At 70.9% G+C, this 55,098-nt stretch carries 53 protein-coding genes and 1 tRNA gene; 9 read left to right on the forward strand and 45 right to left on the reverse strand.

All coding sequences use genetic code 11. From position 1 onward, the window contains the following. The coding region (locus tag VGK78_RS19020) for a S1 RNA-binding domain-containing protein (RefSeq protein ID WP_331529310.1) at positions 1 to 210 on the reverse strand (210 nt) is incomplete at its 3' end. A 444-nt stretch (positions 211 to 654) separates the two neighbouring features. Then, positions 655 to 1,539 (reverse strand): phosphotransferase family protein, encoded by an 885-nt coding sequence (locus VGK78_RS19025; RefSeq protein WP_331529311.1) that lies wholly within the window; start codon positions 1,537 to 1,539, stop codon positions 655 to 657. 123 nt (positions 1,540 to 1,662) lie between these two features. Between VGK78_RS19025 and VGK78_RS19030 the strand changes: the two genes are divergently transcribed. From VGK78_RS19030 to VGK78_RS19040, 3 genes are all read left to right on the forward strand, one after another. Then, positions 1,663 to 2,640: a plastocyanin/azurin family copper-binding protein gene (locus tag VGK78_RS19030; protein WP_331529312.1), complete on the forward strand. Its 978-nt coding sequence runs from the start codon at positions 1,663 to 1,665 to the stop codon at positions 2,638 to 2,640. A gap of 78 nt (positions 2,641 to 2,718) precedes the next feature. After that, complete coding sequence (locus VGK78_RS19035; RefSeq protein ID WP_331529314.1) at positions 2,719 to 3,540, forward strand: class I SAM-dependent methyltransferase; 822 nt, start codon at positions 2,719 to 2,721, stop codon at positions 3,538 to 3,540. A gap of 181 nt (positions 3,541 to 3,721) precedes the next feature. Then, a complete protein-coding gene (locus VGK78_RS19040) occupies positions 3,722 to 4,981 on the forward strand; it encodes a polysaccharide biosynthesis protein (RefSeq protein WP_331529315.1) in 1,260 nt (419 codons plus the stop codon). A 143-nt stretch (positions 4,982 to 5,124) separates the two neighbouring features. Here the strand turns inward: VGK78_RS19040 and polA are convergent, their stop codons facing one another. Continuing rightward, positions 5,125 to 7,845: a DNA polymerase I gene (gene polA / locus VGK78_RS19045; protein ID WP_331529316.1), complete on the reverse strand. Its 2,721-nt coding sequence runs from the start codon at positions 7,843 to 7,845 to the stop codon at positions 5,125 to 5,127. An 80-nt stretch (positions 7,846 to 7,925) separates the two neighbouring features. Between polA and VGK78_RS19050 the strand changes: the two genes are divergently transcribed. Beyond that, positions 7,926 to 8,360: a hotdog fold thioesterase gene (locus VGK78_RS19050; RefSeq protein ID WP_331529317.1), complete on the forward strand. Its 435-nt coding sequence runs from the start codon at positions 7,926 to 7,928 to the stop codon at positions 8,358 to 8,360. Between the two features lie 6 nt (positions 8,361 to 8,366). Here the strand turns inward: VGK78_RS19050 and VGK78_RS19055 are convergent, their stop codons facing one another. Continuing rightward, positions 8,367 to 8,936 (reverse strand): GNAT family N-acetyltransferase, encoded by a 570-nt coding sequence (locus tag VGK78_RS19055; RefSeq protein WP_331529318.1) that lies wholly within the window; start codon positions 8,934 to 8,936, stop codon positions 8,367 to 8,369. Positions 8,937 to 9,101: 165 nt separating this feature from the next. Here VGK78_RS19055 and VGK78_RS19060 point away from each other — a divergent pair, with 165 nt between their 5' ends. Further along, positions 9,102 to 9,848 (forward strand): DUF554 domain-containing protein, encoded by a 747-nt coding sequence (locus tag VGK78_RS19060; RefSeq protein ID WP_331529319.1) that lies wholly within the window; start codon positions 9,102 to 9,104, stop codon positions 9,846 to 9,848. Positions 9,849 to 9,988: 140 nt separating this feature from the next. Here VGK78_RS19060 and VGK78_RS19065 read toward each other — a convergent pair whose 3' ends face one another. The 6 genes from VGK78_RS19065 to VGK78_RS19090 all read right to left on the reverse strand — a co-directional run bounded on the left by VGK78_RS19065 (position 9,989) and on the right by VGK78_RS19090 (position 15,748). After that, entirely contained in the window at positions 9,989 to 10,708 is a 720-nt protein-coding gene (locus VGK78_RS19065; RefSeq protein WP_331529320.1) for an ABC transporter ATP-binding protein, read from the reverse strand. Next, positions 10,698 to 11,516 (reverse strand): ABC transporter ATP-binding protein, encoded by an 819-nt coding sequence (locus VGK78_RS19070; protein ID WP_331529321.1) that lies wholly within the window; start codon positions 11,514 to 11,516, stop codon positions 10,698 to 10,700. The genes VGK78_RS19065 and VGK78_RS19070 overlap by 11 nt, the downstream gene beginning before the upstream one ends. Further along, entirely contained in the window at positions 11,513 to 12,646 is a 1,134-nt protein-coding gene (locus tag VGK78_RS19075; RefSeq protein ID WP_331529322.1) for a branched-chain amino acid ABC transporter permease, read from the reverse strand. Before VGK78_RS19075 ends, VGK78_RS19070 begins: the two co-directional genes overlap by 4 nt. Beyond that, complete coding sequence (locus tag VGK78_RS19080; RefSeq protein WP_331529323.1) at positions 12,643 to 13,653, reverse strand: branched-chain amino acid ABC transporter permease; 1,011 nt, start codon at positions 13,651 to 13,653, stop codon at positions 12,643 to 12,645. Before VGK78_RS19080 ends, VGK78_RS19075 begins: the two co-directional genes overlap by 4 nt. A 109-nt stretch (positions 13,654 to 13,762) precedes the next feature. Then, positions 13,763 to 14,905, reverse strand: a complete 1,143-nt coding sequence (locus VGK78_RS19085) for a branched-chain amino acid ABC transporter substrate-binding protein (RefSeq protein ID WP_331529324.1) — start codon at positions 14,903 to 14,905, stop codon at positions 13,763 to 13,765. 252 nt (positions 14,906 to 15,157) lie between these two features. Beyond that, positions 15,158 to 15,748 carry an ANTAR domain-containing response regulator gene (locus tag VGK78_RS19090; protein WP_331529325.1) on the reverse strand — a complete coding sequence of 197 codons (591 nt, stop codon included), beginning with the start codon at positions 15,746 to 15,748 and terminating at the stop codon, positions 15,158 to 15,160. A gap of 58 nt (positions 15,749 to 15,806) precedes the next feature. On the opposite strand from VGK78_RS19090, the gene VGK78_RS19095 reads away from it, so the two are divergent. Next, positions 15,807 to 15,880, forward strand: a tRNA-Leu gene (locus VGK78_RS19095). 134 nt (positions 15,881 to 16,014) lie between these two features. Here VGK78_RS19095 and pyk read toward each other — a convergent pair. From pyk to trpC, 9 genes are all read right to left on the reverse strand, one after another. After that, entirely contained in the window at positions 16,015 to 17,460 is a 1,446-nt protein-coding gene (gene pyk, locus VGK78_RS19100; protein WP_331529326.1) for a pyruvate kinase, read from the reverse strand. Positions 17,461 to 17,541: 81 nt separating this feature from the next. Further along, on the reverse strand, positions 17,542 to 19,008 hold the full coding sequence (locus VGK78_RS19105) for a glutamate synthase subunit beta (RefSeq protein WP_331529327.1): 1,467 nt from the start codon (positions 19,006 to 19,008) through the stop codon (positions 17,542 to 17,544). A 71-nt stretch (positions 19,009 to 19,079) separates the two neighbouring features. After that, a complete protein-coding gene (gene gltB, locus VGK78_RS19110; protein WP_331529328.1) occupies positions 19,080 to 23,630 on the reverse strand; it encodes a glutamate synthase large subunit in 4,551 nt (1,516 codons plus the stop codon). 323 nt (positions 23,631 to 23,953) lie between these two features. After that, positions 23,954 to 24,187 (reverse strand): hypothetical protein, encoded by a 234-nt coding sequence (locus tag VGK78_RS19115; protein WP_331529329.1) that lies wholly within the window; start codon positions 24,185 to 24,187, stop codon positions 23,954 to 23,956. A 42-nt stretch (positions 24,188 to 24,229) separates the two neighbouring features. Further along, on the reverse strand, positions 24,230 to 25,222 hold the full coding sequence (gene lgt, locus VGK78_RS19120; RefSeq protein WP_331529330.1) for a prolipoprotein diacylglyceryl transferase: 993 nt from the start codon (positions 25,220 to 25,222) through the stop codon (positions 24,230 to 24,232). A 10-nt stretch (positions 25,223 to 25,232) separates the two neighbouring features. Continuing rightward, positions 25,233 to 25,826 (reverse strand): SCO family protein, encoded by a 594-nt coding sequence (locus VGK78_RS19125; protein WP_331529331.1) that lies wholly within the window; start codon positions 25,824 to 25,826, stop codon positions 25,233 to 25,235. Then, positions 25,819 to 26,628, reverse strand: a complete 810-nt coding sequence (gene trpA, locus VGK78_RS19130; RefSeq protein ID WP_331529332.1) for a tryptophan synthase subunit alpha — start codon at positions 26,626 to 26,628, stop codon at positions 25,819 to 25,821. The genes VGK78_RS19125 and trpA overlap by 8 nt, the downstream gene beginning before the upstream one ends. After that, positions 26,625 to 27,860 carry a tryptophan synthase subunit beta gene (gene trpB, locus VGK78_RS19135; RefSeq protein ID WP_331529333.1) on the reverse strand — a complete coding sequence of 412 codons (1,236 nt, stop codon included), beginning with the start codon at positions 27,858 to 27,860 and terminating at the stop codon, positions 26,625 to 26,627. The genes trpA and trpB overlap by 4 nt, the downstream gene beginning before the upstream one ends. Beyond that, entirely contained in the window at positions 27,857 to 28,639 is a 783-nt protein-coding gene (gene trpC, locus VGK78_RS19140) for an indole-3-glycerol phosphate synthase TrpC (RefSeq protein WP_331529334.1), read from the reverse strand. Before trpC ends, trpB begins: the two co-directional genes overlap by 4 nt. Positions 28,640 to 28,833: 194 nt before the next feature. Between trpC and VGK78_RS19145 the strand changes: the two genes are divergently transcribed. After that, positions 28,834 to 29,133 carry a DUF4190 domain-containing protein gene (locus VGK78_RS19145; RefSeq protein ID WP_331529335.1) on the forward strand — a complete coding sequence of 100 codons (300 nt, stop codon included), beginning with the start codon at positions 28,834 to 28,836 and terminating at the stop codon, positions 29,131 to 29,133. A 51-nt stretch (positions 29,134 to 29,184) separates the two neighbouring features. Here VGK78_RS19145 and VGK78_RS19150 read toward each other — a convergent pair whose 3' ends face one another. From VGK78_RS19150 to hisD, 11 genes are all read right to left on the reverse strand, one after another. Next, positions 29,185 to 29,616: a DUF2752 domain-containing protein gene (locus tag VGK78_RS19150; RefSeq protein ID WP_331529336.1), complete on the reverse strand. Its 432-nt coding sequence runs from the start codon at positions 29,614 to 29,616 to the stop codon at positions 29,185 to 29,187. Beyond that, entirely contained in the window at positions 29,616 to 29,816 is a 201-nt protein-coding gene (locus VGK78_RS19155; protein ID WP_331529337.1) for an HGxxPAAW family protein, read from the reverse strand. The genes VGK78_RS19150 and VGK78_RS19155 overlap by 1 nt, the downstream gene beginning before the upstream one ends. A gap of 44 nt (positions 29,817 to 29,860) precedes the next feature. Continuing rightward, a complete protein-coding gene (locus VGK78_RS19160) occupies positions 29,861 to 30,445 on the reverse strand; it encodes a Trp biosynthesis-associated membrane protein (protein ID WP_331529338.1) in 585 nt (194 codons plus the stop codon). Beyond that, positions 30,426 to 30,785: a phosphoribosyl-AMP cyclohydrolase gene (gene hisI, locus VGK78_RS19165; RefSeq protein ID WP_331529339.1), complete on the reverse strand. Its 360-nt coding sequence runs from the start codon at positions 30,783 to 30,785 to the stop codon at positions 30,426 to 30,428. The genes VGK78_RS19160 and hisI overlap by 20 nt, the downstream gene beginning before the upstream one ends. Positions 30,786 to 31,409: 624 nt before the next feature. Further along, the gene (hisF, locus tag VGK78_RS19170; protein WP_331529340.1) at positions 31,410 to 32,183 is read right to left on the reverse strand and encodes an imidazole glycerol phosphate synthase subunit HisF; all 774 of its coding nucleotides are present in this window, start codon (positions 32,181 to 32,183) and stop codon (positions 31,410 to 31,412) included. Next, the gene (gene priA / locus VGK78_RS19175; RefSeq protein WP_331529341.1) at positions 32,180 to 32,914 is read right to left on the reverse strand and encodes a bifunctional 1-(5-phosphoribosyl)-5-((5-phosphoribosylamino)methylideneamino)imidazole-4-carboxamide isomerase/phosphoribosylanthranilate isomerase PriA; all 735 of its coding nucleotides are present in this window, start codon (positions 32,912 to 32,914) and stop codon (positions 32,180 to 32,182) included. Before priA ends, hisF begins: the two co-directional genes overlap by 4 nt. 11 nt (positions 32,915 to 32,925) lie before the next feature. Beyond that, entirely contained in the window at positions 32,926 to 33,462 is a 537-nt protein-coding gene (locus VGK78_RS19180; protein ID WP_331529342.1) for an AAA family ATPase, read from the reverse strand. Between the two features lie 11 nt (positions 33,463 to 33,473). Continuing rightward, positions 33,474 to 34,106, reverse strand: coding sequence for an imidazole glycerol phosphate synthase subunit HisH (gene hisH, locus VGK78_RS19185; RefSeq protein WP_331529362.1), 633 nt, complete (start codon positions 34,104 to 34,106; stop codon positions 33,474 to 33,476). Continuing rightward, positions 34,103 to 34,714, reverse strand: a complete 612-nt coding sequence (gene hisB, locus VGK78_RS19190) for an imidazoleglycerol-phosphate dehydratase HisB (protein WP_331529343.1) — start codon at positions 34,712 to 34,714, stop codon at positions 34,103 to 34,105. The genes hisH and hisB overlap by 4 nt, the downstream gene beginning before the upstream one ends. A 13-nt stretch (positions 34,715 to 34,727) precedes the next feature. Beyond that, the gene (locus VGK78_RS19195) at positions 34,728 to 35,807 is read right to left on the reverse strand and encodes a histidinol-phosphate transaminase (protein ID WP_331529344.1); all 1,080 of its coding nucleotides are present in this window, start codon (positions 35,805 to 35,807) and stop codon (positions 34,728 to 34,730) included. Then, the gene (gene hisD / locus VGK78_RS19200) at positions 35,804 to 37,099 is read right to left on the reverse strand and encodes a histidinol dehydrogenase (protein ID WP_331529345.1); all 1,296 of its coding nucleotides are present in this window, start codon (positions 37,097 to 37,099) and stop codon (positions 35,804 to 35,806) included. The genes VGK78_RS19195 and hisD overlap by 4 nt, the downstream gene beginning before the upstream one ends. Before the next feature lie 71 nt (positions 37,100 to 37,170). Between hisD and VGK78_RS19205 the strand changes: the two genes are divergently transcribed. Next, the gene (locus VGK78_RS19205) at positions 37,171 to 37,836 is read left to right on the forward strand and encodes an LON peptidase substrate-binding domain-containing protein (protein ID WP_331529346.1); all 666 of its coding nucleotides are present in this window, start codon (positions 37,171 to 37,173) and stop codon (positions 37,834 to 37,836) included. A 143-nt stretch (positions 37,837 to 37,979) separates the two neighbouring features. On the opposite strand, the gene VGK78_RS19210 is transcribed toward VGK78_RS19205, so the two are convergent. The 4 genes from VGK78_RS19210 to VGK78_RS19225 all read right to left on the reverse strand — a co-directional run bounded on the left by VGK78_RS19210 (position 37,980) and on the right by VGK78_RS19225 (position 44,305). Beyond that, positions 37,980 to 39,641, reverse strand: coding sequence for a DUF3352 domain-containing protein (locus VGK78_RS19210; protein ID WP_331529347.1), 1,662 nt, complete (start codon positions 39,639 to 39,641; stop codon positions 37,980 to 37,982). Between the two features lie 52 nt (positions 39,642 to 39,693). Continuing rightward, the gene (locus VGK78_RS19215; RefSeq protein WP_331529348.1) at positions 39,694 to 40,302 is read right to left on the reverse strand and encodes a hypothetical protein; all 609 of its coding nucleotides are present in this window, start codon (positions 40,300 to 40,302) and stop codon (positions 39,694 to 39,696) included. Next, entirely contained in the window at positions 40,287 to 43,850 is a 3,564-nt protein-coding gene (gene dnaE / locus VGK78_RS19220) for a DNA polymerase III subunit alpha (protein WP_331529349.1), read from the reverse strand. The genes VGK78_RS19215 and dnaE overlap by 16 nt, the downstream gene beginning before the upstream one ends. Before the next feature lie 179 nt (positions 43,851 to 44,029). Then, positions 44,030 to 44,305, reverse strand: coding sequence for a hypothetical protein (locus tag VGK78_RS19225; protein ID WP_331529350.1), 276 nt, complete (start codon positions 44,303 to 44,305; stop codon positions 44,030 to 44,032). A 181-nt stretch (positions 44,306 to 44,486) separates the two neighbouring features. On the opposite strand from VGK78_RS19225, the gene VGK78_RS19230 reads away from it, so the two are divergent. Then, the gene (locus VGK78_RS19230; protein ID WP_331529351.1) at positions 44,487 to 44,942 is read left to right on the forward strand and encodes a DUF1801 domain-containing protein; all 456 of its coding nucleotides are present in this window, start codon (positions 44,487 to 44,489) and stop codon (positions 44,940 to 44,942) included. 266 nt (positions 44,943 to 45,208) lie between these two features. On the opposite strand, the gene VGK78_RS19235 is transcribed toward VGK78_RS19230, so the two are convergent. The 11 genes from VGK78_RS19235 to murC form a co-directional block, all read right to left on the reverse strand. Continuing rightward, a complete protein-coding gene (locus VGK78_RS19235; RefSeq protein ID WP_331529352.1) occupies positions 45,209 to 45,688 on the reverse strand; it encodes a GNAT family N-acetyltransferase in 480 nt (159 codons plus the stop codon). Beyond that, positions 45,675 to 46,619: an RluA family pseudouridine synthase gene (locus VGK78_RS19240; protein WP_414690711.1), complete on the reverse strand. Its 945-nt coding sequence runs from the start codon at positions 46,617 to 46,619 to the stop codon at positions 45,675 to 45,677. Before VGK78_RS19240 ends, VGK78_RS19235 begins: the two co-directional genes overlap by 14 nt. Beyond that, positions 46,616 to 47,167 carry a signal peptidase II gene (gene lspA / locus VGK78_RS19245; RefSeq protein WP_331529353.1) on the reverse strand — a complete coding sequence of 184 codons (552 nt, stop codon included), beginning with the start codon at positions 47,165 to 47,167 and terminating at the stop codon, positions 46,616 to 46,618. Before lspA ends, VGK78_RS19240 begins: the two co-directional genes overlap by 4 nt. Continuing rightward, the gene (locus VGK78_RS19250; protein ID WP_331529354.1) at positions 47,140 to 48,150 is read right to left on the reverse strand and encodes a TraR/DksA family transcriptional regulator; all 1,011 of its coding nucleotides are present in this window, start codon (positions 48,148 to 48,150) and stop codon (positions 47,140 to 47,142) included. The genes lspA and VGK78_RS19250 overlap by 28 nt, the downstream gene beginning before the upstream one ends. A 262-nt stretch (positions 48,151 to 48,412) precedes the next feature. Continuing rightward, entirely contained in the window at positions 48,413 to 49,177 is a 765-nt protein-coding gene (locus VGK78_RS19255) for a DivIVA domain-containing protein (protein WP_331529355.1), read from the reverse strand. 173 nt (positions 49,178 to 49,350) lie between these two features. Next, a complete protein-coding gene (locus VGK78_RS19260; protein WP_331529356.1) occupies positions 49,351 to 49,845 on the reverse strand; it encodes a cell division protein SepF in 495 nt (164 codons plus the stop codon). A 90-nt stretch (positions 49,846 to 49,935) separates the two neighbouring features. Then, positions 49,936 to 50,634: a YggS family pyridoxal phosphate-dependent enzyme gene (locus tag VGK78_RS19265; protein ID WP_331529357.1), complete on the reverse strand. Its 699-nt coding sequence runs from the start codon at positions 50,632 to 50,634 to the stop codon at positions 49,936 to 49,938. Next, on the reverse strand, positions 50,631 to 51,377 hold the full coding sequence (locus VGK78_RS19270) for a polyphenol oxidase family protein (protein WP_331529358.1): 747 nt from the start codon (positions 51,375 to 51,377) through the stop codon (positions 50,631 to 50,633). The genes VGK78_RS19265 and VGK78_RS19270 overlap by 4 nt, the downstream gene beginning before the upstream one ends. A 29-nt stretch (positions 51,378 to 51,406) precedes the next feature. Next, on the reverse strand, positions 51,407 to 52,603 hold the full coding sequence (gene ftsZ, locus VGK78_RS19275) for a cell division protein FtsZ (RefSeq protein WP_331529359.1): 1,197 nt from the start codon (positions 52,601 to 52,603) through the stop codon (positions 51,407 to 51,409). Between the two features lie 341 nt (positions 52,604 to 52,944). Further along, a complete protein-coding gene (locus VGK78_RS19280) occupies positions 52,945 to 53,712 on the reverse strand; it encodes a cell division protein FtsQ/DivIB (RefSeq protein ID WP_331529360.1) in 768 nt (255 codons plus the stop codon). Next, on the reverse strand, positions 53,709 to 55,098 hold a 1,390-nt coding region (gene murC, locus VGK78_RS19285; RefSeq protein ID WP_331529361.1), incomplete at its 5' end, for a UDP-N-acetylmuramate--L-alanine ligase. The genes murC and VGK78_RS19280, both read right to left, overlap by 4 nt.

A 55,098-nucleotide genomic window follows, 5' to 3' on the forward strand; every position in this document is an offset into this window, starting at 1 on the left:
CGAGGGGATGACGCCCTCGGTCTTGTAGCCGATGTCGAGCAGGACCTCGTCCCGGTCGACCTTGACGATGGTGCCATCCACGATGTCACCGTCGTTGAAGTACTTGATGGTGCCGTCGATCGCGGCGAGGACGTCCTCTTGGGACCCGATGTCGTTGACCGCCACCTGGGGCGCGTCGATGTCCGCGTACGCGGAGGTGCTGCTCGTCATATGGGAGAAGTTTCCTTGGATGGATGGAGTTGTGGGCGGGCACGCGTGAAGCCCTGGTCACTACCGTCGGGATCTCCGCGGTCGGCCGCAGCGTCGAGCTGCAGGACCACAGTCTTGAGATAGCGAGCCGGTGTCCGCTCCGTCCGGGACGTCGGCAGACTCCAAGCGCCTTGGGAGTCTACGCGGCGCCCGTGTGACCCGTCCAACTCACGCCGCGGGGGCTGAGCCTGCGAAGCCCCGTGCAAGGCGGGAGGTCGAGGAGCGTCGGCTAGGACCGAGCCTGCGAGGGACGAGCGACGCGTCACGAGACCCGCGCCCCGGGGGGTGAGGCGAGGTCCGGACGGTTCATCACGTCGAGTGGGTGAACGGGCACTGGGCGTGCGGAATTCGCCTGGCCCAGCTCCGGTTCGCCCACCCAGCGTGATGAACCGTCCGGGCGCCAGATCACTCCCCCGTGGCGTGGAGGTCGCCGCTGCGGGCGATGGCCCGGAGGTGCCCGGCCGCACGGTCGGCCACCGGGTTCGACTCTTCACGAGAGGCGAGGTCGACCAGCGCCCACAGATCCGCCGCACGCGCGAGTCCGAGAGCGTCGTGCGGCGTACCTCCGCGGCGCTCACACCAGGCGGCGAGGACGGAGTCGGCGTACGACGGGGCACGGTCGAACCGCAGCAGGTTCCCGAGGTCGGTGAACGGGTGCCCGGAATGGGAGAACTCCCAGTCGAGGAGTGCGGTGACGGTCAAGGTGTCCGGGTCGACCAGCACGTTCTTCGGGTTGGCGTCGGAGTGCACCAGGCAGGTGCGACCCACCCCGTCGAGCAGTGCCTGCGCCTCCTCCGCCACCGCCTCGAGCCGGCCGAGCAGGTCCGGCTCCCACCCGAGGGCATCGGCGTGGTCGGCCACGAAACCGGGGAGCCCGTCAGGCATCCCGAAGTCGCCGATCGTCAGTTCCGCGTCGACGAACGGCCCGGCGGTCAGGGTCGGCATCCCGGACAGGTCCGCCACCAGGGCGCCGAGACGGCGACCGAGGGCGGCGGCGTCCCCGTCGTCGAGCGAGGGCAGGACCAGGTCTCCGCGCTCCCCCGGCAGGAACGAGGTGACCAGCAGACCAGGAAGGCCCGCGGCGGTGACCCCACGGCGTACCTCCAGGACGTCGGGGACCGGCACCAGGCCGCGCACCAGCCGGAGCACCGCCGCGTCGATCTCGGGCGCTGCTTCGTCGCGGAGCCCGGGCGGGTAGATCCGCACGACCGAGCGCTCGCCGTCTGCCTCGCTCACGAAGGTGTGGCCGGACCACCCACCGGAAAGCGGCGTCAGCCCGGCGAAGTCCACGGCCCCACGGTGACACACGCGGAGGGGCCGATCACCTCTCCCCTGGCCCGTTCGGGTCTGGCGCAACCGGAGTTCGGAGCGTAAGCCAATAGCACGTAGTCCGATATATTTCGAGGAGTCCTCGTGAGAACTCAACGCTCGTCTCGGATCGTCATCGCCTTCCGTTCGCTGGTGGCCTGTGCGCTGGTCGCACTCGGCCTGGTCGCGTTCGGCGTGAGCCCCTCCGCAGTGGCCGACACGTCCCACGACTGGCGGGTGCTGGCCGGATCGCAGTCGCCGGACGGTTCTGTCACCGGTGCCCGCTTCCTGCCCGGCGAGATCTGGATCGACCAGGGCGACACGGTGACCTGGGTGGCGAACTCCGTCGAACCGCACACGGTCACGTTCTTCCCCGGCAACGGGGAGCCGTCGGGGCCCTTCAACCCCGGTGACCCGAGCCAGGTCACCCGGATCGGCAGCGGAGCCGCAGACGGCACCTACCAGAACTCCGGGCTCCTCACCACCGTCCCGGCCGGCGAGGACTTCGGACCGTTCCCGCCCTTCGTGACGCCGTACCAGGACTACACGCTGTCCTTCCCCGACACCGGGGACTTCGTCTACTACTGCCTGGTGCACGGGGTGATGATGAAGGGCACCGTGCACGTGGCCGCCGCGGGCACGGCGTACCCCTTCACTCAGGCGCAGTACGACGCCCAGGCGGCCGCCCAGGCCCGCGCCATCCGGCTCGACGGCAACCGCCTACGCGCCCACGCCCTCGCCGAGTCGGGGCAGCACCGGGTGATGATGGGTGCCGATGACGGCACCGCGATGGTGATGCGCTTCCTCCGGCCGTCTGTCACGGTGCACGTCGGCGACACGGTCGTCTTCGACAACTCGCAGAGCATGGGTGACCCGCACACCGTCACCTTCGGAGCCGAGCCGATGGGTCCCGCACTGGACACCTACGTGCCGGCAGCGACGTACGGCGGCGGCGACCTCAGCTCGTTCGTCCCGCCGGGACTCACCTTCGCCGTGACGTTCACCCAGCCGGGGACCTACCACTACATCTGTGCCCTGCACGACGTCCAGGGGATGACCGGGCGGGTGATCGTGCGACCCTGAGCTCCTGTCGGGAGAGGACAGGGCCGACTCCGACCACGGAGTCGGCCCTGGCCGTTCGTGGTCGCTAGGGTCGCCAGCGTGGAGGACCACCTGCCGCAACGGGTGCGGGTCGAGCGACGGGCCGTGAGCGAGGACGAGTCGCGCCGGGCCAACGGTCCCGACTGGGACCGGTACGCCGACGAGTACCAGGCCACGCACGGCGGTTTTCTGGGCGACACCGGCTTCGTCTGGGGCCCCGAGGGGCTGACCGAGGACGAGGCCGGTGTGCTCGGTGACGTCTCCGGCCGCGACGTGCTGGAGCTGGGCTCGGGCGCCGGCCAGTGCTCGCGGTGGGTGCGGGTGCACGGCGGTACGTCGTACGGCCTCGACCTGTCAGCCCGGCAGCTGCAGCACTCACTCCGGATCGACGAGGCCACCGGCATCGCGGTCCCGTCGGTCCGTGGGACGGCCACCGCACTGCCGTTCGCGGACGCGTCGTACGACGTGGTGTTCTGCTCGTTCGGAGCGCTGCAGTTCATCGCCGACCTCGATGCCGCGGTCGCCGAGGTCGCGCGGGTGCTGCGCCCAGGAGGGCGGTTCGCGTTCTCGATCACCCATCCCACGCGCTGGAGCTTCCCCGACGACCCGTCCGATGCCGGGCTCACCGCGATGTCGTCCTACTGGGATCGCACGCCGTACGTCGAGGTCGACGACGACACGGGTCTAGTCTCCTACGTCGAGCACCACCGCACCCTCGGGGACTGGGTGTCGCTGCTGGCTGGTCACGGCTTCCGGATCGTGGCGCTGGTCGAGCCGGAGTGGCCCGAGGACCACGACCGCGTGTGGGGCGGCTGGTCGAGGGTACGCGGGCGGCTGATCCCGGGCACGGCGATCTTCGCTGCCGATCTCGCCGTGGGGTGAGCCGGGTCGGCGTGCCCCCGGGAGTCACACAAGGCACCGAGCTGCTGCGCCGATGCAGCGCCGGGGGGACGGTCCGTGAGTGGGGCGGCCCGAGAGGGTGACCGAACCGCGGCCGACCGGCATGCGCGACCGGCGGGGCCGCTCGACGGACGTGCCCCTCGATCGGCATAGGCTGCCGCGCATGGCATCGGCAGCGGGGTCGTCGAACGCTGCCGCGAAGCTCCGCGGTGGCGGCGGCGTCGCCATCGCGATGCTGGTCCTGAACGTCACGACGTACGGGTTCACGATCGCGTCGGCGCACATCCTCGGCCCGAACGACTACGGCGCGCTGGCGGCCTGGATGAACCTCCTGCTCGTCGTCAACGTCGGCTCCCTCGGGCTGCAGGCCACCGCGGCGCGCCGGCTGTCGTCCGGTGAGCACGACCTGGACGACGTCGAGCCCCACCTGGTGCGGCTGACCTTGGTCAGCTCGGTCGCCCTCGGCGTCGTGCTGCTGGTGCTCACCCCGCTGATCAACGTCACCCTGCAGCTCGACGACCTGCTGATGGCCGCGCTGCTCGGCATCTCGGCGGTGCCGCTGACCTTGGTCGGCGGCCTCACCGGAATCCTCCAGGGCGAGCGGCGGTGGGGGGCGCTGTCGGCGGTCCAGATCTGCATCGGGGCGCCGCGGCTCCTCGTCGGCGTGGGCCTGATGGTGTGGCGTCCCGAGCCGCGATGGGGCGCGATCGCGGTCGCGATCACCCTCGTCGTGCCCGTCGTCGTCGGCCTGCACGCCCTCCGCCATCGGCACCTGCGACCCGGGGCCGCGCGCGAGGGGCTGCGTTCGCTGGTCGTCGAGATGGTGCACAACTCCCAGGCCCTGCTGGCGTTCTTCGCCCTCAGCAACGTCGACCTGATCGTCGCCCGGCACACTCTCGACTCCCACGACGCGGGGTTGTACGCCGCGGGGCTGATCATGGCGAAGGCGGTGCTGTTCCTGCCGCAGTTCGTCTCGATCGTGGCGTTCCCGTCGATGGCCTCCGGCGAGAGCCCGCGCACGTTCGTGCTGGCGGTCGGCGCTGTCGTCGTGCTCGGTGGGGTGGCGACCCTGGCGACGGCCCTGCTCCCGGGACTCGCCCTGATCTTCGTGGGCGGCTCGCAGTACGACGACGTCCGCTCCAAGCTCTGGATCTTCGCCGTGCTGGGGACGCTGCTGGCCTGTCTGATGATGGTCGTCTACGCCCTGCTCGCCCGGGGTGGGCAGCGCAGCGTCTACCTGACCTGGGTGGCCCTGCTCGCGATCATCGGCTTCGGGCTCACGGCCAGCACGGTGGCCGGCATGCTCACCGTGGTCATCAGCGTCGACGCCGTGCTCGTGCTGGTGCTGCTGGTCGCCCACCAGCGAAGCACGGGATCGGTGGCGCAGGCCGAGCTGGCTCCGGAGCCGTACCGAGGGATCTGAAGCGCTGCAGCCGGAGCAACCTCAAGGTGTCGCCCCACGTGTCTCATCAGCCCCACGGCACAGGCCGATCGGTCACTTCTCGGGGGTTGCAACTCCCGAGAAGTGCGGGATACCCGGCCCGCCGGGGATCCCGACGCCCCGCGTCAGTGCGCGGCGTCGTGCCAGGAGCGGCCGGTGCCGACGGAGACGTCCAGCGGCACGGCCAGGTCCGCCGCAGAGCCCATCTCCCGGCGTACGACGTCCTCGAGCGCGCCGCGCTCCCCCTCGGCCACCTCGAACACGAGCTCGTCGTGCACCTGGAGCAGCATCCGTGACCCCAGCCCCGCCGCGCGGATGGCGGCGTCCACATGGAGCATGGCGACCTTGATCAGGTCGGCGGCCGAGCCCTGGATCGGGGCGTTCAGCGCCATCCGCTCGGCCATCTCGCGCCGTTGCCGGATGTCGCTGCTGAGGTCGGGCAGGTAGCGCCGGCGGCCGAGGATCGTCTCGGTGAAGCCGGTGCGGCGTGCCTCGTCGACGACACCGGCGAGGTAGTCGCGAACCCCGCCGAAGGTCTGGAAGTACTCGTCCATCAGCCCGCGGGCCTCGCTCGGGTCGATGCGCAGCTGCTGCCCGAGCCCGAACGCCGAGAGGCCGTAGGCGAGGCCGTAGTTCATCGCCTTGATCTTCGCGCGCTGCCCCGGCGTGACCTCCTCGGCCGGGACGCCGAACACGCGCGAGGCCGTGATCGAGTGGAAGTCCTGGCCGGACTTGAACGCCTCGATCAGCCCGGCGTCCTCGGACAGGTGCGCCATGATCCGCATCTCGATCTGGCTGTAGTCGGCGGTCATCAGACAGTCGAAGCCCTTGCCGACCACGAATCCCTCGCGGATGCGGCGCCCCTCCTCGGTGCGGATCGGGATGTTCTGCAGGTTGGGCTCGGTGCTCGAGAGCCGACCGGTGGCCGCGATGGTCTGGTTGAACGTCGTGTGGATGCGGCCGTCGGACTGCACTGTCTTGAGCAGGCCCTCGATCGTCTGCCGGAGCCGGCTCACGTCACGGTGGCGCAGCAGCGCCATCAGGAACGGGTGCTCGGTCTTCTCGAACAGGCCCTGCAGCGCGTCGGCATCGGTGGTGTAGCCGGTCTTGGTGCGCTTGGTCTTCGGCATGCCGAGCTCCTCGAAGAGCACGACCTGCAGCTGCTTGGGCGAGCCGAGGTTGATCTCCTTGCCGATCACCCGGAACGCCTCGGACGCGGCGTCGCGCACCTCCGTCGCGAAATGGCTCTCCAGCGACTCGAGATGGTCGATGTCGACGGCGATGCCGGTCTGCTCCATCGAGGCGAGGAGGTCGACCAGGGGCAGCTCGACGTCGGCGAGCAGCCGGGCACCACCGGTCTGCTCGATCTCACCGTCGAGGGTGTCGGCGAGGTCGAGGACGGCGCGGGCGTGCAGCATCGCGGTCTCGGCGATGCCCCCACCGGTCGACTCGTCCTCGAACAGCAGCTCCCCCTGGGCGGCGTCTGAGCCGTCGGCCGCCCCCTGCTTGAGCTCGCGCTTGAGGTAGCGGAGGGTCAGGTCGGCGAGGTCGTAGGAGCGCTGGTCGGGTCGCACGAGGTACGCCGCGAGCGCGGTGTCGCTGACGAGACCGCGCAACGGCCAGCCCCGCGCCGCCAGCGCCAGCATCGGGCCCTTGGCGTCGTGGAGCACCTTGGCCCGGCTCGGGTCGCCGAGCCAGGTCATGATCGCCGCGTCGTCGTCGGGCGTGACGTCGCCCGCGTCGACCCAGGCCGCCTGGCCGTCGGCGGCCGCGAGCGCGACGCCGCGCACCTCGCCGGTGCCGGCACCCCAGCCGCCGTGGACGGTGATCCCGGTGCGCGTGTCGGCGCCGGCGTGGTCGTTGAGCCAGCCGGCGACCTCGCCCTCCCCCAGGGCGACGCCGGAGAGCTCGAAGCCGGAGTCGTCGATGTCGTCATGCTGCACGTCCCACGACTCCAGCAGCCGCTCGCGCAGCACCCGGAACTCCAGGGAGTCGAACAGGGTGTGCACCAGCTGCCGGTCCCACGACTGGGCCTCGAGGTCGGCCGGGGCGAGCTCGAGATCGAGGTCGCGCACGAGCTCGTTGAGACGACGGTTGCGGATGACGTCGCCGAGGTGCTCGCGCAGCGCCTCGCCCTTCTTGCCGCTGATCAGGTCGGCGTTGGTGATGACGCCGTCGAGCCCGTCGTACTCCTTGAGCCAGCGCGCGGCGAAGCCCGGGCCGACACCGGGGACACCCGGCAGGTTGTCGGAGGTCTCCCCCACGATGGCGGCGAGCTCGGGGTAGCGCTCGGGGCGCACGCCGTACCGCTCCTCGACCGCGGCCGGTGTCATCCGGGCGAGCTCGGAGACACCGCGCATCGGGTAGAGGACCGTCGCGTCGTCGGTGACCAGCTGGAAGGAGTCGCGGTCGCCGGTGAGGATCAGCACCTCGTAGCCCTCGTCGAGGGCCTGCGTCACCAGCGTGGCGATGATGTCGTCGGCCTCGTAGCCCTCCTTGGCGAGGTGCTTGATCCGGAGCGCGTCGAGCACCTCGTTGATCAACGGGAGCTGGCTGGAGAACTCCTCGGGCGTCTTGTTGCGCTTGGCCTTGTACTCGGCGTACTCCTGGAGCCGGAAGGTCTGCCGGGACTTGTCGAAGGCGACCGCAATGTGGGTCGGCTGCTCGTCACGCAGGACGTTGATCAGCATCGAGGTGAAACCGAAGACGGCGTTGGTGTGCTGGCCGGTGGTGGTCGAGAAGTTCTCGACCGGCAGCGCGAAGAAGGCGCGGTAGGCCAGCGAGTGGCCGTCGAGGAGCAGCAGCCGCGGCCTGGTCGGGGTCGCTGTCACGGAAGCGTCGGGCACCCGCCGACTCTATCCAGTGGCACCGACAGCGGATTCGGACCGTACGGCGGGCTGTCGGCGGCGTCCGGCAGGATGGTCGCATGCACGACACCAGGGACGACGACCGGCTGCTCTCGGCCTTCATCGCCGGGGAGGACGAGGGGATGGGCGCCCTCAACCAGAAGCTGGGCGTGAAGATCCTCGAGGCCTCGGCGGAGCGGCTCGTCGCGACGATGCCGGTCGAGGGCAACACCCAGCCCTACGGGCTCCTCCACGGCGGGGCCTCGGTCGTGCTCGCCGAGAGCCTGGGCTCTCTCGGGTCGGCGATCCACGCCCACCCCGACCGGATCTCGGTCGGCGTCGACATCAACGCCACCCACCACCGCGCGGCGACGAGTGGCCTGGTCACCGGGGTCGCCACCCCTCTCCACCTCGGCCGCAGCATGGCGTCCTACGAGGTCGTGATCACCGACGAGCAGGACCGGCGGGTCTGCACCTGCCGGATCACCTGCGCCCTGCTCCCCAAGGAGCGCTGACGCCGGTCAGCTCCCGGAGATCGACCCGGAGACCGACCGGGCGTGCCGCAGGCTGCGGCGTACGGCCAGCACCTGGGTCACCTGTCGGGCGGCGGGATGACGGGCGGCGAGCTTGGCGCGGACGGCCGGGGTAGGCGCCATCCGGAGCACCGCCTGCGGCCCGAGCGCCAGGCGGGCCATGAACCGGTTCGCCTCGCGCGAGCCCGACGACGTGGCCGTCCCCAGGTGACCGATGCCGAGCTCCTCGGCCCAGGTGACCGCAGACTCGACCAGCGCCTTGCCGACCCCGCGGCGCCGGAACGCCGGGACCACGGCCGCGTTGTGCACCTGGAGGACCGGCTCGGGGTTGACCGGCGAGTACGTCGCCGCCTTGAAGAACGCGGCGCCCGCGAAGGCTCCGTCGAACTCCGCGACGACGAGCCGTTCGCCGGGGCGGTCCCCGAGCTGCTCGATGGCGGTCGCGAGGTCGTGCAGCTGCTCGTCGGAGCCGCGACGCAGGAACGGCTGCCAGAGCTCGGCGAGCTGCTCGGCGTCCGCAAGCGTCGCGTCGCGCAGACTGAGGAGGGAGCGGCTCATACAGCCCTCCTACGGAATCCGAAGAACAACGAACGGGGTCGGGGCGTTCTCATCCGTTGACCTCCGGGTCGACGAAGGAAGGGCACCCTCCGGTCCCCCCGTCGGTGCCGCACGGGCAGACTACGCTCAGTTCCCCCGCTTTGTCCCCAGGTCCTCAGGAGTCATGTGATCACCGGTTCCGGCACCGCGGTCAACGTGGTCACGGTGCTGGTGGGTTCCTCGGTGGGCGTGCTCGCCGGCAACCGGCTCCCGGCGCGCACCCGCGACCTCGTCACCGACGCGCTGGGCCTGGTCACGCTGCTGATCGCCGGCCTCTCCGCGTTCGCGGTGACTGACGCGGCGTTCGCGGCGAAGGTGGGCCCGCACGCCCCGCTGCTGATCGTGCTCGGGTCGCTGGTGATCGGCGGCATCGTCGGCTCCCTGTTGCGGCTGGAGCAACGGGTGGAGGGCCTCGGCGGCCGGCTGCAGCGGCGGCTGGCCGGCGAGACCGACTCGACCGAGCGGGCCCGCTTCATCGAGGGCTTCGTGACGGCATCGCTCGTGTTCTGCACCGGGCCGCTGACGATCCTGGGCTCGTTGTCGGATGGTCTCGGTCACGGTGCCGACCAGCTCTACCTGAAGGCCACCCTCGACGGCTTCGCGGCGGTGGCCTTCGCGGCGTCGTTCGGCTTGGGCGTCACCGCCAGCGCTCTCACCGTGCTCGTGGTGCAGGGTGCGATCACCGCGGCGGGGGCGGCGCTCGGCGACGTGCTGCCGGATGCCGAGCTGGCCGCGATCACCGCCGCGGGCGGGCTGATGCTCGTGGGCGTGGCGCTGCGGCTGCTGCGGATGCGTGAGATGGCGGTCGCCGACCTGCTGCCGGGGCTGGTCGTCGCGCCGCTGCTGGTGGAGCTGGTGGCGGCGTTTCGTTAGGTCACCGCGCAGCCGAACCCGAGGTACGAGGCCCGGCGTGGCGCGGGGAGATCGAGCAAGCCGCGGCAACGAGCTTGCGAGCTGCCGACCGGCGGGTCGAGACCCGGTGACGGTGCCTGGGACGGTGACCCAGGGGCGACCTAGACATCACCCCCGAGATACGCCGCCTTGACGGCCTCGTCGCCGGAGAGCTCCTCGCCGGTGCCCGACCGCACGATCTCGCCGGTCTCGAGCACGTGCGCCTGGTGGGCGCGGCGAAGAGCCTGGGCGGCGTTCTGCTCGACCAGGAGCACCGTGGTCCCCTGCTCGTTGATCTCGGCGATGATCGAGAAGATCTGCTGGATCAGCCGCGGGGCGAGGCCCATCGACGGCTCGTCGAGGAGCACCAGCCGCGGCCGCGCCATCAGCGCCCGGCCGATGGCGAGCATCTGCTGCTCGCCGCCGGACATGGTCCCCGCGGTCTGGTTGACCCGCTCCTGCAGCCGCGGGAAGAGCTGGAAGACCCGCTCGACGTCCTCCCGGTACGCCGCGGTCTTGCGGTCGCTGCGCACGTAGGCCCCCATGTCGAGGTTCTCCCGGACGGTCATCCCCGGGAAGACACCTCTGCCCTCCGGGGACTGGCTGATCCCGAGCTTGACGCGCTCGAACGGAGGCACGTGGGTGATGTCCTTGCCGTCGAAGACGATCCTGCCCTCGCGCACCTTCCGCAGACCCGAGATCGTCTTCAGCGTCGTCGTCTTGCCCGCGCCGTTGGCGCCGATCAACGTGGTGATCTCGCCCTCGGCGACGTTGAACGAGATGTCGCGGATCGCCTCGATGTGGCCGTAGTTGACGCACAGGCCGTCGACCTCAAGAAGCATCTTCTTCATCCGTTCCCAGGTAGGCGGCGATCACGGCCGGGTCGTCGCGGATCTCGGCGGGCGAGCCCTCCGCGATCTTGCGGCCGAACTCGAGCACCACGATCCGGTCGGTCACGCCCATCACCAGACGCATGTCGTGCTCGATCAGCAGCACCGTGTAGCCCTGGTCGCGGACCTTCCGGATCAGCTCCATCAGGCGCTGCTTCTCGGCCGGGTTGAAACCCGCAGCCGGCTCGTCGAGACAGAGGAGCTTCGGGTTGGTCGCCATCGCGCGCGCGATCTCGAGACGGCGCTGGTCGCCGTACGACAGGTTCGCGGCGAGCTCGTCGGCACGCTTTCCGATGCCGACGAAGTCGAGCAGCTCGAGCGCGCGCCGGTGGTTCTCGTCCTCCTCGCGTCGCTGGCGCGGCGTTCGGAACAGGGCGTTGAGGATGCCGACCGAGCTGTGGGTGTCTCCGCCGACCATGACATTATCGAGCGCGGTCATGGTCTTGAACAAGCGGATGTTCTGGAACGTGCGGGCGATGCCCAGGCGGGTGATCTGGAAGCGCTTCATCCGCGAGAGCGACCTTCCGCGGAACCTGACCTCGCCCCGGGTCGGCCGGTACACGCCAGTGGTGACGTTGAAGCAGGTGGTCTTCCCGGCGCCGTTCGGCCCGATCAGGCCGAGGATCTCGCCCTCGCGGATCTCGAAGCTCACGTCGTCCAAGGCCGTGACACCGCCGAACCGGAGCGTCACGTGGTCGACCTCGAGCATGACCCCGCCGGTGCTCTCCGTCGCCTGGTGGCTGGTCTCGTCGGTGCTCACGAGGTCACCTCCTGCGGCTCGTCGCCGGTCTCGAGATCCTCGATCTCGCGCTCCAGCTTCTTGGCCCGGCGGGTGACCCGGGGCGGCAGCAGGCCCTGCGGTCGGAACGTGGCGAGCAGCATCAGCGCGATCCCGAACATCAGGATGCGGTACTCCTCCAGCCCGCGGAAACGCTCGGGCAGGTAGACGACGAGGGCCGCTCCGAGCATGACGCCCCAGCGGTTGCCCTGCCCGCCGATCACGATCGCGGCGACGAAGATGATGGAGACCGTGATCTGGTAGGAGTCCGGATAGATGAAGTTGGCTCCCGCTGCGGAGATGGCGCCCGAAAGCCCGCCGACGAAGGCACCCATCGCGAAGGCGAGCAGCTTGTAGCGGAACGTCGGGACGCCCATGACCTCCGCGACGTCCTCGTCCTCGCGCGTCGCCTCCCAGGCCCGTCCGACGCGGCTGCTCTTGATGAGCACGTCGGCGATCAGGACGATGAAGACGACGGTGAGCGCCATCCAGTAGTACGGCACGTAGTCGATGAACCCGAACACGAACGCCTGGGTCTTGTTCGTGACGTCGATCAGGACGGTGCCGTTCTCCCACTTCAGGTGGGGTACGTCGAACAGGTGCACGCTCGGGGGCTTGGGGACGTTCTGGATCCCCCGGGCGCCGCCCAGCCAGTCGGAGTTCTTCGCGGCCAGCCGGATGATCTCGCCGAAGCCCAGGGTGACGATGGCGAGGTAGTCGCCGCGCACCCGCAGGGTCGGTGCCCCGAGGATCACCCCGGAGATCATCGTGACCGCGACGGCCACCGGGATGGTCAACAGATAGGGCCAGTTGCCGTGCTGCACGCCCAGCACGGCTGTGACGTACGCGCCGATGGCGTAGAACCCGACGTACCCGAGGTCGAGCAGTCCGGCGTACCCGATCACGATGTTGAGGCCCAGGGCGACCAGGACGTAGGTGGCCATCGTGTAGAGCACGCCGCCGAAGTCGCTGTCGGGGGTCGTGATGATCGGCAGGTCGAGGATGGGGAGCGCGTAGAGGAACACGACGAAGAGGCCGATGCCGACGATCTTCGCCTGCTTGCTGCGCAGCGGTGCCGGCAACGGCACCGACGGCAGGGCCGGCCGCTTCATACGCGGGCCTTTCCGAGGGACTCACCGAGGATGCCGGTGGGCCGGAACAGCAGGATCACGACCAGGAGCACGAAGGCCACGACGTCCTTCCACTGGGTGCCGACCAGCGCCGATCCCCAATTCTCGGCGACCCCGAGGACGAGCCCACCGACGAGCGCGCCGCGCAGGTTGCCGATGCCCCCCATCACCGCGGCCGTGAACGCCTTCACGCCGAGGATGAAGCCGGCGTCGAAGCGGGTGGCGCCGATGCGGAGCATGTACAACGTGGCGGCGGCGCCGGCCATCAGGCCGCCCAGCAGGAACGTGAGCTGGACGACCCGCGTCGAGTTCACGCCCATCAGCGCCGCGGACTCGGGGTCCTGGGCCACCGCCCGGATGCCGCGGCCCAGCCGTGAGCGGCGTACGAACTGGTCGAGGAGCAGCATCATCAACAGCGCACAGACGATCACGATGACGTCGATGTTGGTGACCTGGTAGTTGAACACCGGGAACAGCTTGTGCGTCTCGATGTCCATCGGCAGGCCCCGGGTGTCGCGGGCTCCGCTGACGTATCTGGACAGGTTGTCGTTCAGGCCGATCCAGCGGGTGAGGTTGTCGCGGAGGCCCATCGACTCGGAAAGCACGAACGAGGCGCCGATCGCCGAGATCAGCGCCATCAGCTGGGGCGAGTTCCGCTTGAGCAGGGGTCGGTAGGCGACCCGCTCGAGCAGGAGAGCGACGAGCCCGGAGACGATCATGGCGATGACCATGGCGATGGCGAACATGCGCGCCAGGGCGAAACCCGAGGTGTGCTGCGTCCCGCCCAGGAAGTAGATCGTCCACAGAGTCGCGAAGGTGCCGTACATGAACACCTCGGAGTGGGCGAAGTTGATCAGCTGCAGGACGCCGTACACCATCGTGTAGCCCAAGGCGACCATGGCGTAGACGGCGCCGAGGGCCAGCCCCGTGATGGTCAGCTGGGAGAAGTTGCTGAACAGGAAGTCGAAGTTCAGCGCAAGCGCGTGCAAGGAACCACCTCGGGCCGGGAACGGGGCGGGGCACGGAGTCGCGTGCGGCTCGCACGCGACCCCGTCCCGTCGACGGTCTGAGGACCGGCAGCGCCGGTCTCAGGCTGGACTACTTGATCGGCTGCCCCGGCTGGATCTTGCCGCCGCCGACCTTGTAGGCGTAGATCACGACGGTCGAGACCTCACCGTTGTTGAACTTGATGTGCTTGGTGAGACCGTCGGCGTCGTAGCTGTTCACCCAGTCCAGCAGGTCGGCGCGGGTGTACTTGCCCTCGGCGATGCCGGAGAGCAGCACGTTGGCCGCGTCGTAACCCTCAGCGGAGTAGGTGCCCGGCTCGGCGCCGTTGTTGTCGGCCTTGTACTTCGAGGTGAAGTCGGCGGACGACGGGGCGCAGGGGCAGGTGAGGATCGAGCCGTTGGCCGCAGCCGCGCCGGCGGCCTGGATGAAGCCCGGGTCCAGGGAGCCGTCACCGGACATGAAGGCGCCCTTGTAGCCGTTGGCCCGCAGCTGCTTGACCAGGAGGCCGGCCTCGGCGTAGTAGCCGCCGTAGAACACGGCGTCCGCGCCGGAGCTGGTCACCTTGGTGACCGTCGCGCTGAAGTCGGTCTGCTTCTGCTGCACCTCGTCGGTGCTGGTGACGAGGTTGCCCAGGCCCTTCTTCACGCCGTCGGCCAGACCCTTGCCGTACTCGGACGAGTCGTCGATCACGAAGACCTTCTTCGCGCCGAGCGTGTCCTTGATGTACTTCGCGTCCTGCGGCGCCTGGTCGGCGTCGGTGGCCACCACGCGGTGGAACGTCGTCCAGCCGTGGGTGGTCAGTGCCGGGTCGGTCGCGGAGGCGGAGACGGTCACCAGACCCGCACCGTTGAACGCGTCGCCGGTGGCACCGGACTCGCCCGAGAACGCCGGGCCGACCACGCCGATGATGCTCTTGTCCTGGATGATCTGGGTGGCCAGCTTGGTCGCCTGGTTCGGGTCGCCCTGCGAGTCGAACTTCTGCATGGTGACCTTGCAGTCGGGGTTGGCCTTGTTGTAGTCGTCGAGGGCGACGTTCGCGCCGTTCGAGATGTTGATGCCGAGGTTGGCGTAGTCGCCCGTCTGAGCGCCCAGGAAGGCGATCTTCAGGCCCGAGGGGCAGCTGCTGCCCGAACCGCTCGCGGTCGAGGACGACGAGGTGGTCCCGCAGGCCGTCAGCGCGAGGCCGGCAGCCGCGACCACGGCAAGGGTGCGCAGGGTGTGCTTGGTGTGCAAAATCTCCTCCGTCAGAGCTCGGCCGCGCGGAGCGGCGCTGTCGAGATTGGGGCAAACTAGCACCCCCGAGGGTCCACACTCCTCACCCGTCGCCGGAAAGCCACGTTTTGGGGCCGAACAGAGGGGAATCGGGACCTGGGGCCCGGCGAAGAAACTGGCCCACAGACGACTCTCCCGTCGGCCCTGCCGAGTCGTTTCCAGGCCAGTTTCTCGGCGCCGTCGGTCTCCTCGGGCCCGGTGGCATCGGGACGGTCAGCGGCGGGAGACGCCGTGCTCCACGACGCCCTCGGCGACCTCCCGCATGGAGCGACGCAGGTCCATCGCGGTCTTCTGGATCCAGCGGAAGGCCTCCGGCTCGGTCAGGCCGAGCTCCTGCTGGAGGATGCCCTTCGCCCGGTCCACCGCCTTGCGGGCCGCCAGCTGCTCACCGAGGTCGGCGACCTCGCGCTCGAGCGTCCCGAGCTCGGTGAACCTGCTGACGGCGATCTCGATCGCGGGCACCAGGTCGGTGCGTGTGAACGGCTTGACCAGGTACGCCATCGCGCCGGCATCGCGGGCCCGCTCGACCAGGTCACGCTGGGAGAAGGCCGTCAGGATCACCACCGGGGCGATCCGGGCCCGGGCGATCCGCTCCGCGGCACTGATCCCGTCGAGGACCGGCATCTTCACGTCGAGGATCACCAGGTCGGGGCGCTCCTGCTCGGCCAGCTCGACGGCCGCCGCGCCGTCCGCGGCCTCGCCCACCACGGCGTACCCCTCCTCGGCGAGCATCTCGGCGAGGTCCATCCGGATCAGCGCCTCGTCCTCGGCGATCACGACGCGACGGGCCTCCGGGGTGGTCACCGCGCCAGGCTATCCGGGCGCTCCCGTGCCACGTGGTCCGGTAGGTTTGGCGCCCGTCGCCCCGGTATCCCAACCGGTAGAGGAAGCGGTCTCAAACACCGTCCAGTGTGGGTTCGAATCCCACCCGGGGCACCCGCCGGGCTCGGGGCGGGGACGGTTCATCACGCTGAGTGGTCGAACCAGTTCTTGGCCAGGTGAACTCCGCTGGCCCAGCGCCCACTCACCCACCCAGCGTGATGAAGCGTCCTCGCGCGCAGCCAGGCAGCTCAGGTCCGGCGGTACGCCGGGGCGACCTCGTTGATGGCGTCACCCATCCGGTGGATGCGCAGGGCGTTGGTGGAGCCCGGGATGCCCGGGGGCGAGCCGGCGATGATCACGACCAGGTCGCCCTGCTCCACCCGGCCGATCTCGAGCAGCGCCTCGTCGACCTGGCGGACCATCTCGTCGGTGTGCTCGACCGGGTTGGTCAGGAAGGTCTCGACGCCCCACGAGAGGGACAGCTGGGAGCGCACCTTCGCCTCGGGGCTGAAGGCGAGGACGGGGACGCGGCCGCGGTAGCGGGACGCGCGGCGGGCGGAGTCGCCGGACTGGGTGAAGGCGACGAGGTACTTGGCGTCCACGCGGTCGGCGACCTCGGCTGCGGCCTTCGCGATGACCCCGCCGCGGGTCAGCGGCTGCCAGTCGATGGCGGCCATGTTGGGCAGCTCGTGGTCCTCGGTGGAGGCGATGATCCTGGCCATCGTCTCGACGGTCTGGACGGGGTACTCCCCCACGCTGGTCTCACCGGAGAGCATCACGGCGTCGGCGCCGTCCAGCACCGCGTTGGCGACGTCGCTGGCCTCGGCACGGGTCGGACGCGGGTTGTCGACCATCGACTCGAGCATCTGGGTCGCGACGATCACCGGCTTGGCGTTGCGACGGGCCTTGTCGATGACGCGCTTCTGCAGAAACGGCACGTCCTCGAGCGGGCACTCCACTCCGAGGTCGCCGCGCGCGACCATGAAGGCGTCGAAGGCGTCGACGACCTCGTCGAGGTTGTCGATCGCCTGCGGCTTCTCGATCTTCGCGATCACCGGCAGCAGGACACCCTCCTCGCGCATGATCCGGCGTACGTCCTCGACGTCGGCGCCCGAGCGCACGAAGGACAGCGCGATGTAGTCGACGGACGTCCGCAACGCCCAGCGCAGGTCCTCGATGTCCTTCTCCGACAGGGCCGGCACGCTGACGGCGACGCCGGGGAGGTTGAGTCCCTTGTGGTCGCTGACCCTGCCGCCGACCTCGACCCGGGTCGTCACGTCCTCGTCCTCGACCTTGACCACGCGCAGCCGGAGCTTGCCGTCGTCGACCAGGATCGGGTCGCCCTCGGCGACGTCGCCCGGCAGCCCGTGGTACGTCGTACCGCAGACCGAGGCGTCGCCCTCGACGTCTCGGGTGGTGATCACGAACTCGTCGCCCTCGGCGAGCTTCGCCTTGCCGCCGGCGAAGGTCTCCAGCCGGATCTTCGGCCCCTGCAGGTCCGCGATGATCCCGACGCCGTGCCCGGTCGCGTCCGAGGCCTGCCGCACCAGGTCGTAGCGACGCCGGTGGTCGGCGTGGTTGCCGTGGCTCATGTTCAGACGGGCGACGTCCATGCCGGCCTCGACCAGGCGGCGGATCATCTCGGGACTGTCCGTGGCGGGGCCGAGCGTGCAGACGATCTTGGCTCTTCGCACGCCCTTCAACCTAGCTGGTGTTGGATCGTTCCAAGGCCTTCTCACCGAACCCGGACAAACCCTCCATCGCCGGCAGAGGCTTCACACCACGAGCGGACGCTCCGTGGGTGGGATGGGGCTCGGCAGGCTGGTCTCCCCGGTCAGGTACCGATCCACCGCCGCGGCGGCCGCCCTGCCCTCCGCGATCGCCCAGACGATGAGCGACTGGCCACGCCCGGCGTCGCCGGCCACGAACACGCCGTCCACGCTCGAGGCGTACGCCGCGTCGCGCGCGACGTTGCCACGCTCGTCGAGCTCGACCCCGAGCTGCTCGACCAACCCCTCGCGCTGGGGCCCGGTGAAGCCCATCGCCAGCAGCACCAGCTGGGCCGGGATCTCGCGCTCGGTGCCCTCGACCGGCTGGAACTTCGCGTCGACCTCCACCAGCCGGAGTCCGGTCACCTGCCCGTGCTCGTCGCCGAGGAGCTCCTGGGTGGACACGGCGTACACCCGGTCGCCGGCCTCCTCGTGCGCCGAGGAGACCCGGAAGATCATCGGGTAGGTCGGCCACGGCTGGTGCACCGGACGGTCCTCTGGTGGCTGGGCCAGGATCTCGAGCTGGGTCACCGTGCGGGCGCCCTGCCGGATCGCGGTGCCGAGGCAGTCGGCGCCGGTGTCGCCGCCGCCGATGATGACCACGTCCTTGCCCTCGGCCGAGATCTGGCCGGGCACCGCTTCCCCGAGCGAGGCACGGTTGGACTGCGGGAGGTACTCCATGGCCTGATGGATGCCGCTCAGCGCGCGGCCCGGGACCGGCAGGTCGCGCGGGATGGTGGAGCCGACGGCGAGCACCACCGCGTCGTAGCGGTCCCGCAGCCGCTCGCCGGTCAGCCCCGAGCCCTCGGCGCCGACCTCGACGCCGGCCCGGAAGACCGTGCCCTCGCGACGCATCTGGTCGATCCGGCGGTCCAGGACCGCCTTCTCCATCTTGAACTCCGGGATGCCATAGCGCAGCAGGCCGCCGATCTTGTCGGCGCGCTCGTAGACCGCCACCGTGTGCCCGGCCCGGGTCAGCTGCTGGGCGGCGGCAAGACCCGCGGGTCCGGAGCCGACCACCGCCACGGTGCGGCCGGACAGCCACTCGGGCGGGAGCGGCCGGACGTAGCCGGAGTCCCAGGCCCGGTCGATGATCGAGACCTCGACGTTCTTGATGGTCACGGGCTCCTGGTTGATCCCCAGCACGCACGCCGTCTCGCAGGGCGCCGGGCACAGCCGCCCGGTGAACTCCGGGAAGTTGTTGGTCGCGTGCAAGCGGTCCATCGCGCCGTCCCAGTCGGCGCGGTGGACCAGGTCGTTCCACTCCGGGATCAGGTTGCCGAGCGGGCAGCCCTGGTGGCAGAAGGGGATGCCACAGTCCATGCAGCGCGACGCTTGGGTCGAGATGATCGGCAGCAGCGCCCGCCCGGGTCCGCCGGGGTAGACCTCCTGCCAGTCGTGGATGCGCTCCTCGACGGGACGGCGTTCGGCGACCCGGCGCTCGTACCGCAGGAATCCGCGTGGGTCAGCCATGAGTAGACACAGCCTCCTCCATGATCCGATCGACGCGTGGCGCCCAGCTCTCGGTCTGAGGTCGGATAGCCCTACCCATGGAGCACCTCCATGATCCGCCGGTCGACGGCATCGCCGTCGAGCCCCTCCTGCTCGGCGTGGGCGCGCGCCTCGAGCACGCGCCGGTAGTCGCGCGGCATCACCTCGGTCAGCCTGGTCACACTGCCGGGCCAGTCGGCCAAGAGAGCGGCTGCCACTTCGGAGCCGGTCTCCTCCTGGTGGCGCACCACCAGCACCCGGAGCTCCTCGCCCACGTCGTCGGGCACCGGGCCGAGCTCGACGAGCTCGGGATTGACCCGCTGCTCCTGCAGGTCGAGGACGTACGCCGTGCCGCCGCTCATGCCGGCGGCGAAGTTGCGGCCGGTCGCACCCAGCACGAGCACGCGACCGCCGGTCATGTACTCACAGGCGTGGTCGCCGACCCCCTCGACCACCGCGGTCACGCCGGAGTTGCGCACGCAGAACCGCTCCCCCACCCCGCCCCGGACGAAGATCTCGCCCGAGGTGGCGCCGTAGCAGATCACGTTGCCGGCGATGATCTGCTCCTCGGCCGTGAACGCCGCGGCCCGGTCGGGACGGATCACGATCCGCCCGCCGGAGAGCCCCTTGCCGACGTAGTCGTTGGCGTCGCCCTCGAGTCGGAGCGTGACACCACGCGGCAGGAACGCGCCGAAGGACTGGCCGGCCGATCCGACCAGGGTCAGGTCGACGGTGTCCGGAGGCAGCCCGTCGGCGCCGTACCGCTTGGTGACCTCGTGCCCGAGCATCGTGCCGACGGTCCGGTTCACGTTGCGTACGGCGAGCTGGGCGCGCACCGGCTCGGCGTTCTCGAGCGCCGGCCGGGCGATCCGGATCAGCTCGTTGTCCAGCGCCTTCTCGAGACCGTGGTCCTGGGCCTTCGTGCAGCGGAGGTCCTGGCCGGCGAACTGCTCCCCGACCTCCGCGACGTGCAGGATCGGGGACAGGTCGAGGCCGGCGGCCTTCCAGTGGTCGACGGCCCGCGTGACGTCGAGGGCGTGCACCTGGCCGATGGCCTCCTCGAGGGTGCGGAAGCCGAGCCGGGCGAGGATTTCGCGCACCTCCTCGGCGACGTACTCGAAGAACGTCACCACGAACTCGGGCCGGCCGGTGAACCGCTCGCGCAGCACCGGGTTCTGCGTCGCGACGCCCACCGGGCAGGTGTCGAGGTGGCAGACCCGCATCATGATGCAGCCGCTGACCACCAGCGGTGCGGTCGCGAAGCCGAACTCCTCGGCGCCGAGCAACGCGGCGATCACGACGTCGCGGCCGGTCTTCAGCTGGCCGTCGGTCTGGACCACGATCCGGTCGCGCAGGCCGTTCACCAGCAGCGTCTGCTGGGTCTCGGCGAGGCCGAGCTCCCACGGCCCGCCGGCGTGCTTGAGCGACGTCAGCGGAGACGCGCCGGTGCCTCCGTCGTGCCCGCTGATCAGGACGACGTCGGCGTGTGCCTTCGAGACTCCGGCCGCGACGGTGCCCACCCCGACCTCGGCGACCAGCTTGACGTGCACCCGAGCCGACGGGTTGGAGTTCTTGAGGTCGTGGATCAGCTGCGCGAGGTCCTCGATCGAGTAGATGTCGTGGTGCGGCGGCGGGCTGATCAGACCCACCCCGGGCGTCGAGTACCGCGTCTTGGCGACCCACGGGTAGACCTTGTGACCGGGCAGCTGACCGCCCTCGCCGGGCTTGGCGCCCTGAGCCATCTTGATCTGGAGGTCGTCGGCGTTGGTCAGGTAGTCGCTGGTCACGCCGAACCGCCCGGAGGCGACCTGCTTGATCGCGCTGCGACGTTCGGGATCGCGCAGCCGGTCGGCGTCCTCGCCACCCTCGCCGGTGTTGGACTTCGCGCCGATCCTGTTCATCGCGATCGCCAGCGTCTCGTGGGCCTCGCGGCTGATCGAGCCGTACGACATCGCCCCGGTGGAGAACCGCCGGACGATCTCGGAGACCGGCTCGACCTCCTCGATCGGGATCGACCGCCGGCCCGCGTCCTCGGCGTCCTTGAAGCGGAACAGCCCCCGCAGCGTCATCAGCCGCTCGGACTGCTGGTCGACGCGGGCGGTGTACTGCTTGAAGACGTCGTAGCGCTGCGCCCGGGTGGCGTGCTGGAGCCGGAAGACCGTCTCCGGGTCGAACAGATGCGGCTCGCCCTCGCGCCGCCACTGGTACTCGCCACCGACCGGGACCTCGCGGTGGGCGGGGCTGATCCCGCCGCGGGGGTACGCCGTACGGTGCCGGCGGGCGACCTCCTCGGCGATCACGTCGAGCTCGACGCCACCGAGCTTGGACGTGGTGCCGGTGAAGTAGCGGTCCACCAGCGTCTGCGAGAGCCCGACAGCCTCGAAGATCTGGGCGCCGGTGTAGGAGGCGACCGTGGAGACGCCCATCTTGGACATCACCTTGAGGACACCCTTGCCGAGGCCCTTGATCAGGTTCTTCACCGCGACCTCGGGCTCGACCGTCACGTAGTAGCCGTCGCGGGCGAGGTCCTCGACCGTCTCCATCGCGAGGTACGGGTTGACCGCGGCCGCGCCGTACCCGATCAGGAGGGCGACGTGATGCACCTCGCGGACGTCGCCCGCCTCGACCAGGAGGCCGACCTGGGTGCGGGTCTTCTCCCGGACCAGATGGTGGTGGACGGCGCCGGTCAGCAGCAGCGACGGGATCGGCGCGAGCTCGGCGGTGCAGTGGCGGTCGGAGAGCACGATCACCCGGGCGCCGTCGGCGATCGCGGACGACACCTCGGCGCAGATCTCGTCGAGGCGGCGGGCCATCGCCCGGCCGCCGCCCTCGACCTCGTACAGACCGCGGCTGACGTGGGTGATGAAGCCCGGCATGTCCCCGTCGCGGTTGATGTGCCGGATCTTGGCCAGGTCGTCGTTGTCGAAGACCGGGAACGGCAGCACGACCTGGCGGCACGACGCGGGGGTCGGCTCGAGCAGGTTGGCCTCCGGGCCGATGGTGCCGGCCAGCGAGGTCACCAGCTCCTCACGGATCGCGTCCAACGGTGGGTTCGTGACCTGCGCGAACATCTGCGCGAAGTAGTCGAAGAGCAGCCGCGGCTTGTCGCTGAGCGCCGCGATGGGCGTGTCGGTCCCCATCGAGCCGATCGGCTCGGCACCGGTGTTAGCGACCGGCGTGAGCAGGACCCGCAGCTCCTCCTGCGTGTAGCCGAACACCTGCTGGCGCCGGGTGACGGAGGCGTGGGTGTGGACGACGTGCTCACGCTCGGGAAGGTCGTCCAGGTGGATCAGACCCGCGTGGAGCCACTCGTCGTACGGGTGCTCGGCGGCGAGCTCGCCCTTGATCTCGTCGTCCTCGATGATCCGGTGCTCGTCGACGTCGACGAGGAACATCCGGCCCGGCTGGAGCCGGCCCTTGCGGACGATCGTCGCCGGGTCGAGGTCGAGGACACCGACCTCGGAGGCGAGGACCACGAGCCCGTCGTCGGTGACCCAGTAGCGGCTGGGCCGCAGCCCGTTGCGGTCGAGGACGGCGCCGATCTGGGAGCCGTCGGTGAAGACGACGCAGGCGGGTCCGTCCCACGGCTCCATCAGCGAGGCGTGGAACTCGTAGAAGGCCCGGCGCTGCGGGTCCATCTCCCGATGGTTCTCCCAGGCCTCGGGGATCATCATCAGCACGGCGTGCGGCAGGCTCCGACCGCCCATGTGCAGCAGCTCGAGGACCTCGTCGAAGCTGGCCGAGTCGGACGCCCCCGGCGTACAGATCGGGAACAGCCGCTCCAGCTCGCCCGGGATCAGGTCGCTGTCGAGCAGGGCCTCGCGGGCGCGCATCCAGTTGCGGTTGCCCATCACCGTGTTGATCTCGCCGTTGTGGGCGATGAACCGGAACGGATGGGCGAGCGGCCAGCTCGGGAACGTGTTGGTCGAGAAGCGCGAGTGGACGACGGCCAGCGCGGTCGCGACGCGCTCGTCGTTGAGGTCGGGGTAGAAGGTGTCGAGCTGCGCCGTGGTGAGCATGCCCTTGTAGAGCAGGGTGCGGCCGCTGAGCGAGCCGAAGTACACGTCGGTCTCGCGCTCGGCGCGCTTGCGCAGGCAGAACGCCATCCGCTCCAGGGCCATCCCGGTGATGCGCAGGCCGCTCGCCTGGACGAAGAGCTGGCTGAACAGCGGCATCACGCCCACCGCCGTCGCCCCCAGGCCACGCGGGTCGACCGGTACGTCGCGCCAGCCGAGGACGGTCAGCCCCTCCTCGTCCGCGAGCTCCTCGATCCGTGCCTTGGTCTTGGCCACCTCGTCCGCGTCTCCGTCGAGAAACGCTGTGCCGACGGCGTACGCGCCGAGAGGCGGGAGGTCGAAGTCGACTACCTGGCGCAGGAACGCGTCGGGGACCTGGATCAGGATGCCGGCCCCGTCACCCGAGGTGGCCTCCGCGCCGGCCGCACCGCGGTGGTCGAGGTTGCGGAGCGCGGTGAGCGCCTGCTGGACGATGTCGTGGCTGGCCTCGCCGGTCAGGGTCGCGACGAACGCGACCCCGCACGCGTCGTGCTCGAAGCGTGGGTCGTAGAGGCCCTGGGCGGGTGGCCCGGTGTGGAGCGTCCGCATCTGTGCTCCCGTCGTCGGTGCCCGCTCGTTCGGGGGTGGGAGCGGGCAGTCGGGCGAGGCGTGCAGGGGACGGCGTTGGCCCAAGCGCGCTCAGGATAACCAGACGTCTGGATGGATATGCGGACCTTCTTGCCCTGTGGACGCGCGCCGTCCTGGGGTGCCGCAGACGTCGGGATACCCGGTTCACCGGGTATCCCGTCACTTCGCGGCCGGTGCAGTGCCTGAGAGGTGACGGGAGTGACCGTCGATGTCGCCGGGTCTCGACACGCTCGACCTGGCCGCGCCCACGCGCCGCACTCGTTCCTCGCGCGCCGCTGCGCGGCTCAGACGTCCTCGGAGCCGCGCTCGAAGGCCGAGGTGCCGCCCTCCTCCACGGGGACCCACCCGTCGTCGGTGCGGCGCTCGACCCGGAGGACGACCAGGCCCGACCCCTCGCCCCGCACCTCCCCCGCCCAGGTGAGCGCCTCGCCGTCCGTGGGCAGGTCGCGCTCCCCCACCGTCCGGCCGTCCGCGTCGAGCAGCCGGTAGGTGAAGCGGGTCTGGGACTCGTCGCTCATGCCTCCCCGTTCCCCCTCCCGGCCGATCAACACCCGGCGACGTCAACCGCCGCGTGAACCGTCGGCAGGACGGGTCTCCACGTCCGGATCCGGGTCGAGCACCGGCGACCCCGCCGCCGGGGCCTCGGCCGGCTCGAGCTCCCCTTCAGAGGTATCGGCGCCGGCTTCCGCAGCCCGATCGGCGGCGAGCCGCTTCTCCGTGTAGAGCTCGGCGTCGCGGCCGGGGCGCTTGCGGCCCACGATGAAGAAGTACGCCGCGGACAGCACGAACAGCGCGATGGAGGTCCAGACGTTCAGCCGGAGCCCGAGCACGTGCTGATACTCGACGTCGTCGATCCGGAGCATCTCGATCCAGCCGCGGCCGGCGGTGTAGGCCATCACGTAGAGAGCCAGCACGCGTCCGTGGCCGAGCTTCCACCTCCGGTCGGCCCAGAGCACGAAGCCGAAGGCGCCGAGGTCCCAGATGCACTCGTAGAGGAAGGTCGGCTGGAACGTCGAGTACTGCTCGTAACCGGGTGGCCGGTTGCCGGGGTCGATCTTCAGCGCCCAGGGCTGGGTCGACGGCTTGCCGAACAGCTCCTGGTTGAACCAGTTCCCCCAGCGGCCCATCGCCTGCGCGACCAGGACGCCGGGAGCCAACGCGTCGAGCACCGGCGGCACGCGGATGCCCTTCAACCTCGCTCCGATCCAGACCCCCACGGCGCCGAGGGCGATGGCGCCCCAGATGCCGAGGCCGCCGCGCCACACGTAGAGCGCCTCGATGGGCGTCCGCCCGGCGCCGAAGTAGAGGTCGTGGTCGGTGATCACGTGGTAGAGCCGCCCGCCGACGACGCCGAACGGCACTGCCCACAACGCCAGGTCTGTGACCTCACCGCGGGTGCCGCCGCGGTTGACCCAGCGGCGCTCGCCGATCCAGATCGCGGCGATGATGCCGGCGATGATGCACAGCGCGTAGCCGCGGAGCGGGACCGGCCCGATGTACCACACGCCCTCGGACGGACTCGGGATGAAGAGGGGCGAGAGGGATGCGGTCACGGCTGGTACCTCACGAGAGCAGCTGGTGGATGTCGTGGGCGAACTCGGGGGCGGTCGTGCCCATCGTCCAGACCACGGGGACCGAGTTCTTCCCGTCGACGGCGAGGACCTGGGTGCCGTGGGTGACGTCGTACCCGCCGGAGGGCAGCCGGCGTCCCTTGTCGACCGGAACCCCGACGTCGATGGCGACCTTCTTGATCGTGGCCAGCGGCCCGGTGACGCCGACGAACGACGAGGAGAAGTGGTCGAGCCAGCGGCGGATCACCGGGCCGGTGTCTCGCGCCGGGTCGGTCGTCACGAAGACCACCTGCACGCTGTCGCGGTCGGACTCGTCGAGCTGGAGCATCGCCGAAGCCAGGGTGGCCATCGTGGTCGGGCACTCGTCGGGGCAGTGGGTGTAGCCGAAGAAGACCAGCGTGAGCCGCCTGTCGGTGCTGGTGGCCAGCGAGAAAGGATGCCCATCGGTGTCGGTCAGCTCGGTGGCCGGCGCGTGGTACGGCCGGTGGAGCACGGCGCCCGCGAACGTGTCGGCCTCGCTGCTCGCGCAGGCGGTCATAGCAGAGCCCAGCGCGAGCGCGAGCCCGAGCAGGAGGGTCCTACTCACGGCGTACCCCTCGGGCGAGGTCGTCGGTCAGCGCCGCCAGGGCTCTCAACCCGCCGGCCGTGTCGTCGTGATCGAGCAGGCAGCGGACGAGCGCGGAGCCCACGATCACCCCGTCGGCGTACGCCGCGACCTCGGCCGCCTGGTCACCGTTGCTGACGCCGATCCCGACCGCGACCGGCAGATCGCGACCCTGGTCGAGCACGGCGGCCTTCGTCCGGGCGACGAGCGGCCCCGCCACCTCGCTGGTCGTCGCCCGCGCCCCGGTCACGCCCATCACCGCGGCCGCGTAGACGAATCCGCGGCTCGCGACCGTGGTCATCGCGACCCGCTCGTCGGTCGACGAGGGCGCCACCAGGAAGACCTTGTCGAGGTCGTGCGCGTCGGCCGCGGCGATCCACGCGCCACCGCTGTCGGGGGTCAGGTCGGGCGTGATCAGCCCGGCGCCGCCGGCGTTCGCGAGGTCGGCGGCGAACCGCTCGACGCCGTAGTGGTCGACCGGGTTCCAGTACGTCATCACCAGGGCCGGCGTGCCGGTCGCCGCGACCGCCTCGACGGTGCTGAGCACGTCGCGGGTGCGGACGCCGCCGTCGAGCGCACGCTGGGCGGCGGCCTGGATGGTCGGCCCGTCCATGACCGGGTCGCTGTACGGCAGACCGATCTCGATCACGTCGCAGCCGGAGTCGACCAGCGCCTTCATCGCCTCGATGCCGGCGTCGACGGTCGGGAAGCCGGCCGGAAGGTAACCGACCAGGGCCGCCCGCTCGTCGGCCCGCGCCTTCTCGAACGCGGTCGAGGCGCTCACTGGATCGGCTCCGCGGCGCCGCCGGGATCGGCGTCGCCGAGGTGGAACCACTCGATCGCGGTGTCCATGTCCTTGTCGCCACGGCCGGAGAGGTTGATCAGCATGATGTCGTCGGGTCCATAGCCCTTCGCCACCTGCAGGGCGCCCGCCACCGCGTGGGCCGACTCGACGGCCGGGATGATCCCCTCGGTGCGGCTCAGAAGGGCGAGGGCGTCCATCGCCTCGGCGTCCGTCACTGGGGTGTACGTCGCCCTGCCGGACGCCGCCAGGTGGGCATGCTGCGGACCCACTCCGGGGTAGTCGAGCCCCGCCGAGATCGAGTGCGACTCGATGGTCTGGCCGTCCTCGTCCTGCAGGACGTAGGTGCGGGCGCCGTGCAGCACACCCGCGTCCCCCGCCTTGATGGTGGCGGCATGCCGACCCGTCTCGAACCCGTCTCCCCCGGCCTCGAAGCCGAAGATCTCGACGTCGTCGTCGAGGAAGGCGGTGAACAGGCCGATGGCGTTGGAGCCGCCGCCCACGCACGCGGCGATGCCGCGCGGCAGCACGCCGTACCGCTCCAGGCACTGGGCCCGCGCCTCGTCGCCGATGCCGCGGGTGAAGTCGCGGACCATGCTCGGGAAGGGGTGCGGCCCTGCCGCCGTCCCGAAGAGGTACGCCGTGTGGCCGACCGTCGCGACCCAGTCGCGGAGCGCCTCGTTGATGGCGTCCTTGAGGGTCGCGCTGCCGGAGTCGACCGGGACCACCGTGGTGCCGAGCAGCTGCATCCGGGCGACGTTCAGCGCCTGGCGCTTGACGTCGACCGAGCCCATGTAGACGGTGCAGTCGAGGCCGAAGTACGCCGCCGCGGTCGCGCTGGCGACGCCGTGCTGCCCGGCGCCGGTCTCGGCGATCACCCGGGTCTTGCCCATCCGTCGCGTGAGCAGCGCCTGCCCGAGCACGTTGCGGATCTTGTGGGCGCCGGTGTGGTTGAGGTCCTCGCGCTTGAGCAGGATGCGGCAGCCGACCTGCTCCGAGAGCCGCGTCGCCTCGTAGAGGAGGCTCGGCAGCCCGGCGTACTCACGGCAGATGGTGGCGAACTCCGCGGTGAACGCCGGGTCGGCCATCGCGTCGTGCCAGGCCTCGGTCAGCTCGTCGAGCGGCGCGACCAGCGCCTCCGGCATGAAGCGTCCGCCCCAACCGGTCTCGCCGCCGAACCAGCCTCGCTCGTCCGCCTCCCAGGACGTCGTCACGCGGTCACCCCCGTCATGGCGCGGACCGCAGCTTCGGGGTCACCGTCCCTGACCAAGGACTCGCCGACCAGCACGACGTCGGCGCCGTCGGCGACGAACCGGCGTACGTCGTCGGCGCCGGAGATGCCGCTCTCGGCGACCAGCACGACGTCGTCGGGCAGCAGCGGGGCGAGCTTGCCGAAGGTCGCCGGGTCGACCTCGAGGGTCTTCAGGTTCCGGGCGTTGACTCCGACGAGCCCGGCACCGAGATCGACGGCCCGCTCGGCCTCGGGCTCGTCGTGCACCTCGACCAGCGGCGTCAGGCCCAGCTCGCGCGCCGTGTCGTGCAGCCGCTCCAGCAGGTCTCCGGGAAGGGCGGCGACGATCAGCAGCGCAAGGTCGGCACCGTGGGCTCGAGCCTCGAGCAGCTGGTAGCCGTCGACCACGAAGTCCTTGCGGAGCACCGGGAGGCCTACGGTCGCGCGGACCGTGTCGAGGTCGGCGAGGCTGCCACCGAACCTGCGCTCCTCGGTGAGCACACTCACCGCCGCTGCTCCGCCGCGCTCGTACGACGCCGCGAGCTCACCCGGGTCGGGGATCTCCGCCAGGTCGCCCTTGCTCGGGCTGCGACGCTTCACCTCCGCGATCACCGAGGAGCCGGCGGCACGGAAGTCGGGCATCGGGTCGCGGGGCGGTGGTACGTCGAGCAGCCGGGCCCGGAGGTCGGACTCGGAGGTCTCGGCCTGCCGCCGCGCGAGGTCCTCGCGCACGCCCACGACGATGTCGTCGAGCACGGACATGACGGGGCCCTCCACTGCCTCCAGTACTGCGCGGGATCGCCGTCAAGCCTCTCACGCGCGGACAACCGCTCCGCCACCCGCCCGGTCCGCGACTGTTGACCCGGGCGGCACCGGCCCGGGTAGGGTCGCGCAACACCCAGGCACACCCTGGGGACACCCAGGCCGCCCGCCGGCGGCCCTCGGAAGGGGACACCATGAGCTACGACGCGCCTCCACCGCCACCGCCCTCGCAGTACGGCGGCAATCCCTACGGCGGCGGGCCGTACGGTGGCCCGCCTCCGGGCGGCCGCGGCAAGGCCACGGCATCGCTGGTGTGCGGCATCGTCGGCCTGCTGGTGTGCGGCCTCATCCTGGGCATCGTGGCGGTCGTCCTCGGCCGGCAGGCACAGTCGGAGGGTCAACGGGGTGGCCCGGCGAAGGCGGGCGAGGTCCTCGGCTACATCGACATCGCGCTGTGGGTCGTGGTCATCATCATCTACGTCGCCACCCGCTGACGGGCCGGCCCATCTCGTCCGGTCGCTCAGCAATGAGGCTGCGCCGGAGCGTCAGGGAGCCAGCCAGCTGCCGGGCAGGTTGCGGGCGACGGTGAACGCGACCAGGAGCGTCCACAGGCCGATCCGCACGGGCCTGGACAGCACCGGGAAGACCCGCATCTCGCTGCCGCTCCACGCGGCGTAGCTCCACCGGGCGAAGAACACCAGCGCGAACGGGATGGCCAGCACCATCAGCAGGTTGCTCGAGGCGGCCTGCTCGAGGTGGCCGTTGCCGAGGTCGTTGACGCCGCGCAGACCGCCGCAGGCGGGGCAGTAGATGCCGGTGAGCGCGTACAGCGGGCACACGCCCCACGAGTGGGTGACGTGCGGATCGCGGACGTGCAGGCCCACCGTCCCGGCCGCGACCGCCGCGGCGCTGAGCACCGGCCCCCGGATGCGCTCCCAGCGGGGGCGGCGAGTCAGGTGCTCGGCCGTGAGCGTCATCAGTGGCCCGGGCCGTTGAGCCCCATCTTGGCCATGACCACGAACACGACGAACGAGGCCGCACCGATCGCGACACCGACCCAGAAAATCGCATAGTTGATGGGGTTGAACATCAACCCGATCCCGGCCACCACGAAACCGAGCATCGCGACCGCCACCGCGGCCCAGGCGGCCGGGGTGTTGCCGTGGTTGTCAGACATGCAGGGCTCCTCGAGGGGTCCTCGGCGGTTCGGGTGACCGCATTCTAGGGGTCGGTGGTGTCGGTCGGATCGCGCCCCTGGTCGATGGCGCGCCACAGATCGACGTTCTCCTGGTCGGCGGGATCGGGGGCCGCGGTGGTCGCCGTCGGGGCGTCGTACCGCTTGCCCATCTCGGGCCAGTCCGGCACGTAGCGGACCGCGATCGCCGCCGAGAAGAGCGCGAGGACCGCGGCGACCAGCGCGACGTACCACCAGGCGGTGGTGTGGACGCCCGCGGGCGTGCGGCCCAGGTCGACCGTCGCGTTCCGAGCCGAGTCGAGGGCCGAGGAGCGGCCGACGACCGCGGTCGTGACGAGTCCGACGGCGACCAGCGCACTCAGCGCGGCGACGGCGCGCCGCAACCGGCCGCGGGTGACCAGCAGCACGCCCCAGCAGGCCAACCCGACCAGGCCGAGGGCCGCGGCGAGCGGCACGTGGCCACCGGACTTGTCGACGAGCGTGCTGCCCGCCTGACCGTCGGGCGCGCCCCACGGCTTGCCGCCGGCGAGGGCGGCGAGGCCGGTGCCGGCGACACCGAGCACGACCGCCGGACCGAACCAGCGGCGGCGTTCAGTCCTTCGACCGGTCATCGGTCTCCCAGACCAGGCCGTCGTCGAAACACGTGCGGGTGCCGGTATGACAGGCGGGACCCTCCTGGTCGACCTGCAGCAGGACGGTGTCGCCGTCGCAGTCGAGGCTGACCCGGCGTACCCACTGGCGGTTGCCGGAGGTCTCGCCCTTGGTCCAGTATTCCCTGCGGCTACGGCTCCAGTACGTCGCGCGGCCGGTGGCGAGCGTCCGGGCCAGCGCCTCGTCGTCCATCCACCCGAGCATCAGCACCTCGCCGGTGTCGTGCTGCTGGGCGATCGCCGGGACCAGCCCGGCGCCGTCGCGTTTCAGGCGCGCGGCGACGGTGGGGTCCAGGTCCATGCGGCCAGTCTTCCATCCGGTCAGGAACCGGCCGCGCGCGTGGTCGAAGGTAAAGAATTGCCGGAGTCTCCTACGCGCTTCGACCACCCGATTCGCGTCGAAAACGGTCATCGACGAGGAATTCCACGCTCCGCATGGCCATTCACGGACACATCGGCGACCTGGCGGCCTCTGTCCGGACCTCGGCGCAGCCTCGGTGCCTCGGTCAAGTTTCCGAAAACTCTCCGCGGCGTTCTGCAACCGTTCGCTACCTTGACGGGACGTGGCCACACCCCCCAAGCCCATGGCCACGACGAACGGCGCTCGCGCTCTCCATGCGAGCGCCGTTCTGGGATTTCAGGGGGCCGGACTCATGGCTGCCAATGGCCAGCGCCGGTCAGCGGTGAGCTGGGACCCGTCACACCGACCCGAACCGATCCGGGCTCACCGCCCACCACCACCGCCCCCGACCGACGCCGCACGGCGGTGAGCTGGGACCCATCACACCGACCCGAACCGATCCGGGCTCACCGCCCACCACCACCGCCCCCGACCGACGCCGCACGGCGGTGAGCTGGGACCCGTCACACCGACCCGAACCGATCCGGGCTCACCGCCCACCGCCACCAGCCCGGGCGACAGCCTTCACCGGACCGGGTTGCCCGCCTCGCTCAGCGCCGCCTTCACCTCGGCGACCGAGACGGTGCCGAAGTGGAACACCGTCGCGGCCAGGACGGCGTCGGCGCCGGCGTCCACCGCAGGCGGGAAGTCGGCGGCGGCGCCGGCACCACCGGAGGCGACCACCGGGATCGACACGGCCGCGCGGACCAGCCGGATCAGCTCGAGGTCGAAGCCCGACTCGGTGCCGTCGGCGTCCATGGCGTTGAGCAGGATCTCGCCGGCGCCGAGTTCGGCCCCGCGTGCGGCCCACTCGATCGCGTCGAGACCGCCGGACTTGCGACCACCGTGGGTCGTCACCTCGAAGCCCGAGCTCGGGTCGGGGCCAGACGAGACCACCCGGCGGGCGTCCACCGAGAGCACCAGCACCTGCGACCCGAACCGGCCGGCGATCTCGGCGATCAGCTCCGGCCGGTGGATGGCCGCGGTGTTCACCGCGACCTTGTCGGCGCCGGCCCGCAGCAGCCGGTCCACGTCCTCGACGGAAGACACTCCTCCACCGACGGTCAGCGGGATGAACACCTCCTCCGCCGTGCGCGAGACGATCTCCGAGGTGGTCGCACGACCTTCGTGAGAAGCCGAGATGTCGAGGAACGTGAGCTCGTCGGCTCCCTCCGCGTCGTACCGCCGCGCCAGCTCGACCGGATCGCCGGCGTCGCGGAGGTTCTCGAAGTTCACGCCCTTGACCACGCGCCCCGCGTCGACGTCGAGGCACGGGATCACCCGCACGGCCAGGCTCATCCCGGCCCCCGTGTCAGAGCGAGGGCGTCGCCCAGCGTGAACCGCCCCTCGTACAGCGCCGTCCCGATGATCGCGCCCTCGACCCCGTCGCCCACCAGACCGGACAACGCCTGGAGGTCGGCCAGCTCGGTGATGCCGCCGCTGGCCACGACCGGGCGGTCGGTGACGGCACAGACGTCGCGGAGGAGCTGGAGGTTGGGGCCCTGGAGCATGCCGTCCTTGTTCACGTCGGTGACGACGTAGCGCGCACAGCCCTCGGCGTCGAGCCGCGACAGCACGTCGTAGAGGTCGCCGCCCTCGCGCGTCCAGCCGCGCGCGGCGAGCGTCCGTCCTCGTACGTCGAGCCCGACCGCGACCCGGTCGCCCCACTCGGCGATCGCCGCCGAGCACCACGCGGGCTGCTCGAGCGCGGCGGTGCCGATGTTCACGCGGCGGCACCCGGTGGCCATCGCCGCAGCCAGTGACTCGTCGTCGCGGATGCCGCCGCTGAGCTCCACCCGTACGTCGACCCGACCCACGATGGAGGCGAGCAGCTCCCGGTTGTGGCCACGACCGAAGGCCGCGTCGAGGTCGACCAGGTGGATCCACTCGGCGCCCTCCTCCTGCCAGCGCAGCGCGGCCTCGACCGGGTCCCCGAACCTCTTCTCCGACCCGGCCACGCCCTGCACCAGCTGCACGGCCTGGCCGCCGGCGACGTCGACGGCCGGCAGCAGCTCGAGGTGGGTGGACATGGCGTGTGACCCTAGTGGCGGTGCCGACGCGGTCGGGCACCCGTCTCGCGGCGTACGGCGGTGACGACGTCGCCGATCTCGACCGGCCCGGTGGTGTCGACCACGACGGTCCGTGGAGTCCCGAGCGACTCCGGGTGGTCGGCCGCGTCACGGATCCGGGCGAGGGTGGCGTCGTCCGGCGGCAGGTGCGGCCACGACCGCGGGCGCGCGACGTACCGTTCGACGGCCACGACGGCGGGGACCTGGCAGCGCACCTCGACCGTCTGCTCCCACCAGCGCTTCAGGAGGTCACGGACGCGCTCCGTGTCGCGGCGTGGCGCGATCCAGATGTCCACCACGGCCTCGCCCTCGAACGCCTCGAGCCGGCGCACGAGCTCGGCCTCCGCGTCGTACCGGAGCCACTCGCGCGGGGTGTCCTCGGCCTCCGCGGCGAACTCCTCCTTGATCGCGTCGAGCGAGACCAGCGGCTGACCGAGCCGCTCGGCGAGCACCGTGGCGAGGCTGGTCTTCCCGGCGCCCGGTACGCCGGTCACGACGACGAGCGGCATCCGGTCGGGGCTCACAGGGTCCCGACCCAGTTGCGGAGGAGCCGGGCTCCGGCGTCGCCGGACTTCTCGGGGTGGAACTGGGTGGCGCACAGCGGGTCGTTCTCGACGGCGGCTACGAACCGGTCGCCGCCGTGCTCCGACCAGGTGACCAGCGGCGCGCGGGTCCGGCCGTCCGTGCGCAGGTCCCAGGAGCGGGCGGCGTAGGAGTGCACGAAGTAGAAGCGCTCCTTGTCGACGCCGGAGAACAGGGTGGAGCCGTCGGGGACCTCGACCGTGTTCCAGCCCATGTGCGGAACGATCGGAGCCTGCAGGCGCTCGACCACCCCGGGCCACTCGTCGCAGCCTTCGGTCTCGACGCCGTGCTCGACCCCGCGCTCGAAGAGCACCTGCATGCCGACACAGATGCCGAGCACCGGTCGTCCACCGGCGAGACGACGTCCGATCGCGCGCGGCCCGTCGACCGCACGGAGCCCCGCCATGCACGCGGCGAAGGCACCGACCCCGGGGACGACGAGCCCGTCGGCGTTCTCGGCGGTCTGCCGGTCGGAGGTGAGCTCGACCTCGGCGCCGGCCCGCTCGAGGGCGCGGACGGCCGAGCGGAGGTTGCCGGAGCCGTAGTCGAGAACCACGACCTTCTTGCTCAGAGGGTCCCCTTCGTGGAGGGGACGCCGGTCTCGCGCGGGTCGATCGCGACGGCGTCGCGGAACGCCCGGGCGAGGGCCTTGAACTGGGCCTCTACGAGGTGGTGCGGGTCGCGGCCGGACAGCACCCGCACATGCAGGGCGATCTGGGCGTGGAACGCCAGGGTCTCGAAGACATGGCGGGTGAGGGAACCGGCGTACGCCGCGCCCGACTCGCCGCCGATCACGACGTACGCCTGTCCGTCGGGCTCGCCGACGTGGACGCAGTAGGGGCGTCCGGACACGTCGACCGCGCACTGGACCAGCGCCTCGTCGAGCGGCACCATCGCGTCACCGAACCGACGGATCCCCTGCTTGTCGCCGAGCGCCTCCCGCAGCGCCTGGCCCAGCACGATCGCGGTGTCCTCGACGGAGTGGTGGGCATCGATGTGGGTGTCGCCGTCGGTGGTGACGGTGAGGTCGACCAGGGCATGGCGCGCGAACGACGACAGCATGTGGTCGTAGAAGCCGACACCCGTCGAGACGTCGGCGCGACCCGATCCGTCGAGGTCGACCTCGACGTGGACCTTCGACTCCTTGGTCTGCCGGTCGAGGCTGGCGGTGCGGCTCATGTGTAGGACTCTTTCATTCCGTCTTCATCACAGTGGTCAGTGCTTCCCGGAATGCTGCCATCTCGGCGGCCGTGCCGATCGAGACCCGCAGCCAGCCGTCGGGCCCGACCTCCCGGATCAGGACGCCGCGGTCGAGCAGGCCCTGCCAGACGGCGTGCCGGTCGGGGAACGTCCCGAACAGCACGAAGTTGGCGTCACTGTCAGCGACGTCGAAGCCCTGGGCGCGGAGCCAGGCCACCGTCTCGTCGCGCTCCTCGCGGAGCCGGTCGACGGCTGCGAGCAGCTCGTCGGCGTGGCGCAGCGCAGCCCCCGCGACGGCCTGGGTGATCGCCGACAGGTGGTAGGGCAGCCGGACCACCCGCAACGCGTCGCACACCTCGGGGGCGGCCGCCAGATATCCGACGCGGGCACCGGCGAGCGCGAACGCCTTGCTCATGGTGCGGGTCACGACCAGGTTCGGGTACGCCGGGAGCAGCTCCAGCGCGCTGGGCGTTCCTGCGCGCCGGAACTCGGCGTACGCCTCGTCGACGACCAGCACGCCCTGGTCGAGCTCCTCGCAGAGCAGGCCGATCACGTCGTGCGGCAAGGCGGTGCCGGTCGGGTTGTTCGGCGACGGCAGGAGTACGACGTGTGGTCGCCGCTCCCGGACCAGCGCGACGGCGCGGCCGGGGTCGAGGGTGAAGTCCTGCTCGCGGTGACCGACCTCCCAGCCGGTGTGGGTGTCGCGGGCGTACTCGGGATACATCGAGTACGTCGGCGCGAAGCTCAGCGCCAGACGCCCGGGTCCGCCGAACGCCTGCAGCAGGTGGAGCATCACCTCGTTCGAACCGTTCGCGGCCCAGACCTGGGCCGGCGTGACGCCGTGCCCGAGGTAGGCCGCCAGCGCTTCCCGCAGGGCGAGGAACTCGCGGTCGGGGTAGCGGTTCAGGCCACGGGCGGCCTCGGCCACCGAGCGCTCGATGTCGGCCACCACCGACGGCCCCGGCGGGTAGGGGTTCTCGTTGACGTTGAGCAGGACCGGGACGTCGAGCTGTGGGGCGCCGTAGGGCTCGATGCCGCACAGCTCCTCCCGCACCGGCAGGGAAGGCGTCATCGGCTGAACCTGACCCGGACCGCCTCGCCGTGGCCGGGCAGGTCCTCCGCGTCGGCCAGCGTCACGACGTGGTCGGCCACCTCGGCCAGCGCCTCGCGGCTGTAGTCGACCACGTGCACCGCCTTCAGGAACGACCGCACCGACAACCCCGACGAGTGGCAGGCGCAGCCGCCGGTGGGCAGCACATGGTTGGAGCCCGCGCAGTAGTCGCCGAGCGACACCGGCGCGAACGGCCCGACGAAGATCGCGCCGGCGTTGCGCACCCGGGCCGCAACCGCCGCCGCGTCGGCGGTCTGGATCTCGAGGTGCTCGGCCGCGTAGGCGTCGACGACCTCGAGTCCCTGCTGGAGGTCGTCGACCAGCACCATCCCGGACTGCTGCCCGCCCAGAGCGGTCCGGATCCGGTCGGTGTGCCGGGTGGCCAGCACCTGCTTCTCGAGCTCCGCCTCCACGTCGTCGGCGAGTCGCAGCGAGTCGGTGACCAGGACGCTGGCCGCCTGCGGGTCGTGCTCGGCCTGGCTGACCAGGTCGGCGGCGACGTACGCCGCGTCGGCGCCGTCGTCGGCGAGGATCGCGATCTCGGTCGGCCCGGCCTCGGCGTCGATGCCGACCCTTCCCTTGAGCAGTCGCTTCGCCGCGACCGTGTAGATGTTCCCCGGACCTGTGACCAGGTCGACCCGCTCGCACTCGCCCGCGCCGTAGGCGAACATCGCGATCGCCTGCGCGCCGCCGACGGCGTACACCTCGTCGACCCCGAGCAGTGCGCACGCCGCGAGGATGGTCGGCTCGGGCAGGCCGTCGTGGTCCTTGCGAGGTGAGCTGGCCAGCGCGATCGAGGACACTCCGGCGACCTGCGCCGGGACGACGTTCATCACCACGCTCGAGACCAGCGGCGCAAGCCCGCCCGGCGCGTAGAGCCCCACCCGGCGGACCGGCACCATCCGGTGGGTGACCGTCGCCCCCTCACCGAGCGACGTGGTGACGTCATGCTCGAGCTCGGCCTCACAGGTACGTCGCAGCCGCGCGATCGACTCCTCCAGCCCGGACCGCACGGCCGGGTCCAGCTCCGCGAGTGCCCGGTCGAGAGCCTCCCTCGGGACGCGCAACTGCTCGGGCGCGACCCCGTCGAACCGCAGGGACAGCTCCCGGATCGCCTCCGCCCCGCCGGTCCGGACGGCCTCGCAGATCGGGCGCACCGCCTCGACGGCGGCGTCGACGTCGAGCTCCGCGCGCGGCACCGCGTCGCGGTAGTCCGACGACGTGCTGCCCCGCAGGTCGATGCGTCTGATCACCCGAAAAGTCTAGGCGTGACGCGCCGCTCCTTCGGCCACGGCCTCTCTGGGTGGACGGCTACCGTGAACCCATGAGCGACACGCTCCCGATGTTCCCCCTGAACACGGTGCTGTTCCCCGGCATGAGCGTGCCGCTGCGGGTCTTCGAGGACCGGTACCGCGCCCTGGTGCACCACCTGCTGCGGGTCGAGGACCCGACCGAGCGGGTGTTCGGCTCGGTGGGCATCCGCGAGGGGTACGAGGTCGGCGAGCACGGCGCCCAGTGGGTGTTCCGGGTCGGGTGCCGGGTGAAGATGACCGAGGTCGAGGCCCACGCCGACGGCACCTTCGAGCTGGTCGCGGTCGGGCTCGACCGGATCGAGCTGGAGCACCTGGACACCAGTGGTGCCTACCCCGTCGGCCGGGTGGTCCCGCTGGCGGAGCACGAGGTCTCCGTCCCCGACGCCGTCGCCGAGGCCGCGCGGGTCACCTTCGCGGCGTACCGCGAGGCCCTGCTCGAGATCGACCGGGAGCCGCCGGCCGCCGAGCTGCCACGCGACCCGGCGTACCTCTCCTGGGCGCTGGCCGCGCTCGCCCCGCTGACCCTCGCGCAGCGCCAGGCGCTGCTCGAGGCCGAGGACGCCGACGCCCGCCTGCGGATGGCCACCGACGCGCTCCGCGCGGAGCTGCGCACGATGCGCGTCATCCCGTCGCTGCCGGCCACCGAGATCGCCCGGACCCGCTGGTCGCCTAATTGAGACGCGCAGCTGACTGCGAGGAACGAGCGGTCAGCGTGGGCGGTTTCGAGACGCTCGCAGAGCTCGCTCCTCCACCACCAGAAGCAGAGCTCGCTCCTCAACCACCGGAACGAGAGCTCGTTCCTCGCGCGCCGCTGCGCGGCTCAGTTCGTCGAGATCTTGAACGAGAATTTGAACACGTCACCGTCGGTCCACGACGACGCGCCGACGGACCGCAGCGGCGTGACGTTGTCGAGGGTCTCCTGGTCCCCCGCGGCGGCCTTCTTGATCGACGGCTCCAGCGCGTCGATGTCGACGTAGAACAGTGAGCTCGCGTTGCCCGCGTCGGGCACCACGGAGGTGAAGGCGTCGCTGTCGCCCAGACCGCCGCCGTCGAGCACGTGCTGGCGGTAGTCCGCGGAGGGCCCGATCGCCACCAGGCCGTCTCCCGAGTCGGAGCCGAGGAACGGCAGGTCGCCGGTCTTGGCCCGGATCTTGTCCAGCACCTGCTCGATCGCGGCCGGGTCGCCCTTGACCGTCACGGCGATCGGGAGCCCGCTGCCGTCGGCGGAGTTCTCGGCGGCCTCGAGGTCGAAGTCGTCGCCGATCGAGACGGAGACTCCCGAGCCGAGCAGGGTCTCGAGGTCGCCGGGCACGTCGAGCCCGGTCTCGGCCGACAGCTCCCGCATCGCGTCCTCCTTCGACATGCCGCTGCCGAACATGGAGGTCACCTGGTCGAGATAGCGGTCGAGCCAGCCCTGCGGGAAGCTGAGGCCGGCGGCCGCGGCGGTGTCGTCCGGAAGCCGCTGGACGAGCGCACCACCGGTGGTGCCGGTGAGGTCGGAGAGCTGCGGCGCACGTCCGTCGGCGGCCACGGCGAACTCGAGGCCGTCGCCGGTGAACCGCAGCGTGGCGGCCGCGCCCTTGAACCCGGACAGCGCCTGGGTGAGCGGGTTGTCACCGCCTGGCGTCGTCAGCTGGTAGGCGCTGGACTGCGCCAGCCCGGAGCTGCTGCCGAAGGTGTTCAGGTCCGGGGCGAGGAAGGAGCCCTGCAGCTGCTCGGCGAGGACACGCCCGGCGTCCGGTGAGGCGTAGGCGTTGAGCACTCCGGCCTCGCCGACCGCCTTGGTCCACTTCTGGTACGTCGCGTCATCGGCCAGCGTGCCCTTGCCGGCAGCGGCGGACACCTCGTCGGCCACCTTCTGCGACTGCGCGACCACGGCCCAACCGTCATGGATGACGAAGCCCGCCGTGTCCTCCTGGTGGTCGCACGCGTCGATCGCCGCGATCGCGTCGCGGGCCTTCCCCTCGTCGGTCACCTGCACGACGACGACCATGTCGGGACTGCTGCCGCCGTCGTCCACGGCTGCCACGGCCGCGCGCTCGCCCAGCCACGGCTCGATGTCGTGGTCATAGGTGAGATTCGTGCAACCGGTGTCCGAGAGCATCGACTCACCGACCTTGCGCCGGATGTCGTCGACGCTGTTGACACCGACCTCGTTCTTGAAGGCGGGGAACTTGTTCAGCGTCCGGAACGCGTCGATCTTCTGTCCCCCGGCGGGGTCGAGGTCGATGCTCAGGTAGGCCACGGTCGACGCCGGCAGCGCCTCGGCGGGCTGGGCGCCCTGCTGGAAGAAGTTCAGCGCCGCCCAAGCACCCGCGCCGAGGCCCAGCAGCGCCACGACGCCGCCGCCGATCCACCATGCGCGACGGCGACGGCGTGGCCGCGGAGCGTCCGTTGCGGTCGGCTGCTCGGGGGGCAGGGGGTCGCCACTGCCGTACTCGAGATACTCGGGCGTGCCGCCAGGCGGCTGGTGCTCGGACATGGCGTCAACTTCCCCGTGAGAAACGCGTGGTACGACGTGTGCGGCGGGCAGCCTACCCGTGCCGAGGCCCCGGGACGTCGGCTTCGGGACGATCGCTCGCGCCCGTGTCGTCGCCGCGGTGGTGGGCGAACGATCCCGGTAGCGCGAAGTAGACCAGCGCGAGCACGAACAGCGACGTCATCGGCCATGCCAGGTAGGGGCTCTTCCCCGACACCTGCAGCTGGCCGGGGACCGATGCGCGCCCGGCCGTGTGCGCGGCGACCGCGGCCGGGTCGGCGGGACCGAGGAGGGTCCCGACCCGCCACATCAGCGCCGCGGCGAGCGCGGATCCGACCACGACGAGCGCCAGGACCAGCAGCTCGCGACCGCGCGTCAGCAGGGTCACGGCGAGGGCCACCAGGGCGCTGGTGACGGCGGCCACCAGCGCGTACAGGCCGGTGCCGGTGAACACGCGGCGGAGCGAGGCGTAGCTGTCGTAGAGCACCTGGTGGTGGTCGATGACCTGACCGGGCGGGGTCCAGACCCACTGCCAGACGACGCCGGCGACCGCACCCAGCACGGCGTACGTCAGCAGGATGAGGAGCGCGGGCCGCACCGGGCCGCCCGAGGCGAGGAGCCCGGGCCTCCTCGATGGGTGGGGGTCGTTCATCCGCTCAGGCATCCCGGGCCGAGGAGCTGCTTGAGGTCGGCGAACAGCGGTGCGCCGGCGGCCACCCGGAAGGTGTCGTCGACCCGGAGCACCTTGGTGCCGTCCCGGCCGCGCAGGCGCAGGTGCACCTCGGTGACGCCGGGGTGGGTGCGGAGCACCTCCTTGAGCTGGTCGACCACCGGTGGCGTGCACCGGGTGATCGGCAGGCTCACCACGACCGGGCCCGACGGACCGTCCTCGAGGTCGGGAACGGTGACCTCCTCGCCGCGGATCTCCGGCTGGTCCTTGCTCCGGGAGAGCTTGCCGCGCACGGTGACGATGGCGTCCTCGGCGAGCAGACCGCCGGCGAGCTGATAGGTGCCGGGGAACATCAGCACGTCGATCGCGCCGTCGAGGTCCTCGATGGTGACGACCGCCCAGGTGTCGCCCTTGCGGGTGATCTTCCGCTGGACCGCGGTGATCAGGCCGGTCACCTGGATCGGACTGCCGTCGGGACGCTCCTCGTCGAGCAGGAGCTGCCCGATGCTGCAGTCGGAGGCCCCGGCCAGGACCTGCTCGAGCCCCATCAGCGGATGGTCGGAGACGTAGAGCCCGAGCATCTCGCGCTCGTGCCCGAGCAGGGTCATCTTGTCCCACTCGTCGATGTCGGGGACGGCGACGGTCATGTCGAAGATCGGCACGGAGTCGGCCCCGCCCATCAGGTCGTCGAAGAGGGAGTCCTGGCCGCCGCCGGAGTCCTTCTTGATCGACGCGTAGCGGTCGACGGCCTGCTCGTGGATCGCCACCAGCGCACGCCGCTTGTGCTTCATCTCGTCGAAGGCGCCGGCCTTGATCAGCGACTCGATCACCCGCTTGTTGCAGGCCAGCGGGTCGACCTTGTCGAGAAAGTCGTTGAAGTGCTCGTAGCGGCCCCGCGCCACCCGCGCCTCGACGATCTTGTCGACGACGTTCGCGCCGACGTTGCGGATGGCGGTGAGGCCGAAGCGGATGTCGGTGCCGACCGGGGTGAAGGTGGCGTCGGACTCGTTGACGTCGGGCGGGAGCACCTGGATCTTCATCCGGCGGCACTCGTTGAGGTAGATCGCCATCTTGTCCTTGTCGTCCTTGACGGACGTCAGGAGCGCGGCCATGTACTCGGCGGGGTAGTTCGCCTTGAGGTACGCCGTCCAGTAGGAGACCAGGCCGTACGCCGCGGCGTGCGCCTTGTTGAAGGCGTAGTCGCTGAACGGCACCAGGACCTCCCAGAGCGTCTTGATCGCGCTCTTGGAGTAGCCGTTGGCGAGCATGCCGGCCTCGAACGGCACGTACTCGGCGTCGAGGATCTCCTTCTTCTTCTTGCCCATCGCCTTGCGCAGCAGGTCTGCCTGGCCGAGCGAGTATCCGGCGACCTTGCGGACGATCGCGAGCACGTGCTCCTGGTAGACGGTCAGGCCGTAGGTCTCGCCGAGGATCTCCTCGAGCGGCTCCGCGAGCTCGGGGTGGATCGGCTCGATCGGCTCCCGACCGGTCTTGCGCCGCGCGTACTTGTTGTGGGAGTCCATGCCCATCGGGCCGGGCCGGTAGAGCGCACCGACCGCGCAGATGTCGGCGAACTGGTCGGGCCGCATCGACCGGAGCAGGGCCCGCATCGGCCCGCCGTCCAGCTGGAAGACTCCGAGCGTGTCGCCGCGCTGCATGAGGGCGTACGTCGCGGGGTCGTCGAGGGCGAGGTCCTCCAGGACGACCGTCTCACCGCGGTTGCGCTCGATGTTCGCGACGGTGTCGTCGAGGACCGTGAGGTTGCGCAGCCCCAGGAAGTCCATCTTGATGAGCCCGAGGTGCTCGCACATCGGGTAGTCGAACTGGGTGATGATCGCGCCGTCCTGCGGCCGCCGGATCAGCGGAATGATGTCGAGCAGGGGCTCGCTCGACATGATCACCCCGGCGGCATGGACGCCCCACTGCCGCTTCAGCCCCTCGAGCCCGATCGCGGTGTCGACGACGGTCTTGACGTCGTGGTCGGACTCGTACAGCGAGCGGAACTCCGCGCCCTCGCCGTACCGCTTGTGCTCGCGGTCGAAGATGTCCTTGAGCGGGATGTCCTTGCCCATCACCGCCGCGGGCATCGCCTTGGTGATCCGGTCGCCCATCGCGAAGGGATAACCGAGGATGCGGCTGGAGTCCTTGACGGCCTGCTTGGCCTTGATCGTGCCGTAGGTGACGATCATCGAGACGCGGTCCTCGCCGTACTTCTCGGTGACGTAGCGGATCACCTCGCCGCGCCGACGCTCGTCGAAGTCGATGTCGAAGTCGGGCATCGAGACGCGCTCGGGGTTGAGAAAGCGCTCGAACAGCAGGCCGTGCTCGAGCGGGTCGAGGTCGGTGATGCGCATCGCGTAGGCGCACATCGAGCCCGCCCCCGAGCCGCGGCCCGGGCCGACGCGGATGCCGTTGTCCTTGGCCCAGTTGATGAAGTCGGCGACCACCAGGAAGTAGCCCGGGAAGCCCATCTGGAGGATGACGTCCATCTCGAAGTCGGCGCGCTCGCGGACGGGGGTGGAGATGCCGCCGGGGTAGCGGCGCCTGAGACCGGTCTCGACCTCCTGGCGGAACCACGACTCCTCGGTGTGGCCCTCGGGCACCGGGAAGCGCGGCATGTAGGTGCCGTTGCCCTCGGTGAAGCTCACCTCGCAGCGCTCGGCGATCAGGAGGGTGTTGTCGCACGCCTCCTTCAGGCCGTGCTTGCCCTCCCACAGCTCGCGCATCTCGGCCGCGGACTTGATGTAGTAGCCGTCGCCGTCGAGCTTGAAGCGCTTGGGGTCGCTCATCACCGACCCGGACGAGACGCACAGCAGGTGCTCGTGGGCCGGCGCGTCCTCGCGCATGACGTAGTGGGAGTCGTTGGTCGCGATCACCGGGATCGCGAGGTCGCGGCTGAGCTGGAGCAGGCCGTCGCGCACCCGCTTCTCGATGACCAGGTCGTGGTCCATCAGCTCGATGAAGTAGTTGTCGCGACCGAGGATGTCCTGGAACTCGGCAGCCGCGTCGCGGGCCTTGCCGTAGTCGCCGATGCGCAGCCAGGTCTGGACCTCGCCGGACGGGCACCCGGTCGTTCCGATCAGCCCCGCGGCGTACTCGGCCAGGAGCTCGCGGTCGGCGCGCGGCTGGTAGTAGTAGCCCTCCATGCTGGCCCGGCTGGAGAGCCGGAACAGGTTGTGCATGCCGGCGGTGCTCTCGGCCAGCAGGGTCATGTGGGTGTAGGCACCGGACCCGCTGACGTCGTCGTCGCCGCCGTCGTTCCACCGGACGCGCTTCTTCTCGAAGCGGCTGGTGTTGGGGGCCAGGTAGGCCTCCATGCCGATCAGCGGCTTGATGCCGGCCGCCTGGGCCTTGCTGTAGAAGTCGTAGGCGCCGAAGACGTTGCCGTGGTCGGTCATCGCGATCGCGCTCATGCCGAGCTCGGAGGTACGCCGGAAGAGGTCGTCGAGGCGGGCCGCGCCGTCGAGCATGGAGTACTCGGTGTGGACGTGGAGGTGGACGAAGTCTCCACGAGCGGCGGCGGATGCGGACCCGGACGACATGGGTGGGGAGGCTCTCCTCAGCGGCAGCTGTGCGGTCAGGTTCAGGCGGTCGGGCAGGCTGACGCTCGGCCTGGACGGACCAGCTGGGGGAAGGACGCCAGCCTACGCGACCACGTGAGTGATCCTGGCAGGGCGCACCGACAGCCACGCCCTCACGGACGCGCGGGCGCGTGACCGGGTCAGGCGTAGTTCTGGAGGCGGCGGAGGATGTCCAGGCTGGGGTAGTGCTCGCCGCTGACCCTTTCCATCAGGATGCTGGCGTACTCGTCGGTCTCGTCGTCCCGGATGATCTGCTCGATCAGGTCGAGATGGGTCGTGGACGGGTACGGGTCGTCGCGGACCTTGTCGAGGAGCAAGTCGAGGATCTGCCGGTGCAGGTCGTCCTCCCCACCGTTGTCCCCGCCGTTGCCACGGCTGTCGCTTCGACTGCGGTCCCTGCGCCGCTCGCGTGCCATGTCGCTCCTCCCATCGATCCCCGCCGACGTGCCTCGACTCCCATGAGTCGCGTTCGAGCCGTACCCACGTGCGTCGTACCGAAACGAGCCGGCGAGTGGTCAGGATTCGAGAAGCGCCCCTTGCGGGACGCTGCCTAGGCTCGTGCTCACCCAAGACCGAGAAGCTGCAGGAGGAGAGGACATGGCGACGAAGGCCACCACCGAGAGCACGAACGCCGCCGGCTGGACCGACGAGGAGCGGGCCGCGATGAAGGAGCACGCGGCGGAGATCAAGCGCGCCGGCGGCAAGGGCGCCGCGAAGGCGGCCGACGAGGCTCAGGCCTGCCTCGACAAGATCGCGGAGATGCCCGAAGCCGACCGCATCCTCGCCGAGCGCGTCCACGCCATCGTCACAGAGACGGCGCCGGAGCTGACGGTCAGGACCTACTACGGGATGCCGGCGTACGCCCAGGACGGGAAGGTGCTCTGCTGGTTCAAGGCCGCGGCGAAGTTCAAGACCCGCTACGCCACCATGGGCTTCAGCGACATCGCCGACCTGGACGACGGGAACGTCTGGCCGACGGAGTTCGCGATCACCCAGCTCACGAAGGCGGACGAGAAGAGGGTCGCGGACCTGGTGAAGCGGGCCGTGGGCTGAGGCCCGGTGGGCGCTCCACTGCCCCGCAGCGGACTCGAGGATCCGACGTACCGCGTACGTCGGATCTTCGAGCTTCCCGCCACGGTCCGAGACGGTCACTCGTCTCCCGGGTCCTCCTGGCTCCCGGGGTCGTCACTCGGGGGCGCCGAAGGGTGGTCGTCCGGCTCGGGGGCCGGGCTCTCCTCGGTGGGCTTGTCGCTCGGTGTCTCCATGCCCGGCCGGTACCCGGTGCCGCCCCCGGACAACCGCGGCGCGCGCCAGGTCGGTCACGAGGTCGGTGGTCGCCATGCCATCCGGATGTCCGGCGCCTTCTCCTCGTTGCCGGAGCCGTCGGTGCGCTCGACCTCGACCAGGCCGCGGCGTTCGTACAGCCGCCGGGCTCCGACGTTCGACTCGAACACCCACAGCTCGTAGCCGTCGGGGTGCGTGGCCTCGACGACGTCGAGCAGCAGAGACCCGATGCCCTGACCCTTGAGGTCGGGGCGGATGTAGAGAGAGTCGAGGAAGTTCGGCGTGCAGGTGGCGAAGCCGAGCAGCTCGTCGCCGCGTTCGGCCACCCACATGGTCACGTCGTCCTCGCTGACCCGGCGTGCGACATAGGCGCGGTCCTCGGCATTGGTGTGCAGGGCCGGCGGCATCTGGGGGACGGCGTGGATCCGGGCCAGCGTGTAGAGGTCGGCGATGGCGACGGCGTCATCGGGACCGGCCTGCCGCACGTTCGCGACCTCGGACTCAGTGTGCGTCACGGATGACCTCCAGGGCGTGCGCGAGGTCGTCCGGGTACGGCGACTCGTACTCGACGTAGGCGCCCGAGTCCGGGTGCTCGAACCCGAGGCGCACGGCGTGCAGCCACTGCCGCTCGAGCCCCACCCGTCGGGCGAGCGTGGGGTCGGCGCCATAGGTCAGATCGCCGACGCACGGGTGCTTGAGGGCGCTCATGTGCACGCGGATCTGATGGGTCCGCCCGGTCTCGAGGTGCACCTCGATCAGCGAGGCGAACCGGTGTGCCTCGAGCGTCTCGTAATGGGTCACGCTGTGCCGGCCGTCGGCCATCACCGCGAACTTGTAGTCGGCCTTCGGGTGACGGCCGATCGGCGCGTCGATGGTGCCCGTCAGCGGATCGGGATGCCCCTGCACGAGCGCGTGGTAGACCTTGTCGACGGTGCGGTGCCGGAAGGCGTTCTTGAGCACGGAGTAGGCGCGCTCCCCCTTGCAGATCACCATCACCCCCGACGTCCCGACGTCGAGCCGCTGCACGATGCCCTGCCGCTCGGACGCGCCACTGGTCGCGATCCGGAAGCCGGCCGCCGCGAGATGACCGACCACCGTCGGACCGGACCAGCCGGGTGACGGGTGCACGGCGATCCCGACCGGCTTGTCCAGGACCACGATCGAGTCGTCGTCGTGGATGATCCGGATGCCCTCCACCAGCTCGGGCTCGACCTCGAGCGGGTCGGCGACGGAGGGCAGCGTCGCCTCGAGCACGGCGCCGGGGTGGACGCGGTCGCTCTTGCCGGCCAGGTCGCCGTCCACGCGCACGTGACCGTCGGTGATCAACGACGCGGCCCGGGTCCGCGAGAGCCCGAACATCCGCGCCATGGCGGCGTCGACCCGCTCTCCCGCAAGTCCCTCGGGGACGAAGACGACCCGCTGCTCCGCGCCGTCGGACACGCTCACGACCGCGAGTGGCGGGCGCCGGTGATGCCGATGCCCCGCCAGGTCTGGATGATGATCAGGACGACCGCAGCGTCTATCAGCATGTCGGCGACGTTGAACACCGGCCAGTGCGGCAGCTCGAGGAAGTCGACTACATGCCCGCGCAGGAAGCTGGGCTCACGGAAGATCCGGTCGGTCAGGTTGCCGCAGACCCCGGCGAGGAGCATCCCGAGCGCGATCGCCCAGATGCGGTCGCCGAGCCTCCGCCCGAACCGGATCACGACTCCGGCGGCGATCACCGCGATCGCCGTCAGGATCAGCGTGTACGACGTCCCGGTGCTGAAGGCCGCACCCGGGTTACGGACCAGGTCGAGTCGCAGCAGGTCGCCCACGACCTCCACCGGGTCGTTCGGGTCGAGGTGGGCGACCGCGAGCAGCTTGGTCCCCAGGTCGACGGCGTACGCCGCGAGCGCGACGAGGACGAAGAGGAGCCGGTGCCGCGTGCTGGGTGTGGTCGGGTGCTCGGCGGGATCGGTGGAACTCAGCGACGTTCCTCGCGTTGCTTGCATGTCAGGCACAGTGTGGCACGGGGGAACGCCATGGACCGGCCCTTGCCGATGGGGTTGCCGCAGGACTCACAGATGCCGTAGGTCCCGTCGGCGATGCGGGCCAGGGCCCGCTCGATCTGCGCGAGCTTCTCGCGTTCGTTGTTGACCAGCGTCAGCTCCTGGTCACGCTCGAAGCTGGTCGCGCCCATGTCGGCCTGGTCGTGTCCGGCGCCGTCACCGGCGTCGCGCATCAACCCGGCCAGCTCCTCCTCCTGGGCGGCCAGTGTGCGGATCACGCGGGCGCGGTCGTCGTTCAGGTCCGAGATGACCTCGTCGATCTCGGCCTTGGTCCACGGCTTCTCCCGGGGCAGGACCGGCAGGCTGGCCGGGTTGACGGCACCCCTGCGCCGCCCGGCCGTGGCCTTCTTGGTGGGCGGGGCAGCCTTCTTCGCGACGGTCTGAGGGGGCGGCGGCGCGGACTTCGTGGCAGCCTTCTTGGCGGGCGCGGTCCTCGTCGCAGCCGCCTTCTTGGCGGGCGGGGCCGTCTTCGCCGCGGTCTTCCTGGCCGGAGCAGCCGTCGTCGGAGCCTTCTTCGCGGGAGCCTTCGTGGCCGAGGCCTTCTTCGCGGGAGCCTTCTTCGCGGGGACGGCCTTGGTGGCCGCTGGGGCCTTCTTTCCGGCCGCCTTCTTCGCCGCTGCCTTCTTCATGGGTGCCTTCTTGGCGGGTGCTGCCTTCGTCGCGGCGGTCTTCCTCGCCGGTGTCGCCTTCGTCGCCGCGGTCTTCTTCGCCGCGGTCTTCTTCGCCGCAGTCTTCTTCGCCGGGACCTTCGTCGCCGCAGCCTTCTTCGCGGGAGCAGCCTTCTTGGGAGCCGTCTTCTTCGCCGGAGCGGCAGATCCGTTGGCCTCGGCGTTGCTGGAGCCCGAGCCGGAGCCCCGGCGCGACACCGCCTTGCGCGCGGCGGAGGCGGCCTTGCCGGCCAGCGACCGGGTCGTGCTGCGAGCCATGGGAACCTTCCGGGCCGTGGAGCGCGTCAGCGGACGGATGAAGCGGTCCGCGGGGCGCCCGTGGGTGTCACCGTGCGTCGGGAGGGTATAGCCCCGGGACGGCACACTCAAAGCAGGCACGCCCGCGGGAGGCCGGCCCGGCGTCGGGCCCGGCGTGACGGGCCACGTCGTTCCGCCGTCGACCCACCCTTCGGGGGGAGAACGACGGACGGCCGGCACCGGTGGGTGTGCCGACCGTCCGAGAAGCCTGGGACGTGTGTGGTCAGACCTCGTCGTCGCCGAGGACGGAGCGGAGCCGCTTCGGCTGGGCGAGGCCGGAGTCGTGCGTCGTCGGGTCGGCCGAGCCGGAGGTCTCGAGGGCCTCGAGCTGCTGGCTGAAGTAGGTCTTCAGACGCGAGCGGTACTCCCGCTCGAAGGCCCGCAGGTTGTCGACCTCGTGGGAGAGGGCGTCGCGCTCGCGCTCGAGGTCGCCGAACAGCTGGGCGCGACGCTCGGCGGTCTCGGCGTCCAGCGACTGGGCGCGGCCACGGGCGTCCGCCTCGAGCTTGTCGGCGTTCGACTTCGACTCGCCCTCGAGGCGCTCGGCCTTGGTGCGCGCCTCGCCGACGATCTTGTCGGCCTCGCTCTTCGCGTCCTCGACGAGCTGGTCTGCGTTGCGGCTGGCCAGCTCGAGCAGACGGGCGGCGGCGTTGGAGGCGTCGCCCACGGTCTCGACCCGGATGGTCTCGATCCCGCCGGCGACGGCGCCGACGGCGGGTGTCGGCTGGGTCGGGACCGGTTCCGGCTCGGGCATCGCGGCCACGGGTTCCGGGGCCGGTGGCTCCGGCATCGGGGCCGGCGCCGAGTCGACGGCACCGCTCTGCGCCGCGGAGAGCTTCGCGCGGAGGTCGTCGTTCTCGCGGGTCAGCCGAGCGAGTTCGGCCTCCACCTCGTCGAGGAACTGGTCCACCTCGCCCATGTCGTAGCCCTCGCGGAGCCGGACAGGAGTAAAGCGCTTGTTGCTCACGTCCTCAGGCGTCAGCGGCATGACCTCACCCAATTCCTAGTTTCGCGGTACTGACAAGTCTTCGGTCGAACAATAGCCCCTCCCCAGCCGGGCGGGAGACTCCTGGCGTGACCAGGTCGCCGGGGACCTACCCAGCGGTCGCCGGGAGCGTCACTGCAGGTCGCAGCGGCTATCGGATCGCGCGGGGGTCGGGCTCAGCTCTGGTTGAAGAAGCCGCCCTCGGCGATCCGTTGCTTCTCCTCCGCCGCCACCGAGACATTCGGCGGGGAGAGCAGGAAGACCTTGGCCGTCACCCGCTCGATGCTGCCGCGGGTGGCGAAGACCAGTCCGGCGGCGAAGTCGACGAGCCGCTTGGCGTCGGCGTCGTCCATCTCCGAGAGGTTCATGATCACGGGTACGCCGTCGCGGAAGTTCTCGCCGATCGTGCGCGCCTCGTTGTAGGTCCGCGGGTGCAGGGTCGTGATCCGCGACATCTCGGACACGACGGCCGGGGCAGGGGTCGACGGGTGGGAACGGCGGCGCTGGGAGATGTCGGCGACCGGAGCGGGCTGGGCCTTGGCGGGCACGGAGGACCGCCGCGGCTGGCGCTCGGCGTCGGCGTACCCCTGCTCGTCGTACTCGTCGTCGTAGACGCCGGTGTCCTCGAGCAGGCCGAGGTACTCGCCGATCTTGCGCATCGCGCCGCTCATGGATTCCATCCTCCAGGTTCCCGGTGACCCTGCCTGCCGACCCTGCTGATCACATCTCTCGACAACGGGGCCCCTGTCGTAGTCGTGACGCTACTTGATCGACGGACGCGCACCGAGGATTGCGGACCCGACACGCACGTGTGTCGCCCCCGCCTCGATGGCCGCCTCGAAGTCGTTGCTCATCCCCGCCGAGAGCCAGGTCGCCTGCGGCCGGTCCGCCAGGAACGTCGCCCGCACCTCCGCCAGGCGTTCGAAGGCCGCCTTCGGTTTCTCGTCCAGGGGAGCGATCGCCATCAGTCCTCTCAGCGTCAGCATCCCCGCGGCCTCGACCGCGTCGGCCAGCGCGGGGAGGTCGGCGGCGTCCGCACCCGACCGGCCGTGGCGTCCCGGGGGGTCGAGGCTCACCTGGAGGAGTACGTCGACCTCGTGGGAGCGCTCGTGGGCACCTCGGTTGAGCGCATTCACCAGCTTGACCCGGTCGACCGACTCGACGACGTCGGCGTACGACGCGACCGCGGCGGCCTTGTTGCTCTGGAGCCCACCGATGAAGTGCCAGCGGAGGCCGAGGTCGCCGCACTCGGCGAGCTTGTCGCCGGCCTCCGGGTGGCGGTTCTCCCCGACGTCGGTCACGCCGAGCTCGGCGAGCAGCCGGACGTCGGAGGCGGGGAAGAACTTGGTGACGACGACCAGGGTCACGTCTTCGGCGTCTCGGCCGGCGGTGCTCGCCGCGGTGGCGATGCGCCGGCGTACGTCGTCGAGGCCGGCCGCGATGTCGTCGCGACGAGTCACGTCAGCCTCCGGATCAGGCCGGCCTGCCGGCCGGAGAGCTTGCCCTCGCGACGGTAGGAGAACAGGTCGGGCGACTCGAACGTGCACCGGGAGAGGTCGACGATCTCGACGCCCTCACGCTCGAGCTGCGCACGGACCCCGGCGCCGATGTCGAGGGACGGCGTGCCCCACGACGTGGTGGCGCGGGTGGCGGGCTCGACGTCGGCGACCTCGTCCTGCAACGCCGACGGCACCTCGTAACAGCGTCCGCAGACGTGTGGTCCGAGCCAGGCCGTCACGGTCGCTGCGCCGAGGTCGCGCATCGCGGCCAGGGTCGCGGGGACGATTCCGGCCGCGATCCCGGGGCGTCCGCAGTGACAGGCTCCGATCACGCCGACGTCGTGGTCCGCGAGAAGCACCGGCGCACAGTCGGCGGCACGCACGCTCAGCGTGATCCCCGGTTCGGCGGTGACCAACCCGTCGCCGATGCCGTGCAGATGACCGTGCACGTCGTGGCGGGGGCCCTCGGGACCGACGACCACGACGTCGTCGCCGTGCACCTGGCCGAGCTCGGCGAGCCGGTCGACACCGCCGTCGCGCGCGAAGTCGTCCATCAGCAGCCGGTGGTTCTCCGCCATGGCTTCAGGGTCGTCGCCGCCGGACCAGCCGAGGTTGAGTGAGTCGAACGGCGCGCCACTGACCCCGCCGTGCCGGTCGGTGAAGGCCAGCTCGACGGGGCCGGAGGTCAGGCGTGCGGCGTACAACTCCTCGATGATGACAGGCCGGGCCCGGGCTACTTCAGGAAGTCGGGGACGTCGAGGTCGTCGTCGTCGAACTCCAGCTGCGGCCGCTGGGGCTGCTGCCGGGCGCCGGCGTTCACGGTCTCGCGCTCGCTCTCGCGGTGGGTCTCGCTCGGATACTCGGCCGGGGCGGGCGCCCCCGCCTTCTTCGCCGCCAGCGCCTGTGCCGCCTGCCGGGTCTGCTCCTGGGTCTGCTGAGGCTGGCTGCGACGCAGCCCGGACTCGTGCTCCCGGCGCTTCGGCATGCCGCCGTCGAACCCGGCTGCGATCACGGTGACCCGGACCTCGTCGCCGAGCGCGTCGTCGATCGTCGCCCCGAAGATGATGTTGGCATCGGGGTGGGCAGCCTGCGAGACCAGGGCCGCTGCCTCGTTGATCTCGAACAGGCCGAGGTCGGAGCCGCCGGCGATCGAGAGCAGCACGCCGTGCGCCCCGTCGATGCTCGCCTCCAGCAGCGGGCTCGAGACCGCCATCTCGGCCGCGGACACCGACCGGTCGTCGCCACGGGCCGAGCCGATGCCCATCAGCGCCGACCCGGCGTTCGCCATCACCGACTTGACGTCGGCGAAGTCGAGGTTGATCAACCCGGGCGTGGTGATCAGGTCGGTGATGCCGCTGACACCTTGCAGCAGCACCTGGTCGGCCTGCTTGAACGCGTCGAGGACGCTGACGCTCCGGTCGCTGATCGAGAGCAGCCGGTCGTTCGGGATCACGATCAGGGTGTCGACCTCCTCGCGGAGCTTGGCGATGCCCTCCTCCGCGGAGTTGGCCCGGCGACGACCCTCGAAGGCGAACGGCCGCGTCACCACGCCGATCGTCAGGGCGCCCAGGCTGCGCGCGATCCGGGCCACGACCGGGGCGCCGCCGGTGCCGGTGCCACCACCTTCGCCCGCGGTCACGAAGACCATGTCGGCGCCCTTGATGACCTCCTCGATCTCGTCCGCGTGGTCCTCGGCGGCCTTCTCGCCGACCTCGGGGTTGGCGCCCGCGCCGAGACCACGGGTGAGCTCGCGCCCGATGTCGAGCTTGACGTCGGCGTCGCTCATCAGGAGCGCCTGGGCGTCGGTGTTGATCGCGATGAACTCGACGCCCTTGAGCCCCACCTCGATCATCCGGTTGACGGCGTTGACCCCGCCGCCACCGATGCCGACCACCTTGATGATGGCCAGGTAGTTCTGCGCTGCTGCCACGGTTCAAGCCTCCGGTGATCGCACCCGGCCGGCGGCCGGACGACTGCTTCGTCCCGTCCGCCGGGTACGACGAACGGCTGGGAATGTCCTGGGGAAGTCCACGGGGCTGCGTGTCCCTCAACCGTCACCCTCAAGTGGAGGGTTATAGTTATGTCAACCTCGTGTTGCCGACGACGTTAGGGACTCGTCGTGGTGGATCGGCGCAGACACGCCGGGGGTCCGGACGGTTCATCGCGTCGGGTGGGCGAAGGGGCACTGGGCCAGGTGAGTTCCGCTGGCCCAGCGGCCGCTCACCCACCCAGCGTGATGAACCGTCCACCCCCAGCCAGCGACGCGGTCGATCAGCCGCCGCTGGTGACCGGCTGTCCCGGGACGCTGACGTCGTAGGTGCGGGCCGGGTGGGCGAGCAGCCGGACGAGCACCTCGGCCTTCAGCGCCGATTGGGCGTCGCTGCCCCAGAGCACCGTGGCGCCGCTGCGCATCGTCAGCGTCACCTGGTCCAGGCTGCGGACTCCGGCGTGGTCGACGCGGGCGGCCAGTCCGGGCGGCAGGGCGGCGATCACCCGGGCGGCCTCGGCGAGGGCGTCACTGCTGATCGTCGCCGGCGAGACGACGCGGGGCATGTGGGCCGGCGGCCGGGGGTAGGTACGGAACAGCACGCCGTCGGCATCCATCGCCTGGTAGCGCCCGCCGATCTGGACCACCGCGACCGGCCGGCGTTCGGTGACCTTGATCAGGACGCCGTCGGGCCAGTCGCGGGAGACGTCGACGTGCTTGACCGGTGCCAGGCCGGCGACCCGGGTGCGGATCGCGCCCAGGTCGAGCTCGGCCAGGTGCGCGCCGACCGGGACCTTGGCGGCGGCGAGGACCTGCTCCTGCGAGAGGAGCGACTCGCCCTGCACGTCGACATGCTTGACGGTCAGCGTGGAGCTGAAGAACACCAGCCAGACGCCGGCGACCGACAGCACGACCAGGAGCACGGACCCGATCACGTAGCGCCAGACGAGCCAGCGACGCAGCCACTGCCGGCGTACGAAACGCCGACGTGACCGGTTCGCCGGGTCACGCCGCTCGCTCCCTCTGAGAGGGGTGCGCTGCAACGTGATCACGAGACCTCCGGCGAGGACGACAGCAGGGCCAGCACCTGCGGACCGACCTCGGTGACGCTACCGGCGCCGAGGGTCAGAACCAGGTCACCGGGCCGGGCGAGCCGGACAAGTTCTGCCGCCACCCCGGCCAAGGCGGGCACGTAGTGCACCTGCTCGGGCGACAGCGGCACGGCGTCCGCCACCAGCCGACCGGTCACCCCTGGGTCCGGCTCCTCGCGCGCGACGTACACGTCGAGGACGACGACCTCGTCGGCGGCACCGAGCGACTCCCCCATCGCGCGCCCGAACGTCCGGGTCCGGGAGACCAGATGGGGCTGGAACGCCACGACCAGCCGGCCGTCACCGGCCAGGGCGCGCGCGGCCTCGAGGTCACCGGTGATCTCGGCCGGGTGGTGCGCGTAGGAGTCGTAGACCCGCACGCCGCCGCTCTCGCCCTTGAGCTCCATACGTCGCCCCGTGCCGGTGAACTCCCCGAGGCCGCGAGCCAGCGCGTCGAAGCCGAACCCGAGCCGCAGCCCGACGGCGAGAGCCCCCGCAGCGTCGAGCGCGTAGTGCCGACCGGGAACCTGGAGCCGCACCCGGCCGAGGACGTCGCCCGCCTCGACGACGTCGAACGTCGAGACGGTCGCGGTGACCTCCAGGTCCGCCAGGCGCAGGTCGCACCCGCTCGTCTCGCCGACGGTCACCACCTCCAGGCCGTGCTCGCGACCGACGTCGGCCAGCGCGGCCGCACCACTGTCGTCGGCGCACAGCACCAGCAGCCCGCCGTCGGTGATCGTTGCGACGAAGTCGGCGAACGCTGCGGAGTAGGCCTCCTCGGTGCCCCACACGTCGAGGTGGTCGGCGTCCACGTTCGTGACCAGGGCGGCATCGGGTCGGTAGACCAGGAAGGCCCCGTCGCTCTCGTCGGCCTCCGCCACGAACAGGTCACCGGGCCCGGCCTCGGCGTTGTGACCGGTCGCGGCGAGCACCCCGCCGACCGCGTACGTCGGCTCCGCACCGGCGGCGCGCAGCGCCATCGTCAGCATCGAGGTCGCAGTGGTCTTGCCGTGGGTCCCGGCGACCGCGACCACCCGATGGCCGGCCATCGCCGCCTTGAGCCCCGCCGAGCGGGGCAGCATCCGCAGCCCCCGGGACCGTCCTTCGAGCACCTCGGGGTTGTCGTCGCGTGCGGCGGTGGTGACCACGAGAGTGTCGGCGTCACCGACGTGTGCGGCGTCGTACGACAGGTGCAGCGGTACGCCGAGCTCGCGCAACCCGGGCAGGAACGGCGTGTCCTGGTCGTCGCTGCCGGTCACCGGCACACCCTGCTGCGCCATGATCCGGGCGATCGCGGACAGCCCCGCTCCACCCACTCCGACGAAGTGCACCCGCCCGAGCTCGGAC

The organism is Nocardioides sp. (genome assembly GCF_036503465.1).
Classification (GTDB): domain Bacteria; phylum Actinomycetota; class Actinomycetes; order Propionibacteriales; family Nocardioidaceae; genus Nocardioides.

Coding starts and splice junctions, on each gene's coding strand:
- VGK78_RS19040 (WP_331529315.1), top strand. CDS start 3,722: ATGGCATCGGCAGCGGGGTCGTCGAACGCTGCCGCGAAGCTCCGCGGT.
- VGK78_RS19050 (WP_331529317.1), top strand. CDS start 7,926: ATGCACGACACCAGGGACGACGACCGGCTGCTCTCGGCCTTCATCGCC.
- VGK78_RS19055 (WP_331529318.1), bottom strand. CDS start 8,936: ATGAGCCGCTCCCTCCTCAGTCTGCGCGACGCGACGCTTGCGGACGCC.
- VGK78_RS19065 (WP_331529320.1), bottom strand. CDS start 10,708: ATGCTTCTTGAGGTCGACGGCCTGTGCGTCAACTACGGCCACATCGAG.
- VGK78_RS19075 (WP_331529322.1), bottom strand. CDS start 12,646: ATGAAGCGGCCGGCCCTGCCGTCGGTGCCGTTGCCGGCACCGCTGCGC.
- VGK78_RS19105 (WP_331529327.1), bottom strand. CDS start 19,008: ATGGCTGACCCACGCGGATTCCTGCGGTACGAGCGCCGGGTCGCCGAA.
- gltB (WP_331529328.1), bottom strand. CDS start 23,630: ATGCGGACGCTCCACACCGGGCCACCCGCCCAGGGCCTCTACGACCCA.
- VGK78_RS19115 (WP_331529329.1), bottom strand. CDS start 24,187: ATGAGCGACGAGTCCCAGACCCGCTTCACCTACCGGCTGCTCGACGCG.
- trpC (WP_331529334.1), bottom strand. CDS start 28,639: ATGTCCGTGCTCGACGACATCGTCGTGGGCGTGCGCGAGGACCTCGCG.
- VGK78_RS19145 (WP_331529335.1), top strand. CDS start 28,834: ATGAGCTACGACGCGCCTCCACCGCCACCGCCCTCGCAGTACGGCGGC.
- VGK78_RS19150 (WP_331529336.1), bottom strand. CDS start 29,616: ATGACGCTCACGGCCGAGCACCTGACTCGCCGCCCCCGCTGGGAGCGC.
- VGK78_RS19155 (WP_331529337.1), bottom strand. CDS start 29,816: ATGTCTGACAACCACGGCAACACCCCGGCCGCCTGGGCCGCGGTGGCG.
- VGK78_RS19160 (WP_331529338.1), bottom strand. CDS start 30,445: ATGACCGGTCGAAGGACTGAACGCCGCCGCTGGTTCGGTCCGGCGGTC.
- hisI (WP_331529339.1), bottom strand. CDS start 30,785: ATGGACCTGGACCCCACCGTCGCCGCGCGCCTGAAACGCGACGGCGCC.
- hisF (WP_331529340.1), bottom strand. CDS start 32,183: ATGAGCCTGGCCGTGCGGGTGATCCCGTGCCTCGACGTCGACGCGGGG.
- priA (WP_331529341.1), bottom strand. CDS start 32,914: ATGTCCACCCACCTCGAGCTGCTGCCGGCCGTCGACGTCGCCGGCGGC.
- VGK78_RS19180 (WP_331529342.1), bottom strand. CDS start 33,462: ATGCCGCTCGTCGTCGTGACCGGCGTACCGGGCGCCGGGAAGACCAGC.
- hisB (WP_331529343.1), bottom strand. CDS start 34,714: ATGAGCCGCACCGCCAGCCTCGACCGGCAGACCAAGGAGTCGAAGGTC.
- VGK78_RS19195 (WP_331529344.1), bottom strand. CDS start 35,807: ATGACGCCTTCCCTGCCGGTGCGGGAGGAGCTGTGCGGCATCGAGCCC.
- VGK78_RS19205 (WP_331529346.1), top strand. CDS start 37,171: ATGAGCGACACGCTCCCGATGTTCCCCCTGAACACGGTGCTGTTCCCC.
- VGK78_RS19210 (WP_331529347.1), bottom strand. CDS start 39,641: ATGTCCGAGCACCAGCCGCCTGGCGGCACGCCCGAGTATCTCGAGTAC.
- VGK78_RS19215 (WP_331529348.1), bottom strand. CDS start 40,302: ATGCCTGAGCGGATGAACGACCCCCACCCATCGAGGAGGCCCGGGCTC.
- dnaE (WP_331529349.1), bottom strand. CDS start 43,850: ATGTCGTCCGGGTCCGCATCCGCCGCCGCTCGTGGAGACTTCGTCCAC.
- VGK78_RS19225 (WP_331529350.1), bottom strand. CDS start 44,305: ATGGCACGCGAGCGGCGCAGGGACCGCAGTCGAAGCGACAGCCGTGGC.
- VGK78_RS19230 (WP_331529351.1), top strand. CDS start 44,487: ATGGCGACGAAGGCCACCACCGAGAGCACGAACGCCGCCGGCTGGACC.
- lspA (WP_331529353.1), bottom strand. CDS start 47,167: ATGCAAGCAACGCGAGGAACGTCGCTGAGTTCCACCGATCCCGCCGAG.
- VGK78_RS19250 (WP_331529354.1), bottom strand. CDS start 48,150: ATGGCTCGCAGCACGACCCGGTCGCTGGCCGGCAAGGCCGCCTCCGCC.
- VGK78_RS19255 (WP_331529355.1), bottom strand. CDS start 49,177: ATGCCGCTGACGCCTGAGGACGTGAGCAACAAGCGCTTTACTCCTGTC.
- VGK78_RS19260 (WP_331529356.1), bottom strand. CDS start 49,845: ATGAGCGGCGCGATGCGCAAGATCGGCGAGTACCTCGGCCTGCTCGAG.